General features: G+C 37.3%; 52 protein-coding genes and 2 pseudogenes (1 of these 54 running past the window's edge). 33 read left to right on the forward strand and 21 right to left on the reverse strand.

Going from position 1 to position 57,671, the window contains the following annotated elements:
- Positions 1–299, reverse strand: a 299-nt coding sequence (locus CWR48_RS05150; RefSeq protein ID WP_147294871.1) for an aldo/keto reductase, incomplete at its 3' end; no start/stop codon positions are given.
- Positions 300–800: 501 nt separating this feature from the next.
- On the opposite strand from CWR48_RS05150, the gene CWR48_RS05155 reads away from it, so the two are divergent.
- The 4 genes from CWR48_RS05155 to CWR48_RS05170 all read left to right on the forward strand — a co-directional run bounded on the left by CWR48_RS05155 (position 801) and on the right by CWR48_RS05170 (position 4,297).
- Positions 801–2,147, forward strand: coding sequence for a purine/pyrimidine permease (locus CWR48_RS05155; RefSeq protein WP_115772021.1), 1,347 nt, complete (start codon positions 801–803; stop codon positions 2,145–2,147).
- 85 nt (positions 2,148–2,232) lie between these two features.
- Positions 2,233–2,832 carry a TetR/AcrR family transcriptional regulator gene (locus CWR48_RS05160; RefSeq protein ID WP_115772022.1) on the forward strand — a complete coding sequence of 200 codons (600 nt, stop codon included), beginning with the start codon at positions 2,233–2,235 and terminating at the stop codon, positions 2,830–2,832.
- A gap of 565 nt (positions 2,833–3,397) precedes the next feature.
- Positions 3,398–3,553 carry a Mor transcription activator family protein gene (locus CWR48_RS21075; RefSeq protein WP_342772435.1) on the forward strand — a complete coding sequence of 52 codons (156 nt, stop codon included), beginning with the start codon at positions 3,398–3,400 and terminating at the stop codon, positions 3,551–3,553.
- 537 nt (positions 3,554–4,090) lie between these two features.
- Positions 4,091–4,297, forward strand: a complete 207-nt coding sequence (locus CWR48_RS05170) for a hypothetical protein (protein WP_147294866.1) — start codon at positions 4,091–4,093, stop codon at positions 4,295–4,297.
- Between the two features lie 114 nt (positions 4,298–4,411).
- Here the strand turns inward: CWR48_RS05170 and CWR48_RS05175 are convergent, their stop codons facing one another.
- The 4 genes from CWR48_RS05175 to CWR48_RS21165 form a co-directional block, all read right to left on the reverse strand.
- Positions 4,412–5,044, reverse strand: coding sequence for an IclR family transcriptional regulator (locus CWR48_RS05175; RefSeq protein ID WP_245976728.1), 633 nt, complete (start codon positions 5,042–5,044; stop codon positions 4,412–4,414).
- Between the two features lie 30 nt (positions 5,045–5,074).
- Positions 5,075–5,245 carry a helix-turn-helix domain-containing protein gene (locus tag CWR48_RS20735; protein ID WP_245976729.1) on the reverse strand — a complete coding sequence of 57 codons (171 nt, stop codon included), beginning with the start codon at positions 5,243–5,245 and terminating at the stop codon, positions 5,075–5,077.
- A gap of 300 nt (positions 5,246–5,545) precedes the next feature.
- The gene (locus CWR48_RS05180; RefSeq protein ID WP_115772026.1) at positions 5,546–6,532 is read right to left on the reverse strand and encodes an acrylyl-CoA reductase family protein; all 987 of its coding nucleotides are present in this window, start codon (positions 6,530–6,532) and stop codon (positions 5,546–5,548) included.
- 610 nt (positions 6,533–7,142) lie between these two features.
- Positions 7,143–7,463 (reverse strand): IS200/IS605 family accessory protein TnpB-related protein, encoded by a 321-nt coding sequence (locus tag CWR48_RS21165; protein WP_425453876.1) that lies wholly within the window; start codon positions 7,461–7,463, stop codon positions 7,143–7,145.
- 589 nt (positions 7,464–8,052) lie between these two features.
- On the opposite strand from CWR48_RS21165, the gene CWR48_RS05190 reads away from it, so the two are divergent.
- The 3 genes from CWR48_RS05190 (at position 8,053) to CWR48_RS05200 (ending at position 10,685) form a co-directional block, all read left to right on the forward strand.
- A complete protein-coding gene (locus CWR48_RS05190) occupies positions 8,053–8,661 on the forward strand; it encodes a YjbE family putative metal transport protein (RefSeq protein ID WP_245976730.1) in 609 nt (202 codons plus the stop codon).
- Positions 8,662–9,165: 504 nt separating this feature from the next.
- Positions 9,166–10,116 carry a TRM11 family SAM-dependent methyltransferase gene (locus tag CWR48_RS05195; protein ID WP_115772450.1) on the forward strand — a complete coding sequence of 317 codons (951 nt, stop codon included), beginning with the start codon at positions 9,166–9,168 and terminating at the stop codon, positions 10,114–10,116.
- Between the two features lie 95 nt (positions 10,117–10,211).
- Positions 10,212–10,685, forward strand: coding sequence for a hypothetical protein (locus CWR48_RS05200; RefSeq protein WP_115772028.1), 474 nt, complete (start codon positions 10,212–10,214; stop codon positions 10,683–10,685).
- Positions 10,686–10,760: 75 nt separating this feature from the next.
- Here the strand turns inward: CWR48_RS05200 and CWR48_RS05205 are convergent, their stop codons facing one another.
- Positions 10,761–12,209: a PQQ-dependent sugar dehydrogenase gene (locus CWR48_RS05205; protein WP_115772030.1), complete on the reverse strand. Its 1,449-nt coding sequence runs from the start codon at positions 12,207–12,209 to the stop codon at positions 10,761–10,763.
- A 140-nt stretch (positions 12,210–12,349) separates the two neighbouring features.
- Here CWR48_RS05205 and CWR48_RS05210 point away from each other — a divergent pair, with 140 nt between their 5' ends.
- Positions 12,350–12,916 (forward strand): hypothetical protein, encoded by a 567-nt coding sequence (locus CWR48_RS05210; protein ID WP_115772032.1) that lies wholly within the window; start codon positions 12,350–12,352, stop codon positions 12,914–12,916.
- 221 nt (positions 12,917–13,137) lie between these two features.
- Here CWR48_RS05210 and CWR48_RS20740 read toward each other — a convergent pair whose 3' ends face one another.
- Both CWR48_RS20740 and CWR48_RS20745 read right to left on the reverse strand, forming a co-directional pair.
- Positions 13,138–13,701 (reverse strand): MFS transporter, encoded by a 564-nt coding sequence (locus CWR48_RS20740; RefSeq protein ID WP_425453878.1) that lies wholly within the window; start codon positions 13,699–13,701, stop codon positions 13,138–13,140.
- A pseudogene (locus CWR48_RS20745) lies at positions 13,598–14,236 on the reverse strand (MFS transporter). Before CWR48_RS20745 ends, CWR48_RS20740 begins: the two are co-directional and overlap by 104 nt.
- Before the next feature lie 1,093 nt (positions 14,237–15,329).
- Between CWR48_RS20745 and glpX the strand changes: the two are divergent.
- The 7 genes from glpX to CWR48_RS05250 all read left to right on the forward strand — a co-directional run bounded on the left by glpX (position 15,330) and on the right by CWR48_RS05250 (position 23,823).
- Entirely contained in the window at positions 15,330–16,277 is a 948-nt protein-coding gene (gene glpX / locus CWR48_RS05220) for a class II fructose-bisphosphatase (protein ID WP_115772034.1), read from the forward strand.
- Between the two features lie 329 nt (positions 16,278–16,606).
- Entirely contained in the window at positions 16,607–17,035 is a 429-nt protein-coding gene (locus CWR48_RS05225) for an acyl-CoA thioesterase (protein WP_115772036.1), read from the forward strand.
- A gap of 14 nt (positions 17,036–17,049) precedes the next feature.
- A complete protein-coding gene (gene fabF, locus CWR48_RS05230) occupies positions 17,050–18,288 on the forward strand; it encodes a beta-ketoacyl-ACP synthase II (RefSeq protein WP_115772038.1) in 1,239 nt (412 codons plus the stop codon).
- A gap of 44 nt (positions 18,289–18,332) precedes the next feature.
- A complete protein-coding gene (locus CWR48_RS05235) occupies positions 18,333–20,006 on the forward strand; it encodes a class I adenylate-forming enzyme family protein (RefSeq protein ID WP_245976745.1) in 1,674 nt (557 codons plus the stop codon).
- 113 nt (positions 20,007–20,119) lie between these two features.
- Positions 20,120–21,352, forward strand: a complete 1,233-nt coding sequence (gene fabF, locus CWR48_RS05240; protein WP_115772041.1) for a beta-ketoacyl-ACP synthase II — start codon at positions 20,120–20,122, stop codon at positions 21,350–21,352.
- A gap of 437 nt (positions 21,353–21,789) precedes the next feature.
- Positions 21,790–22,587, forward strand: a complete 798-nt coding sequence (locus tag CWR48_RS05245) for an HpcH/HpaI aldolase family protein (protein WP_211316716.1) — start codon at positions 21,790–21,792, stop codon at positions 22,585–22,587.
- A 249-nt stretch (positions 22,588–22,836) separates the two neighbouring features.
- On the forward strand, positions 22,837–23,823 hold the full coding sequence (locus tag CWR48_RS05250) for a catechol 2,3-dioxygenase (RefSeq protein ID WP_115772045.1): 987 nt from the start codon (positions 22,837–22,839) through the stop codon (positions 23,821–23,823).
- 67 nt (positions 23,824–23,890) lie between these two features.
- Here the strand turns inward: CWR48_RS05250 and CWR48_RS05255 are convergent, their stop codons facing one another.
- Entirely contained in the window at positions 23,891–24,658 is a 768-nt protein-coding gene (locus CWR48_RS05255; protein ID WP_170140708.1) for an IclR family transcriptional regulator, read from the reverse strand.
- A gap of 263 nt (positions 24,659–24,921) precedes the next feature.
- Here CWR48_RS05255 and CWR48_RS05260 point away from each other — a divergent pair, with 263 nt between their 5' ends.
- The 6 genes and pseudogenes from CWR48_RS05260 to CWR48_RS05285 all read left to right on the forward strand — a co-directional run.
- Positions 24,922–25,698 carry a 2-keto-4-pentenoate hydratase gene (locus tag CWR48_RS05260; RefSeq protein WP_115772049.1) on the forward strand — a complete coding sequence of 259 codons (777 nt, stop codon included), beginning with the start codon at positions 24,922–24,924 and terminating at the stop codon, positions 25,696–25,698.
- Positions 25,699–25,712: 14 nt separating this feature from the next.
- Complete coding sequence (locus CWR48_RS05265; RefSeq protein ID WP_115772051.1) at positions 25,713–26,504, forward strand: 2-keto-4-pentenoate hydratase; 792 nt, start codon at positions 25,713–25,715, stop codon at positions 26,502–26,504.
- Between the two features lie 24 nt (positions 26,505–26,528).
- Positions 26,529–26,729 (forward strand): 2-hydroxymuconate tautomerase, encoded by a 201-nt coding sequence (locus CWR48_RS05270; protein ID WP_115772053.1) that lies wholly within the window; start codon positions 26,529–26,531, stop codon positions 26,727–26,729.
- Positions 26,726–28,201, forward strand: coding sequence for an aldehyde dehydrogenase (locus CWR48_RS05275; protein ID WP_115772055.1), 1,476 nt, complete (start codon positions 26,726–26,728; stop codon positions 28,199–28,201). Before CWR48_RS05270 ends, CWR48_RS05275 begins: the two co-directional genes overlap by 4 nt.
- 218 nt (positions 28,202–28,419) lie before the next feature.
- Positions 28,420–28,920 carry a GDSL-type esterase/lipase family protein gene (locus CWR48_RS05280; RefSeq protein ID WP_115772057.1) on the forward strand — a complete coding sequence of 167 codons (501 nt, stop codon included), beginning with the start codon at positions 28,420–28,422 and terminating at the stop codon, positions 28,918–28,920.
- 29 nt (positions 28,921–28,949) lie between these two features.
- Positions 28,950–29,338, forward strand: a pseudogene (locus tag CWR48_RS05285) (phosphohydrolase); the annotation flags it as partial.
- A gap of 677 nt (positions 29,339–30,015) precedes the next feature.
- Here CWR48_RS05285 and uvsE (CWR48_RS05290) read toward each other — a convergent pair.
- Together uvsE (CWR48_RS05290) and uvsE (CWR48_RS05295) are read right to left on the reverse strand one after the other, a co-directional pair.
- Complete coding sequence (gene uvsE / locus CWR48_RS05290) at positions 30,016–30,981, reverse strand: UV DNA damage repair endonuclease UvsE (protein WP_115772059.1); 966 nt, start codon at positions 30,979–30,981, stop codon at positions 30,016–30,018.
- 41 nt (positions 30,982–31,022) lie between these two features.
- A complete protein-coding gene (gene uvsE / locus CWR48_RS05295; protein WP_115772061.1) occupies positions 31,023–31,976 on the reverse strand; it encodes a UV DNA damage repair endonuclease UvsE in 954 nt (317 codons plus the stop codon).
- 534 nt (positions 31,977–32,510) lie between these two features.
- On the opposite strand from uvsE (CWR48_RS05295), the gene CWR48_RS05300 reads away from it, so the two are divergent.
- On the forward strand, positions 32,511–33,089 hold the full coding sequence (locus CWR48_RS05300) for a TetR/AcrR family transcriptional regulator (protein WP_115772063.1): 579 nt from the start codon (positions 32,511–32,513) through the stop codon (positions 33,087–33,089).
- A gap of 22 nt (positions 33,090–33,111) precedes the next feature.
- Entirely contained in the window at positions 33,112–34,482 is a 1,371-nt protein-coding gene (locus CWR48_RS05305) for an MDR family MFS transporter (RefSeq protein WP_115772452.1), read from the forward strand.
- Between the two features lie 743 nt (positions 34,483–35,225).
- Here CWR48_RS05305 and CWR48_RS05320 read toward each other — a convergent pair.
- Complete coding sequence (locus CWR48_RS05320) at positions 35,226–35,978, reverse strand: ribonuclease activity regulator RraA (RefSeq protein WP_115772067.1); 753 nt, start codon at positions 35,976–35,978, stop codon at positions 35,226–35,228.
- Between the two features lie 133 nt (positions 35,979–36,111).
- Between CWR48_RS05320 and CWR48_RS05325 the strand changes: the two genes are divergently transcribed.
- The 3 genes from CWR48_RS05325 (at position 36,112) to CWR48_RS05335 (ending at position 39,349) form a co-directional block, all read left to right on the forward strand.
- Positions 36,112–37,293 (forward strand): pyridoxal phosphate-dependent aminotransferase, encoded by a 1,182-nt coding sequence (locus CWR48_RS05325; protein ID WP_115772069.1) that lies wholly within the window; start codon positions 36,112–36,114, stop codon positions 37,291–37,293.
- Between the two features lie 309 nt (positions 37,294–37,602).
- Positions 37,603–37,920: a hypothetical protein gene (locus tag CWR48_RS05330; protein ID WP_115772071.1), complete on the forward strand. Its 318-nt coding sequence runs from the start codon at positions 37,603–37,605 to the stop codon at positions 37,918–37,920.
- Between the two features lie 181 nt (positions 37,921–38,101).
- The gene (locus tag CWR48_RS05335) at positions 38,102–39,349 is read left to right on the forward strand and encodes a dicarboxylate/amino acid:cation symporter (protein ID WP_211316717.1); all 1,248 of its coding nucleotides are present in this window, start codon (positions 38,102–38,104) and stop codon (positions 39,347–39,349) included.
- 706 nt (positions 39,350–40,055) lie between these two features.
- On the opposite strand, the gene CWR48_RS05340 is transcribed toward CWR48_RS05335, so the two are convergent.
- On the reverse strand, positions 40,056–40,562 hold the full coding sequence (locus CWR48_RS05340) for a DUF3231 family protein (protein ID WP_115772074.1): 507 nt from the start codon (positions 40,560–40,562) through the stop codon (positions 40,056–40,058).
- A 347-nt stretch (positions 40,563–40,909) separates the two neighbouring features.
- On the opposite strand from CWR48_RS05340, the gene norA reads away from it, so the two are divergent.
- On the forward strand, positions 40,910–42,097 hold the full coding sequence (norA, locus tag CWR48_RS05345) for a multidrug efflux MFS transporter NorA (RefSeq protein WP_115772454.1): 1,188 nt from the start codon (positions 40,910–40,912) through the stop codon (positions 42,095–42,097).
- A gap of 321 nt (positions 42,098–42,418) precedes the next feature.
- Positions 42,419–43,195 (forward strand): class I SAM-dependent methyltransferase, encoded by a 777-nt coding sequence (locus CWR48_RS05350; protein WP_115772076.1) that lies wholly within the window; start codon positions 42,419–42,421, stop codon positions 43,193–43,195.
- 36 nt (positions 43,196–43,231) lie between these two features.
- Here the strand turns inward: CWR48_RS05350 and CWR48_RS05355 are convergent, their stop codons facing one another.
- The 6 genes from CWR48_RS05355 to CWR48_RS05380 form a co-directional block, all read right to left on the reverse strand.
- Positions 43,232–44,434, reverse strand: a complete 1,203-nt coding sequence (locus CWR48_RS05355) for an MFS transporter (RefSeq protein ID WP_115772455.1) — start codon at positions 44,432–44,434, stop codon at positions 43,232–43,234.
- A gap of 26 nt (positions 44,435–44,460) precedes the next feature.
- A complete protein-coding gene (locus tag CWR48_RS05360; protein WP_115772078.1) occupies positions 44,461–45,042 on the reverse strand; it encodes a TetR/AcrR family transcriptional regulator in 582 nt (193 codons plus the stop codon).
- 216 nt (positions 45,043–45,258) lie between these two features.
- Positions 45,259–45,948 carry an ABC transporter ATP-binding protein gene (locus CWR48_RS05365; RefSeq protein ID WP_115772081.1) on the reverse strand — a complete coding sequence of 230 codons (690 nt, stop codon included), beginning with the start codon at positions 45,946–45,948 and terminating at the stop codon, positions 45,259–45,261.
- The gene (locus CWR48_RS05370; RefSeq protein ID WP_115772083.1) at positions 45,945–46,325 is read right to left on the reverse strand and encodes a GntR family transcriptional regulator; all 381 of its coding nucleotides are present in this window, start codon (positions 46,323–46,325) and stop codon (positions 45,945–45,947) included. The genes CWR48_RS05365 and CWR48_RS05370 overlap by 4 nt, the downstream gene beginning before the upstream one ends.
- A gap of 3 nt (positions 46,326–46,328) precedes the next feature.
- Positions 46,329–47,114, reverse strand: coding sequence for a hypothetical protein (locus CWR48_RS05375; protein ID WP_115772085.1), 786 nt, complete (start codon positions 47,112–47,114; stop codon positions 46,329–46,331).
- A 140-nt stretch (positions 47,115–47,254) separates the two neighbouring features.
- A complete protein-coding gene (locus CWR48_RS05380) occupies positions 47,255–48,169 on the reverse strand; it encodes an AraC family transcriptional regulator (RefSeq protein WP_115772087.1) in 915 nt (304 codons plus the stop codon).
- A gap of 540 nt (positions 48,170–48,709) precedes the next feature.
- Between CWR48_RS05380 and CWR48_RS05385 the strand changes: the two genes are divergently transcribed.
- Positions 48,710–50,833: a glycoside hydrolase family 3 protein gene (locus CWR48_RS05385; RefSeq protein WP_115772089.1), complete on the forward strand. Its 2,124-nt coding sequence runs from the start codon at positions 48,710–48,712 to the stop codon at positions 50,831–50,833.
- A gap of 136 nt (positions 50,834–50,969) precedes the next feature.
- On the opposite strand, the gene CWR48_RS05390 is transcribed toward CWR48_RS05385, so the two are convergent.
- Positions 50,970–51,254 carry a hypothetical protein gene (locus CWR48_RS05390; RefSeq protein WP_115772091.1) on the reverse strand — a complete coding sequence of 95 codons (285 nt, stop codon included), beginning with the start codon at positions 51,252–51,254 and terminating at the stop codon, positions 50,970–50,972.
- 397 nt (positions 51,255–51,651) lie between these two features.
- Between CWR48_RS05390 and CWR48_RS05395 the strand changes: the two genes are divergently transcribed.
- The 3 genes from CWR48_RS05395 to CWR48_RS05405 all read left to right on the forward strand — a co-directional run bounded on the left by CWR48_RS05395 (position 51,652) and on the right by CWR48_RS05405 (position 55,551).
- Positions 51,652–52,755 (forward strand): sugar ABC transporter substrate-binding protein, encoded by a 1,104-nt coding sequence (locus CWR48_RS05395; RefSeq protein ID WP_115772093.1) that lies wholly within the window; start codon positions 51,652–51,654, stop codon positions 52,753–52,755.
- An 87-nt stretch (positions 52,756–52,842) separates the two neighbouring features.
- Positions 52,843–54,363: a sugar ABC transporter ATP-binding protein gene (locus tag CWR48_RS05400; RefSeq protein ID WP_115772095.1), complete on the forward strand. Its 1,521-nt coding sequence runs from the start codon at positions 52,843–52,845 to the stop codon at positions 54,361–54,363.
- A gap of 12 nt (positions 54,364–54,375) precedes the next feature.
- Positions 54,376–55,551: a sugar ABC transporter permease gene (locus CWR48_RS05405; RefSeq protein WP_115772097.1), complete on the forward strand. Its 1,176-nt coding sequence runs from the start codon at positions 54,376–54,378 to the stop codon at positions 55,549–55,551.
- Positions 55,552–55,884: 333 nt separating this feature from the next.
- Here the strand turns inward: CWR48_RS05405 and CWR48_RS05410 are convergent, their stop codons facing one another.
- A complete protein-coding gene (locus CWR48_RS05410; protein ID WP_115772099.1) occupies positions 55,885–56,685 on the reverse strand; it encodes an IclR family transcriptional regulator in 801 nt (266 codons plus the stop codon).
- 320 nt (positions 56,686–57,005) lie between these two features.
- Here CWR48_RS05410 and CWR48_RS05415 point away from each other — a divergent pair, with 320 nt between their 5' ends.
- Positions 57,006–57,671, forward strand: the 5' end (the start) of a protein-coding gene (locus CWR48_RS05415) for an aldehyde dehydrogenase (protein WP_115772101.1). The gene runs 801 nt beyond the window's last position; 666 of the gene's 1,467 nt are visible here — the first part of the coding sequence; its start codon is at positions 57,006–57,008; its stop codon lies off the right edge, out of view.

The following is a 57,671-nucleotide window of genomic DNA, read 5'->3' on the forward strand; positions in this document are numbered from 1 at the left end:
TTATCGTTCACCATTTCGTTACCGATAAACTTCGGAGAAACTTTTGTTGCGATAACAAGGTCTGATCGTTTACCACTTTCTTTCACTACTTCTCCAACGAGTTCTTCTGAGCGTCCTGGTCCATACAAGAAAGCTGTATCGATTAGGTTAATACCATTATTAATCGCAGTATGGACAAGCTGCTTACCAGCTTCTTCATCTAAATTTGGATACAAATTATGGCCACCAACTGCATTGGTTCCTAGTCCTATTGGATTAACATATAAATCTGATTTACCAAGTTTTACGCTTTTTGCCATCGTAAAAAACCTCTTTCTTTTAGTAGTTGAGGCTTAAATTAAATTCAAATTAAATGCTGCTCGTCATAGCCTCACTTATAGTGTAGAACAATTAAAACTGTATATCAAAATTTGTTTATTTAGTTTCACTATGTGGAACTAATGATCCAACCTTCTTATTTATGTCCAGATTAATTTGTCTTAATCTATCATGGATTTTTAACTACCTATCTCATGAATAGATGTAAAGGAGGAAAAACAAATGAGCAAAGAAATTAATAAATTACCAAATGATTGTCTAAATAAAGGCAGAGAGGAATAGTACAGGAAGTATAGAAAATCGTTCAAAAAATGGTTATAAGAGGACTTACGGTAGCGTTCATTGTTTGAATAGGGAGATGGAAACCCCTTCTTATCATAAAAGGGTTGAAAAAGGCTATTATTTATATATAATAAAACAGAACGTTTCGTTTTGTTATTAAACATACTTCAAAATTACAGAGTGAAAGAAAGGGATGGATTATGAGAAATTCAAAATTAGATACAGGGATCGGTTCTATACAATGGTTTATCTTTTTACTTGCTAATTCACTAACGATTCCAATTATCGTTGGTCAGGTCTTTCAATTTTCTCCAGTGGAGATCACTGAATTGATGCAAAGAACCTTTTTTATTGTGGGGATAACTTCTTTATTAACTGGGTGGTTGGGACATCGTTTGCCAATTCCAGATGGTCCAGCTGGAATATGGCTAGGGGTATTTACGTTAATGGGACAAATGGCTGTTGCACAAGGAGTAGGTAAAGTTGGTGGTTCTTTACAATTATTGGAAGGCGCTATGCTTTTAACAGGAGCTTTTCTAATTATTATTGGTTTAGCAGGATGGATGACGAAATTGCTGAAGTTGTTTACACCTTTAGTAAATGGTGTTTACTTGACAATTCTTGGTTTTCAATTAAGTGGAATGTTCCTTAAAGGAATGATTGGGGTCAACGATGCATCAACTAAGATTCAGCCAGGAATTGTTATTCTTTCGTTCGCTATTTTTATTCTAGTACTTGTTCTTTCTGTGTGGGGAAGAGGCTGGTTAAAAAGCTATGCTGTCTTAATTGGTATGGTTGTAGGTTCGATTGCCTTCATTATATTGTTTGGTTCACAGCCTATGCCGAAAACATCATCCATTATTTCATTACCTGACGTTCTCGCTTGGGGAACACCAACGCTTGATGCGGGTATGATTGTTTCTTCAATCATGGTTGCGTTTGTTCTCATTTCAAGTATTATTGCCAGCGTAGCAGCTATGAAACAAGTGTTTGGCGAGAAAGATGACGAACATGCAAAAACGAAAGAAGACCGGAAACATGGCTCACTTAAAAGTGCCGGCATTATTAGCGGAATCAATACGATGTTGTCAGGTATATTTTCGACAGTTGGAGTTGTACCGTTTTCAGTCGCTGCAGGGTTTGTTCGGATGACAGGTCAAAGCCGTATGCTTCCATTTTTCATCGGCAGTATCGTTTTAGCGGTTATCTCCTTTTTTCCAACAGTGTATACACTGTTTGCTATACTTCCAAGCCCAGTTGCTTATGCAGCTATGCTTGCATCTTTTACGTCAATGGCAGGAATCGGAATCAGTTCTGTATTGAAGGAGCCTCTTGATCAAAGACGATTAACCATTTTAAGTACAGCACTTTCTCTTGGAACAGGGGTTATGTTCTTACCTTCAGTGATCTTTTCGGCTTTACCAGCCGTTTTGCAATATGTATTCAGTAATGGTGTAATGGTAGGAATGTTGGTTGCTCTTATATTTGAACAAGTTTGGCGTCCAAAACAAGTCCAATCAAGCATTAGAACTCCAATCGCTAAATAACATGGAATTAGATGGTTAAATTGTTTACAATCATAGTATGTGGAACATTCCCATTACACTACAACCATTTAAGTGAGGAAAGAAAATGTCAGAAAACAAACAATCGAAACAGCACTCAGTAGGACGGCCGCGAAGTGAAGCATCCAAGATGGCTATTCTTAATGCTACTATTGATTTACTAGAGAAAACTGGATATTCTGCTTTAACTATAGAAGCTATTGCTTCACATGCAGGTGTTGGAAAGGCAACGATTTATCGTTGGTGGTCTAACAAGGCGTTTCTTGTTCTTGATGCTTTTTTTATGACAACTGAACCACATTTGTATTTTCTTGAAAAAAAATCGATTCATGAAAACTTTCGGCACCAGCTTTATGATCTGGCAAGGATTCTGAACGGTACTCTTGGACGAACGATAGTCGCCCTTGTTGCGGAGAGTGGGGGAAATTCAGAAATGGCGCAAGCTTATTACACAAACTTTCTGGTTCCACGTCGTAAGGATGCCAAATTAATCCTTGAACGTGCCATTGCTCAAGGTGAAGTCCACGATACAATTAACTTAGATGTAGTATTGGATATGTTATATGGTCCTGTGTACTTTCGAATTCTTATATATAAGAAAGAAGTAGATGCAGGTTTTATTGACACCTTATTAGACCAGGTTATGATTAGTATCGGTGCTCTTTGACTAGACTGTGATGTGGCTTTATAAAAGAGTTTAGAAATCAAGCACTAATGAGTAGTCGGGAAGTATAGCGAGTATACAAAGGATAAAACAATTATAATTATTCTCTCCCTTGAGAATGGAATGGAAAGTATGCGTTAATTAAGGTGTCGGACCGATAGACTTTTTGAAAGGAGGCTGATTATATTGATCACAAATCCTGAGGTGATTTCCGCATAGCGGGGATCACTAATTGGGACCGTATCGTATTACGGTCCCAATTTATTTATGAAAATTATTCTAAAAATTCGAATTCTTCCATAAAGGGAAGAATTGCTTATCATCTGCAATATGTAGGACTGTTATTTTAAAAGAATTAAGGAGAGGAGTTCTTACTTTATGAATGTTATACAAGTTAATTTCGACATTGCTGAACATGTATATGTTATAAAGGAGGACGTAAATCGTGCAATACAAAAATGCAAAAGAGGTCCTACCCCCTAGTTTGCTAAAAGAGATGCAGAAATATATTTAAGGTGATTTGATTTATATTACAAAAGCAAAAAATAGAGCGGCAGGATGGGAAGAAGTGAGCGGAACGAGAGCGTTAATCGCTGAACGGAATGAGGAGATTTTCCAGTTATACAATAATGGAAAATCATTTGAAGAATTAGAGCGTAAATTTCATTTATCGATTGACAGCATACGAAAAGTTATTAATAAAATGCGAAGTAATCAATCATAAGTTTTTCATCTAACTTACTAGAAGCGTGAAGCGGCAGGATTAAGCTTGACGCCTTTTTGCGCTTGAATAGGAAAATATAAAATCTGGATGTTATGGATAACTTAATTGCCGAGAATAACCACGTCCAGCTCCGGCGCTAAAGCTGTAGCGAGACTTCCCTCACCTCAGTACGTCCCTAAACGGGCGCTTGCGCTTTTGTTCATGAAAAAACGTAAAAAAGTTGTATCCTCACCTGGATGGTACAAAACGATTATAGTTATTCTTTCGCTAGTTTTTACAACCCTTTCCATGCATTAATAAGTATGTAGCCGTTGATTTTCGAGAAAGGAGGTAACAGGAATGTTTACTAAAATTATTGAGGTGGCTCTCGTATAATCGAGTTCCAAACACACGATTTGATTTTTTAAATAATGAATTCAGACTTAAGATGCAGAAGTTCTGAATCTTAGGTGGGAAACAATTGTTACCGAATTTCAGGCCCTGAGCCGACGACCAGATGTCTTCCCGAATGTATTCTTAATGATAAGGGAGGAATTAATGATGCATATGGATATTGCTGTTTATAAAATTATTGCGAATGAACGAATGAAAAAAATAAAAGCTGAAACCTACGGAAAACAAACATGGATCAATGAACTAGAAAATGAGTATGCTTTTGAACACACTTGCACGAAGCGGGAAGTCTGGTTTAAAAGTAAAGAGGACGGAAATTTCGTTAATAGTAGAGAATTGAATAACAGATGAGAAACGCCACAGTGTGTCTCATGCACGCTGTGGCATTTCTCCCAAATTAATTGGCTGAACGGACATTCATGTCCCTTTTTTCTCCTGACAACGAAATAAACTCCCTATAATTTGTTAATCGGCAGGCGTGGTAATATACATACGATAGATTTCTTTACTCGTGTACTTTTTTAATGCTTCGACATTTAGGCCTAAAGCCTCTGAAATGTGTAAGGCACATTTCCGTACATTGTCATTGTCGATCATCATAGGTAATTTTTCATCCGTTATTCGCATTTTAGGTGCAGAACAACTAATCCCCGCGATGACTTCACCTTTATGATTGAAAATAGGTGCAGCAATACATTTAAGATCTAATTCAATTTCTTCATTATCCATACAATAAAGTTGTTTACGAATCTGTTTTAACTCCTGCTTGATTTCTTCTTTATCAACTAATGTATTTTCGGTGAACTTTTTGAATTCATTTTTGGTTAAAATTAATTCAATTTTTTCATCATCCAAGTATGCCAAAATAGATTTCCCAACACCCGTGCAATACATCGGTGCTAGCTTTCCTACCTGTGAAGAGATTTGGATAGTATGTGGCACTTCTATTTTTTCTACATATATCGCCTTACCATGATCATAAATTGCTAGATGGACGGTCCTGTTTAGTTTATTGACTAATTTTTGAATGTGTCGATGAGCAATTTCGCGTATATCCAATTGCTTACTTAGAACACTACCAAGTTCAAATAGTTTCATACCTAAAGCATATTTTGAGTTTTCTGGGTTTTACTTTAAATAATTTCGAATTTCCAATGTTTTAATAATCCCGTGGACAGTACTTTTTGAAAGCTTTAAACTGTCACTAATTTCTTTGACACTTAATTCACTTTCGGAGTTCAAAAATAACTCTAAAACATTTGCTGCTCTTTCGATGGATTGAATTGTGTTTTCTGCCATATTGTCCTTCTCCTTATCTCAATTGTAAATTCTCATGATTATAATCCTTTCTATCTTATTTCACCATAAACTTGAAATGCATTCGTTATTATCGTATATGTTGAAAGAGGGGGACAACCAAGAACGTATAATAACGAGATTGTTCTGTAGTAAAAATAGGAAAGTTTAAAACGAATTAAATAAAAAAATCTAACTAACAAAATCACTGTTAATTAGACTTATTATCATTTTGATTTATATGTCGGCAATCAAATGTGTTAAACTAGAATATTTTCTGTTTCTATTATTTCAAATTCAAAATCACAGTTTAACGATAGTCCTCCCCCGAACTTTTCCTTCTAAAATATCACGAAGCACTTTTGGAAGTTCTGCTAATGTAACTTCAATTACCATCTCATCATTTAATGCGCTTGGTTTTAGATCACCACCAAGACGGTTCCAAGCTTTTAACCGTTTATCCATCGGGTACATTACCGAATCAATTCCAAGCCAGTTGATACTTCTGGAGATAAACGGAATCACAGTTGTTGCTACTTCTACTCCGCCAGCTAATCCACATGTTGCTACAGAACCGCCATATTTTAATGTGGTAAGGATATATTGTAGTGTTTTCCCACCTACAGGGTCGATAGCTGCAGCCCATTTTTTCTCGCGTGCCAGTTGCGGCTCTGTCTCTACTATTTCGTTGCGATGGATAATTTCTTTCGCTCCTAATTGTTTTAAATAAGCTTCCTGATTTGCTTTACCTGTACTTGCTACAACTTCATAGCCTCTATCCGCTAAAATATTGACTGCAATACTGCCTACTCCGCCCGTAGCACCTGCTACTAAAATAGGTCCATCCTCTGGTTTTAATCCGGCATTCTCCAGCTTATCGACAGATAGTGCTGCAGTTAATCCTGCCGTTCCAAGGACCATTGCTTCTTTTAAGGATAATCCTTCAGGGAGAGGGACAACCCACGCAGCAGGTACACGTGCAACTTCACTAAATCCACCGGAATGTCCTGTGCCCAGCTTATAACTGGTGACAATCACTTCATCACCCTCTTGATAACGTTCATCCGTAGATTCCATGATTGTTCCAGATAAGTCAATTCCAGGTATTAAAGGATAGGATTTTACCATTTGATTCTTGATGCCTACCAAGCCATCCTTATAATTTACACTCGAATAAGCAACTTTAATGGTTACTTCACCTTCTGGCAGTTCATCTAACGTTAATTGTTTCACATCCAAATTCGTTTGATCATCAATTTTATTCAGTACTAGCGCTTGAAAAGTTCCCATATTTATCCCGTCTCCTCTACGTATGATTAAGCATATCTTAACATATTCACCTTGAAAGATAATAAAGGATTGATTGAGTATGCTTTTGAACACACTTGCAAGAAGCGGGAAGTCTGGTTTAACAGTAAAGAGGACGGAAATTTCGTTAATAGTAGAGAATTTAATAGCAGATGATAAACGCTGTGGTGTTTTTTAAATTTGGGGCAGAACTGAACCAATCCCAATCACGTAGTATTGGCATTGCAGTCAGTGCTGCAATAAACTACAATATGAATACTCCGACCACTTAATTTCTTACTAAATTTGAAGTGGGGGTTTCTGAGGTATCGACTTAGAAACTTGACGATTAACCACCAGGGGAGTTGACACATTGGTGTGCTGAAAACACCCAATCCCGCTATCCCATTGGTCCATACCTGGGATTACTTTTATGTTAATACGACTGATGTTGGTACCAGTAATGTCCTTATATTGGAAAAGGGGTCTTGGAACGCATTTCCGACTACCTTTTTCATGATATTTGCAGCTCCATCTACATCGGCGTTCACGATTGTTCCGTTCTTTGTTCGGTAAAGTCCACGCTTTATACGTTTACCAGAAAATGACTTCTTTACATCCTTTTCTCCGTAAATCGGGATTGGATCGTCACGAAAAAGCTTGCTTGTGAACTATAGGATTCCTCCGTTACCACCACACGGATACCATGCCTTTCTGCTTTGTATGTTATCATCTGAATCAAGAGGGCATAGGGGATCATGGTAAATGATTGATTATTCCTTTTTCCAATATTAGAATGTTGTTTCCAACCTTTATTTTGGCCGATAATAATCTTATCAATATCCTCTTCTAAGGCAATTCTTTCAATTTGGTAACTTGCTTTATGGAATAAATCTTTGACTTGATTAAAGCGCTTGTTGTTTATTCTTTCCAAACGTTTGGAAGTAAACGGTCCTTCCTTTGTGTTTTTCCCCTGCCGAAGAATACCATTGGCTACTTGAACGATGCTATCGCCGTACAGATTGTTGCAGACCGGCTTTCAAAACTAGAACTTGATCATCAGGAAAAGGACTATTGAATGCCATGTTTAGGGTTATTTTACTTTGATGACTTACAAGATGTAGATTATATTATCAAAGCCAAGATATCAGATGAAGAAAATTTTATAGAAAAATATTCACTTTGGAATGAAAGAGACAGAATCTCTTAATGATTTGGTCTTAATATTTTTAAAACAGATATGTTGACGTTCTATCAACATATCTTGATTAATTAACCGTTGAAATAACAAAATCTACAACAATAATAGTATTATAGCTTGTCAACAGAGCGTAAGAATATACTGTTACATGTTTAGTTGATGAACGGCACAGGGAGAAGTGGGGAACCGTGCTGCTTGTGTGGAATGAAATAGAAAATGCAATATACTCCAAAATAAGGACAAGCAGAGGTGGAGGTATTTGGAACTTTTCTCGGTTGAATTTTTTTCAGCTTTGATATCCATTGTCATCATTGATTAAGTAATGGCTGGTGATAACGCCATTGTAATTGGTCTAATAGCAAGGACATTGCCAAAAAAACAACAGAAAAAAGCCATTCTTTGGGGGACTGTTGGGGCCGTGTTCATTCGTACTTTTGCAACATTAATAGTGGTGTGGCTACTAGAAATTCCTGGTCTTTTGCTGGTTGGAGGTTTATTACTAATTTGGATTGCTTATAAACTATTAACGTTAGCAGATGATCAAGAAGAAAATGTTATTGGAGTGAATACTTTAGGCGTAGCAATAAGGTCCATTATCATGGCGGATATGGCTTTAAGTATAGATAATGTACTAGCTGTAGCAGGGGCCTCACATGGAAGTTTTTTAATGGTGTGTTTAGGACTAATGATTAGTATTCCTATTGTGATTTGGAGAAGTAGACTGTTTATAGCATTTGTTGATCGTATCGCTATTTTTATCTACATAGGAGGCGGCGTAATCGCCTGGACTGCAGTAAAGATGATCATTAAGGAACCCTTTTTACAAGAATACCTTCTCAATCGTTTTCTTTATTGGGGACTTGTAATTTTGATTGTGGGAGGTGTGTTATTAGCAGGGAGACTAACAAATCAAAACAGTAACAGGACGTAAATTGAAAAAAGTAAAACTCTTGATAATTTAATAAGACTGTTTAATTAAACTTTGTTGCTATTAGGCAAGCATCCGCTTGCCTAACTGCCCAAAAGCAAAGAGCACCAATATTGAGAACTGAGGCTTTAATAAAAAAGATAATATCGTCTAAAAAATAAGAAAAACAACGAGCAAACATTTGATTCACTAGTTGTTTTTAAATTTTTATTATTGCAGCCTTGAACAATATAATATAACACCCCATAGAAAACTTACTTAACTAAAATTTTCATTAGTACATCTAAGTCATCAATCCAATAGTTTTCAACTGTGGGACAGGCACCTTAGGCCAATATATAGTGATTAGAGTAGATCACATCAACCCCGTCCTATTAATTATTAAGATGGGATAAAGCATACTCCAATGTTCCTAACAATGATATAATAATCAAGCTATCAAATATAGATATTATCACGTAAAGTAAAGCTGAAATGGATAAATTAAAGGATGAAAACTATTTGGATATGAATAACGAGAACGTATCAAACTATGTATATACATACTCCTATCCTGAGGAGGAGAGCTCTTTATGTGCTTTGGAAATGCGCTCTTTTTTCGAGAAGGAGTCGAAATCTAAGATTTTAGAAAGCTTTGTAGAAGTTGATCCCACACGAAGTCCGTTTATGAAAGAAAGAATTCGTGTAATTTATGAAGGGGAGACCCTTCAGGATATTGTAAGCCAATTGGAAACCTTGCAACTAGACGGGGCAACGTTTAAAGTTATCTATGTAAAAAATGGTGGCCTTACAAAGGCTAAAAAGGAAGGTTTCGAGAAGCGACGTACCGTTGAACGTACGATTGGATTACATGTGAATGGTGAAGCAGATCTTTATCATCCCGATCGATTGTTTGGCATCATGAATGTAAACGAACGGTGGGTATTTGGCGACTATGTAAAAGGGGAGTCCGTTTGGTTTCAGCATCAAAAGAAGCCTCATGGTTATTCTACTGCGCTTAGCACGCGTGTTGCAAGGGCGGTTGCAAATATCGCTATTCCGAATCCAAGTGGAATAAGCGCAATTGACCCATGCTGTGGAATTGGAACAGTACTAGTCGAGGCTCAATCAATGGGAATTGATATCGTCGGTAGCGATCGGAATCATCTTATCCTCAATGGGGTAAACGAAAACATCGCTTATTTTGGTCTTACTTGCGAAGTAAAGTTAGCAGATATCCGCGATATCACGAAGCATTATGATGTAGCAATTATCGATTTGCCATACAATTTATGTTCTGTCATAACTCCAGAAGATCAGCTAGAAATGCTTCAAAGTGCACGTGCTTTTGCTGATAGGGTGGTCGTGGTAACAGTTGAACCGATTGATGGGATCCTAATAAATGCGGGATTTACGATTAGTGATCGGGCTGTCGCTAAAAAAGGATTATTTACTCGCGAAGTGATTGTATGTAATTGATTGCACTTCATTTATCCTGTTTCAACAAGCTTTAAGAATATTTCGATCAAATAAATTGAATACTAATCGTAAACTCACATTTTCAGGAGGATAATATGAAAAGAATATTAGCACTGATATTCATCTGCATTACTTATTGTATCGTAACCGGGTTCGATAATGCCGACCAACTAAAACTATCAGATGTTGAAATTACAATTATCAAGTCAGATGGTGTATTACGATATGATTTTAAAATCAAAAATACAGGTGAAACCCCGATTAAAAGCGAGTTTGACTATCCTGGTCGTCACCCACTTGGGATTGAATTAGTCGTTAGACCGAATGAGAAGTTAGCAACCCAAATGGAAATGGAAGAAAATACAAAGTACCGTAAAATGAGGCCAAGGGGAGCCGGTAGCTCTAGTTATTTCCAACCAGGGGTTGAAACACACTTCTACGTTGAATATCAAGTTAAAAAAGGTGCTGATTATGATAAAGTTAGGAAATATGCACTTGATTCAACTTTACTTATTCTAGATGGCATGGATGTTTCTGCTGAATTCCCTTTAAATGTGATGAAGAACTAACAGTGTATTTCGTTTCTATTATTGTGAAGAGACGAAGGGACAGTCCCTTTGTACGTCTGGTTAAATGAAATACTATTAATTACCTATCCCTTCGTCAGGAACAATTTCAAAAATAGTTCCTTGGTTTAAATCAGTTACTTTCATCGAGCCATAAACGCCTAAATATAGTCTTGTTTGATCCAGATTGGTTCCCAGACTAACATAATAAGCGGATTTCGACCCGAAATTATAATCGGTTTCAATGACACTAAAATCATTTAATTTACAATCTGCACTTATCCTGGTATAAGCTAAAGCCCCTCTAACCGGTGGCTGAGATTCTTCATGCTTGGCAAGATCGGTAAACACAACACTTTCCGTTAAATCTGGCATTCCATTTCCCATATAGGCTTGCACTCCTGTAAGTGAAGTTCCTTCAAATTTATCGGGCCTTAGATCTTTATGAAAATAACTAATTAAAGGTTCAATACGCTTCAAGGAGGAATCTATTGCTTCATAATAATAAGCAATTGTTTTCTTATCCAAAGTTGGATTTGTGGAGCAGTCCCTTATAAACGAAGTAGGAAAAGCACCTTCCCAGCCTCTCCAGCCAAAGTTAATCAATCCTTCAAGGTCAGGTTTAGATTTCATTAAAGAAGCTTGAACAAGCTGAGTAACCGGTATTGGTTTATAATGAACGAATGAAAAAATCGACTCTACCAAATCCTGTCCGACGTTTCCCGCATATTTGATATACTGATTATCAATCCTCTGAAACGAAATACCTGGTATATTACGAACCCCTTTGGCAATTACCTTGAGCGTTTCCTGAATAGGTGTGGGAAGCTCATCAAAACGTGTAACTACGGGTGGATTATTGCAAAATGTATGCTTAGCTACATCAATTTCAATTATTTTACCGGCCATTTCCAAATCGCCCTGACTTAAATTAAATGGATCATAGCCTGATCCGCCATCTCCAGTTGTTAACACAAGGTTTCCTGTTTCAGGTGAAAAGTTTAAGCTATTGACGCCATTATGATTAAAAAATGGTCTTCTAATGTTAAGTAATGTTCGTCGTTTTTGAGGCCTGCCATTCGCTTGTAACATCCATTCTTCAACTGTATCAATATGATCATATTGAGTTTCTCTATTTTTCCATCTTAAGTTTAAAGTATTGGGATTACACGGGTTAGGCGTAAAAGGTTCAGAAAGGACACCTGGGCCTTGTGTACCAGCTACTGAATAATGAAGATAAAACAGACTGTTGTAATAAAATTCTGGATGAAACGCTAGCCCTAGCAATCCCCGTTCATCATACCCACCACGAGAAACACCTAGTTCGGAATCACCAAGTTTTATGATTTGCGGGCGAATATCTAAAAAAGTCCTTATTTCCCCGTTCCCTATGTAAAAGATCTCTCCTACCTGCGTTGCAATAAATAATCTTTCCATTGAGTCACCAGGAAGTATTGCTGTTTTCAAGACAGTGGGCAAATTTATTTTACTTACAATGGGCCGTAAACGAACCTTAACTTTTCTCAACTAACTTTCCCCTCCTTCTCATCATTTTCTTTTATAAGAATATGATGAGAGTTGTTCTATTAGTATTGAATTAGAAATAACATCTAGGGAAAAGGATGGAGTCATAATGCTTAGGTGCTGTAAAAGAGAAGGAGGAACTCATGAATTTGTTTAGCATTTTATCACTTGAATCATACAAGCTACACGATTATTTTAAAACGTATTCTCATTCTAAAAAGCTCGTATTAGCCGCCCTTTTTTCTGCACTTGCAGCTATCCTGCAGTCAACCGGAAACTTTCTTCCAGGAATAGGTTATTTAATCAGTCCTTTTGCCAGTCTCCCTATCTTGATTTGTACCATTATATCTATTCCCTTTGGACTTCAAAGTTACGTTCTAACGTTTCTTTTACTGATTCTGATCCAACCTGGCGAATCCTTTATTTTCCCGTTTACAACAGGGATAGTAGGTTTAGGAATTGGATTAGCTCTTCTTATATTAAAAAGACGAATTGGTATCATCGCTTTTACATCTATATTATTAACGGGTGGAATTTGTTTTCTTCTATACATAGTCGATTTCCCTGTTTTAGGACCAATCGCCACATCATTTTCATTAAGGGTTATAGGATTTATTTACATTTTTTCTTTTCTATATAGTTGGGTATGGGCTGAACTAAGCAGATTTATCTTTATGAAATGGTATAAATTGGTGGAAAAGAATAGGTAAGTAAGTTTAAGGAGCGTTGCGAGGAATAAGAAATGCGCTCTTTGTGCAACTAAAAGGAAAGAAGTATTTAAAGGATTTCATCAATATATAGGAATTTAAATTATTGAAACAGTGAATAATGAAATAGTATCCTAGTAATAGATGGAAAATTAGCTATATTAAGGGCTGCTGATGAGCTAATTGGACGTGGTTAAATGCCCCCCAAAAGGTTAGAGTCAAAACTAACTTTTTGGGGTCACAACATTTTTACCGTGAGCTATATAATAAATACAAATATAGACAAAAATCCAGATTGCCACATTTAGATATAAATGCCGAAAACTCATAAATCCAATTAAGATTCCCATTAAATAAGGCCCAACACCATTAGCTAAATCGAGCAGTATAAAAAAGGTAGAGGTCGCTAGCGCCTTACGGTTAGGTGGGGATTGCTGTATGGAAATTGCTTGGAAATTTGATAGTAATGTGCCATAGCCAATCCCAATTGATGCACCAGACACAAGAAAGAGTATTCCGTTATGTGTTTGGCTTAAAAATAAAAATCCAATAGCTGTACAAATGATTAGCGGATAGTTCACACGATTTGCTCCAAATTGGTCAAACCACTTTCCAGTAAATGGTCGTGATGCTAATAATGCGACGGCATAAACGATGAAGAAAAAGCTGGATAAGTTCACTAAATTAATCTCTTTTGCATAAAGGGACAAATAGGTTAACAAACTTGTATAAGCAAGAGTAATCGCGAAAACGGCAACAGAAATAGGAAGTAGTTTTAGGTTCCACAAAATCTCTCCAGTTAAATCCAGCTGAATTTCTCTGCCCTTCCTCGGCAAGTTCAACCTCTGGCACTTTTAAAAATAAGGTCGCAATTAAATCAATCAAAGCGATAATACTTCCAATAAGAAAAATCATTTGAAAGCTTCCGTGTCCGCTAACGAAAATTCCAATAAATGGACCAATGGCCATTGCTATATTCATACTTGTTGCATAATAGCCTGTCCCTTCTCCGCGACGTTCATCGGGAATAAAATCAGCTGCAACTGCAACTGCCGCTGTTGTAATTAGTCCATGTGCGGCACCATGAATAATACGAATAATTATAAGGAACAATAAGCTGTTAACTCATAAGTAGAGAAACATAGCTATCACAAATATTATCGTTGCGCCAATTAATAATGGTTGACGTCCGATACAATCCATATATTTACCAGCAAAAATTTGGGCCACTAAAGATGCAAGAGCGAAGATTCCAGTAACTAATCCAGCTACACTTTGACTCACATGACATTGCATTGACACATACATGGCTATCGATACCATTAAAATGTAGAAAATGACATGGGCCAAAAAATTGATTTAAGAGATAATGATAAAGTCTTTTGTCAAAAGTTTCGATGGATTCATTTTGCTTCTCACTACTTTCAAATAGAATACTTATATTGTAAACCCTCTTAGTATAAAACATATACAACTCTGCTGCAGATACCTTCAAAACCTTGCAATATCCACTGCTATTAATCTTTAAATTAACTGTGTAGTCAAGGGTTTTAAGGGAATTTGAATTTCTTTTATCCATTCTTCTTTATTATTTGACAAAATGGCGTTCACGATATTTCGAATGTAAAAGGGACCATTCGATTCGCGTCCAATACTTTCTAAACAGGATAATATATCTCTGCAGTAGGAGTGAATATGATCATAATCAGTATTCACATAAAAAAATGCATACTCTCCAGCAGGTAATGTGTACAATAATTCAACTGGCGGATCTTGTTCATTCTTAATTACAACAAATAAACTCTCTTAAAATTCGTAACTCTCTTTATTCGAAATAATATATCCAACGTTACCGATGACAATTGGTAGCGTAGACTCAGTTGCATGTTTGATTTTTCGGAGCAAAGGCTCAATATCTTGAATGCTCTGAAGTGGGGTATTGATTTGAATCACTTTCCTAGCAGACATTTTTTTAATCATAGGTTGATTGTATTGACTATCAATGCTTGCAGATGTTCTTTTGGAAGAAAATAAAGCATTATAAGCTTTTGTGTGTTGAACCAGTCTTTTGACAAGATAGAAATAAAAGGAATATAATTATTTCACATTAAGACTATTTGAAGTTGAGGTAATTTAATTCAGTATATTTTAAGGCGGAAAATTGACTTGGAGGTGAGTGAAAGAGGAACTAAATTGTATATTCTTGAAAAGGAAAATTTATTAAAGTATAAAGTTTACGAAAAAGGTCTTTCAAAACTAGTATGAAAACAAAAAAATTTTAAGAATAAATATGTTCGCTTTTTTTTAACTATATATCTTTAATTCAATATTGTTTAATTGAAGATGATGAAATTAAAAATACTAATGGGCCAATAAAATAAGTAAATTTTATATAAGAAAAAGGGGAGAGATTAAAATGGATAGAAATTTATCGATGGAACTTGTTAGGGTGACTGAAGCTGCAGCATTAGCTGCTGGCAGATGGATGGGAAGAGGTAAGAAAGAAGAAGCAGATGAAGCAGCAACACAAGCGATGAGAAGAATGTTTAATTCGATACAAATGCGTGGAACTGTTGTAATTGGTGAGGGAGAAATGGACGAGGCACCAATGTTATATATTGACGAACAATTAGGAACAGGGAATGGGCCTGAAGTAGATATTGCTGTAGATCCAATTGACGGAACAAATATTGTTGCTGCAGGGACTTGGAATGCGCTAGCTATTATTGCAGTAGCAGAGAAAGGTAATCTGTTACATGCTCCTGATATGTACATGGAAAAAATAGCCGCTGGTCCAGAATCGGTTGGGAAAATTGATATTAACGCACCTGTTATTGATAATCTTAAAGCTGTCGCAATAGCAAAGAATAAAAACATTAACGATCTAGTTGTAGCCATATTAGATCGAGAAAGACATGAAAATATGATTCAAGAGATTCGTGATGCTGGAGCAAGAATAAAACTAATGCAAGAAGGAGATGTTGCAGCTGCCGTAAATACAGCATTTGATAATACTGGTGTTGATCTTATGATTGGTTCCGGCGGAGCTCCTGAAGGTGTAATAGCTGCAACTGCACTGAAGTGCTTGGGAGGAGAGTTTCAAGGAAAACTGCTTCCACAAACTGAGGAAGAAAAAACTCGCTTAAATAAAATGGGTATTACTGATTTCAATAAAGTTTTATTTATGGATGATATCGTAAAGGGTGATGATGCATATTTTGTTGCTACAGGTGTGACGAATGGTGAGTTGCTAAAAGGTGTGCATTATAAAGGAAATGCCGGCACAACAAATTCAGTTGTCATGCGAGCAAAAACAGGCACGATTCGTTTTGTCGATGGAAAACATAGTTTGGAGGATAATTAAGACTAAAAGTATCATTCCAAGCCGATTTTTACCAAAAGTGCTATGCTTAGTTGCACTTATTCGTTAAGAAAGTCGTTATACTTACCTATTAAAAAAATATGCGATTGTGATTTATCTATTATTCAATTAATTTATTATTATCATTTTAGGTGATTTTGATTTAAGGTAAATAATAGAGCATTTTGAACTATAATGGAGTATTCTGGCCCAATGAACGCTTACATGGCGGCTTTCATTGGGAATTTTTTGTGCTAGAATATTATATTGTGTGCAAGAATGGGGAAAACTAGAGGGAATTGCGAGTGGTATTACTGGAAAGGAGTAGTAGAATGACGGAATCGCTTATGGATTATGATATGAATATGACTGTAACTTGGGGAGATTGCGATGCAGCTGGAATCTCTTATTATGCTAAAAACTTTGAGTGGTTTACAAATGGATATATGGAACTCCTTGCTCACTATGGATTTCCTTATATGGGAACATTTCATCATCAAGGGATCAGTCTTGTATGTTTGAAGGCGGATAGTACATATAAAAAAATGTTGTACCCATTAGAAAAAGTTATTGTTCGAACATCCCTTACATTATTGACACGTACGAGGATGGGATTTACCTACCAAATTATAAAAGAGGATGGGCAAATCGCAGCTGAAGGGTATACATCCCATGCCTTTGTAAACATTAAAGGAATTCCAATGAATCTAAAAAAACGTTTCCCGACACTATGGGAAAAACTGAGTAATATAGGCAAATAGAGGTGATAGTAAGAATGTCTAAAGATCGTATTGTTGTTACAGGAATGGGAGCTATTACTCCTATTGGAATAGGTATATCTTCCTATTGGAGTAATTTACTTCTTGGTAAAAGCGGGACAGACTATATTCATCGTTTTGATCCAAGTCAATTACCAGTGAAAATCGCAGCTGAAGTGAAAGATTTTTCTCCTTATGACTTTTTACCTAAAAAGCTGGTAAGGAAAACCGACATTTTCATGCAGTTTGCTTTAATCGCTGCCAAAGAAGCATTAACCGATAGTAATATTCATGTAGATTCGGATCGAATCGGTATTGTACTTGGAACAGCTCTTGGTGGGATTTCCACCATGGCAAGCAGCCAAGAGCAAATTACGATGCAAGGTAGTTACAGGTTAAGCCCACATACTGTCCCAAAAATGTTAGGGAATATTGCAGCAGCTCAAATTGCAATCGCCCATGATATACAAGGTCCAAGTTTGACGGTTAACACAGCATGCTCATCCGGAGCAGATGCGATAGGGATGGCCTCCATGCTGCTAAAATCTGGGCAAGCAGATGCTGTCGTAGCAGTTGGTGCAGAATCGATTCTTACTGGATTGATGGCTGCAGGGTTATCTTCAGCACATGCACTTTCAACACAAAATGAAAATCCAGAAAGAGCTAGCCGTCCATTTGATTTCCACCGTGATGGATTTGTTATGGGAGAAGGAGGAGGAGCAGTAGTTTTGGAAACTTTAGATTTTGCTAGAAAGCGTGAAGCAGAAATTAAAGCAGAATTACTAGGCTATGCAAACAATACGGATGCCTATCATGTTACATCTCCTGAACCTACTGGTCGTGGTGAAATAAGTTGTATGCAAAGAGCTTTAAAACAGGCAGAATTAAAGCCTTCACAAATTGATTATGTAAACGCACATGGTACAGCAACAAAGCTTGGTGATCAAGTGGAGACGAAATCCTTAAAAGCGGTCTTCGGAGAATCATTGGTGAAAGAGATTCCTGTCAGCTCGACGAAAGGTGCTACCGGCCATATGATGGGAGCAGGTGGAGTGACAGAAATTATTGCATGTATTAAGTCAATAAGGGAAGGTATCGTACCTCCAACTATAAATTATGAACATCCAGATCCGGAATGTGACCTTGACTTCGTACCAAACCACTCTAGAAAAGTTGATGTGAAGGTTGCTATGTCAAACGCTTTCGGATTTGGCGGTCAGAACACATCCTTAATTGTTGGGAAATACAAACAGTAAGGATAGAATTACATTAATTATTGTGCAATAGGAGGAAATATTTGGTGGAACCTGAAATGGAAAAATATACGTATGACACAAAGATGTTTAAAGAAACATTCGAACAAGAATTTACTTATATCAATGGATTTTTACGAAATGTACATCGATATGCTAATAACCCGGCACTGACATGTCCAACTCGTGAACAGACCTGGACATATGCCGGGTTAAATAAGGAAGTCAATAAATTATCACATGCCCTATTAGAGGATCAGGTTGGCAAGAATGATGTAGTAATGCATCAGCTGCTTAATTCAGCAGAATTTGTTTTTTGTTACTTGGCACCACAAAAAATCGGTGCCGTTAACTGTATGATTAATTTCCGCCTCTCCCAGGGAGAAACGGCTTCGGTCATAGATGATAGTAAACCGAGTGTTTTTGTTTATGATGCAGAAATAAAAGATATGGTACTAGAAGCTTTGGCTCTTGCTAATCATAAACCACGTCGAATAGTAATGGCAGATATAACAGGTGAGGTCAGTGCTCCTGAAGGGCATGTCACATACAGCCAATATGTCCAAGATAAATCCGAAGATAATCCCGAAGTGGATTTTCCTCGCCATATTTATGATGAAACAACAAGGCTTTATACATCTGGAACGACAGGGAAACCAAAGGGAGTTCCATTAAATAATATTAATGAGATCCTTTCCGCTCATGATGTTGCCATGCATTTTCCACTTAGTCCTGTTGATAAAACGATGAATATGAGTCCATGGTTTCACCGAGGAGGGATCCATTCGGGTGGTCCATGTCCGACCCTTTATGTTGGTGGAGAAATCATCATCATGAGGAACTTTCATCCAAAAACTTGCCTGGAGTATGTTGAAAAGTATGGCATCACCTTTTTAATTGGGGTACCGTCTATTTTAAAAATGCTAGACAGGACCCAAAGGAGAAAAGCCGTTGATTTGTCTAATTTAAAAGGGATTGTCACCATGGGGGCTCCTCTGGAAAAAGAGGATTGCATCGCCTACCAAAAAACATTGACACCAAATATTTTAAATGGCTATGGCACTTCTGAAGCCTTTTGGAACACTTTCCTTCGCCCCTATGATTTGCCAGCAATGGCTGGTTCAGCAGGAAGATCCTGTACAGATGACAATGTAGCTGTTGTGAAAGTATTCCCCGATCGTAGAGCAGAACCATATGAATTGGCCGATAAGGATGGAACAGAAGTCGGTGAAGTGATTGTATGGGCTCCAGCGAAAACTACCTATACCTATGTGAATAATGAAGAGGAAAGCAAGAAAAGGTTTTACAAAGGTTGGATCTATATTGGAGACATGGCTACTTGGGATGAAAACGAGTTTGTCACAATTGTGGGTCGTAAAGACGATATGATTGTTTCATCTGGTGAAAACATTCATCCCATCCAGGTGGAAGAGGTCCTAAATCAGCATCTAAAAGTAGAAGAGGCCGTCGTTGTAGGAGTTCCTGATAAAGTAAGAGGAGAGGCCGTTGTTGCCTATGTGGTTAAAAATGATCCTTCCCTTACCAGTCAGGACCTGCATGCGTATTGTACCGACCATCCAATGTTAGCAGATTATAAAAAGCCCCGCTTTTATAGATTTATAGAAGAAATGCCATATACGGCAACAGGGAAGAAGAAGCATTTTATCTTGCAAGAACAAGCGATAGAGGATAAAGAGCTCGGATTACTTGAAAGAGGGTAATTTAGTTTTTCTTCCTATTATCCCGCATATAACGGGGAGTATTATCTCCACTGATTGAAGTTTCACGTAATAAATGATTTGATTAATTTACTAAAATGAAGGGAGAAACCATCATGAAACGCAGGGTAGTCTTAACTGGAAGTGGCGTTGTTTCACCATTAGGCAATGATGTTGAAACACTTTGGACAAATATAAAAAATGGAAAGTCAGGCATCAAACGGTTAGTTTCAGAGGAATACAAAGATATTAGCACGAAAATTGCTGGTTATATTGATGACTTTGATGCAGAAAAATATCTTAGTAAGAAAGAAATAAACAAGTATGATCGATTTACGCAATTTGCATATGCAGCTGCTATGCAAGCCTTAGAGCAAGCAAATCTTGATTTAGATAATGTAAATAAAGATAGAATCGGGATATACATTGGGTCTGGCATCGGCGGACTGCAGACACTGCTAAATAATCATAAAACACTGCTTGAAAAGGGGCCAAAACGTGTGTCTCCATTTCTGATTCCGATGATGATCAGTAATATGGCTCCAGGTTTTATCGCAATCAAGACAGGATTCCGTGGTCCAAGTTACTCACCTGTTTCAGCTTGTGCTACTGGAAATCAAGCAATTGGGGAAGCGTATTTAAATATTGCCCATGGATATACGGATGCTATTTTAGCGGGAGGATCAGAGGCTGTCATTACACCAATTGCACTTGCTGGCTTTTCACGCATGAGGGCAATGTCAACACAAAATGATTCTCCTGAAAAGGCGAGTAAACCATTCGATGCGAATCGAGATGGATTTGTGATGTCGGAGGGCGCCGGAGTTGTATTTTTAGAAGAATATGAACATGCCAAAAAACGTGGTGCCAAAATATTAGGCGAAATTATCGGCTATGGTGCGACAACAGACGCGTATCATATAACCTCTCCAGACTTCCATGGAGCTCGAAATGCTATGGAACTAGCAATAAATATGGCTAACATTGAGCCAAAAGATGTTGACTATATTAATGCACATGGAACAAGTACTCCAGAGGGAGATAAATCTGAGACAAAAGCAATAAAAGAATTGTTCGGAACACATGCATATGATTTAAAAGTAAGTTCTACCAAATCTATGACAGGTCATTTATTTGGTGCTGCAGGAGCAGTCGAAGCCGTCATTACACTAAAAAGTATGGAAGAAAATATCGCCCCTCCTACGATAAACTATGAAAATCCAGATCCCGAATGTGACCTCGATTATGTTCCAAATCAACCGGTTGAGACAAAAATTGATATAGCATTATCAAATGGGTTTGGTTTTGGCGGACATAATGCGGTTTTAGCATTTAAAAAGCACGACTAGTATCTAGTATTAGGGGTTGACCGTTTTTTGGAGAATAGGAAAGTATAACGACTTTTTCACTACATAAGTGGAACCAACAGAAAGTTTTCTAATGCCAGTCCCCACTGCTAAGAAAATAAGCATAATGAAAGACCTTTTCCTACGAATGGGAAAAGGTCTTTTTGTGATAAAATTATCATTCTTGTTTACATCAAAAGTCGGACCAACATAGATAGTTTAGCGGAGTTTATCTTCTCAACTGAGAAAACTCCCACCTCAACGAAGTAGGATGGAGATGAATTCTTCTAACTAGTCCATTATAAAGGGACAAGTTGTTGTTTATAAAAATCATTTGTTCTAAAATGAAAGTATGAATGATTAAAGTTTTAGGTGATTCAGTAACGCTTACTAAATAGAAGGATATTCATGTAACGTGAAAAAATTTTAAGGAGTGTTGAATGATGAAGAACAAAATTAAAGAAAAAATGTTAAAGGGCGAGAAGACACTTGGAAGTTTTCATGTGCTTGGCAATGCATCGGTGGTAGAGAATATGGCCTATGGAGGGCTTGATTATGTGATACTGGATACTGAGCATGGACCATTTGATGTTGAAGATGCACAATCTTATATTCGAGCAGCAGAATTAGCTGGAATTACCCCACTGGTCCGAGTTAAAGATGGTCAACGGAATTCGATCCTAAAAATGTTGGATGTAGGTGCAATGGGAATCATTATACCGAATGTTCATTCTGTAGAGGAAGTTCAAAATATTGTCAAATACGGTAAGTATAATCCCTTAGGAGAACGAGGATTTGGTGCAACGAATGGTAACCGCTTTCTCTATGCAGACTATGCTACACAAGGCTTAGATCATTATTTTGAAGTAAGTAATCAAGAAACACTCATTATTCCTCAATGTGAAACAAGGGGATGTTTGGAGAATATTGAGCAAATCGTGGACATAGACGGAGTGGACGGTATCTTTGTTGGTCCTTATGATTTATCAGTTGCCTTAGGCAAACCAGGACAGATGAAAGACCCTGTTGTCCAAGATGCAATTAAAAGGGTCATTATTGCATGCCAATCTGCTGGAAAATTTGCATTTATTTATTCAAGTTCAATCCAAGATATAAAAGACAAGTACAATATGGGGTTTGATTCTGTCACATATAGCATGGATGCAATCATACTAACGGAAGCATATAAAAGTATAGTTACAGAAGTAAAAGAAAAATCGGAAATTCCGATAGTTTAGAAGCTTGGCATTTTTTAATAAATATTTTCTTTTGTCCAATATAGTGGGACAAAGCTATGTTAATATTTTCCTAGTTCAGTTAATATAAGGATATGAAATATACAACACAAATTTTTGTATAATGAATAGTAAGCGATTTCAATTAAAAGGCATTTATAGGTAAAATTTGTGTTGTGCAGTATTTTTACGATTTTACTGTAAGCGTTATCATTTAAAAATAATTAACCAATTTGAGAGGGGAAATAACGAATGACAAACTTTAAAGAACCTACTTTTGATGTAGCGCAGCTAGCACATGTTGAACTTTTTAGCCCAAAGCCAGAAGAAACGATTGATTTCTTTGAAAGATTGCTAGGAATGCAAGTAACTGCTCGTGCTGGTCAATCTGTATATTTACGAGCTTATGAAGATTCCTATGTAAACACATTGAAAATCACTGAAGCTAAAGAAGCAGGTTTGGGACATGCTGCATGGCGTACTCATTCTCCACAGGCTTTGGAACGTCGAGTGAAAGCTGTCGAAGCAACAGGTCTTGGAAAAGGGTGGATTGATGGAGACATTGGTCATGGTGCAGCATATCAATTTACAACACCTGATGGCCATCCAATGGAGCTATTATTTGATGTCGAGTATTATCAACCGACAGATAAGGACAGAACTAAGTTATTAAATCGTGCATCAAAACGCCCAGATCGCGGTGTTCCGGTAAGACGATTAGATCATATTAACTGTATGTCTCCAAATCCTGGAAAAAACGAACAATTCATGGTGGATGCACTTGGATTCCGTGTGCGAGAGCAAATCAAGGATAACGGGAATACAATTGGTAGCTGGGTTAGTGTTTCAAATCTAGTGCATGAAGTCGCATTCGTTCAACAACCACAAATTAACGAACCTGGTAAATTGCATCACTTATGCTATTGGTATGGTATTCCTCAACAATTGTATGAGGTATCTGACTTACTGAAAGAAAATAATATCCATATTGAAGTGCCACCGAATAAACACGGAATTTCTCAAGCATTCTGTATGTATGTTTATGAACCAGGTGGTAACCGGATTGAACTATTTGGTGATGCTGGTTATCTCATTACTGACCCAACTTTTAAAACTGTTGTTTGGGATATGAAGGATGTACCTGGTAATGGGGACACTTGGATTGGTTCAGCTTTCCCTGACTCTTGGTGGAACCGCGGTACACCTGTTTCAACACAGGAATTAGTAACAAGTAAATAATATTGGCACACTGAAAAAAAGAAGTGAAGCTTATGATAAAGCTTCACTTCTTTTTAAAATTTGATTATCAGCGTTCGTAATAACCTAAACGTTCAGAAATCATATTTCCAGCATGGGTGAGGGCCTTGATATATTGTTCAACCTTTGAGCGGTTAAAACGCTTTGTTGGAATAACCAGATTGATTGCAGCAATCACATGCCCATTATAGTTTCGTACTGGTGCAGAAATTGAGGATGAATTGGAACGATACTCTCCATGGGAGATCGAATATCCTTGATGATAAATGGTATTCAATTCTTCCCTAAACTCATCCGGGTCAGTAAAGGTCGTATCCGTAAACCTTTCAAGACCATTCTTAATGACTTCCTCTGCTAAGTGACGAGGGCTACTGGCTAATAGCAGTTTTCCAGAGCTTGTACAATGGATGAAGTTGTGAAGTCCAGTATAGGACGGGGTAAATTCAGAGTTTTTACCTTCAACCTTGCAGACATATACAAGATCCAAATGATCTAGTACAGCTAGGTGAGATGTTTCTCTATAAGTTTCTGCCAATTTTTCTACGATTGGGAGTGCTTCCGTATGAAGGTCAAGATTAGTAAGAAAAATTGTGTTTAGTTCAAGGATAGAAAGTCCCAGTTCATATTTATTCGTTTCATGATCTTTTCGAACATAACCATAATGTGAAAGCGTATGCAAAATACGGTGTACGGTACTCTTTGGAATCTCAAGCTCCTGGGCAATCTCCCGAACTCCCTTTTGAGGATCGTCTATTTTAAAAGCTTCTAAGATGCGTAGAGCATTGCTAAGTGAAGAAAGTAACTCAGTTTCAGCCATTGGTTCCACCTCCTTATTAATATAATAATAAACTAGTCTGACAATGTCCATTATAAAGGGACATAAAATATTTTTTGACTATTGTCCACTATAAGGGGACGGTGATATTGTCCGGCTTTTGTTTCTCACCTATAATGAAGTTATCTTAGAAAATGGTTACATCCTATTGTAACCGTTACCATTGAATTGGTCGTATTAACATATTGCAATATAAAGACGATCAGCTTAATACCTGAAATTTTAAAATTTAAGGAGGGATTCGTATGATTGCAAAGGAAGCAGCTGCTAGATTATTAGAAGCAGAAAGAAAGAAGCTTGAAATAGAACCGCTTATCAAGACATATCTGGGATTCACCGCAGAAGACGCCTATCAAACTCAACTGGAAGTCATTCGCATGAAAGTCGATGAAGGGGCAGTTGTAGTTGGAAAGAAGATTGGTTTAACAAGTAAAGCCATGCAAAATATGGCTGGTGTAGACGAGCCGGATTATGGTCATCTTTTGGACAATATGATGTTTCTCGACGGGGATACCATTTCACTTGAATCTTATATTCAACCAAAAGTAGAGTGTGAGATTGCATTTGTTTTAAAGAAGGATCTAAAAGGACCAGATGTCACGGTATTAGATGTGTTAGAAGCGACGGATTATGTCGTTCCATCGATTGAAGTTATCGACAGCCGGATCGAAAATTGGAAAATCAAGTTTGAAGATACAGTGGCAGATAATGGCTCATCTGCAAGTGCGGTCCTAGGTTCAAAAGCAACGAAATTGGAAGGGCTGGATTTAGCTAATATTGGCATGGTTTCTTACCGAAATGGTGAAATGCTGGATACAGCTGCTGGTGCTGCAGTTCTAGGAAACCCATTACGAGCAGTTGCTTGGTTAGCAAACTCAGTTGGTAAGTACGGCGTCAGTCTTAGAGCTGGCGAGGTTATTTTGTCTGGAGCACTTACCGCAGCGATACCGATTGAAGCTGGCGATACCTTTACAGTGGAATTTGATCACTTAGGTTCCGTAACTGTAACATTTAAAAGATAAAGGAGGACGTAATAATGTTAAAAACAGATTCAATTTATACACTTGCAACACATTTGTTTGAAGCTGAAAAACAAGGTTATTCTGTAGCACAACTTTCTGAAAAATATCCTGAGATGGATGAAGTCACTGCTTACAAAATCCAAGACCGTTTGATTGAAAAGAAGATTGAAGAAGAAATAACGAAAATTAGCGGGTATAAGCTAGGTTTAACAAGTAAAGCAAAACAAATTATGATCGGTGTTGACGAACCTACTTATGGTGTCCTTTTAGAAAATATGGAATTAGAGCAAGATAAACCAATCTCTATCACACCATTAATCCATGCTAAAGTGGAACCAGAAATCGCTTTTGTATTTAAGAAAGAAGTGAAAGGACCACATGTTACCGTTGCGCAAATTCTTGATGCAACAAAATATGTCGTCCCATCATTAGAAATTATCGATAGCCGTTATAATGGCTTTAAAATGACGCATTCTGATGGAATCGCTGATAACTCATCATCTTCACGGTATATTGTTGGTGATCGTTTCTATGATCCAGCTAAATTTGATTTACGCCTAACCGGTATGGTATTTAAGAAAAATGGTGAAGTTGCTGCGACTGCTGCTGGCGCTGCAGTTATGGGACATCCTGCAAGAGCAGTGGCATGGCTTGCAAATAAATTATATAGAGTCGATAAATCAATCAAACCAGGCGAAATCGTGCTAAGTGGTTCGCTAACGACATCGATCACTATTGAGCCCGGTGATCATTTCTCAGCAAGTTTTGATGGAATGGGTACAGTAGAAGCAGCATTTGTAGAATAATAGAAACTTTAGGAGGAAATTAGCATGCCATTTATTCAAGTAAATATTATAGAGGGAAGATCTCCTGAGAAAAAAGAAAGACTGATCCGTGAACTAACAGATCTAACATCAGAGGTTTTAGAAGCACCAGTAGAAAATGTCCGTGTCATGATAAATGAGCTTAAACCAGAGCACTGGGGAATTGCTGGCGAATCTGTGAAAAAGAGAAGGGAGAATGCGAAATGACAACATCAACTCAAACTGAAGTAAAACATGTTGGCTTGTATATTAATGGGGAGTATGTTCCTGCAAGTAATAATGAAACGTTTAATGTAACTAATCCAGCTACACAAGAAGTAATTGCTCATGTCAGTGAAGCAACGGATGAAGATGTCGATAATGCTATTCGTGCAGCAAGAGAAGCTTTCAATAATGGACCATGGAGTAAGATGACTGTGGAAGAGCGCAGTGCCAAACTTCGTCGTATGGCCGAAATTATTGTTGAAAGAGGCGAAGAGATTGCTCGCTTAGACGCAACTGATGTAGGTAAACCATATGCTTCTGCATTAAAAGGCGAAGTACCTCGTGCAGCAAATAATATCCGTTTCTTTGCCGATTTTATGGAGCAAAAAGGCGGGGAAACGTATCCAATGGGAGAAAGCTATGTGAACTATACCCGTTATGAGCCTGTTGGTGTAGCGACATTAATTACACCTTGGAACGTGCCATTTATGTTAACCACTTGGAAATTAGGTCCATGTCTTGCAGCAGGAAACACAGCAGTCATTAAACCAGCTGAAAACACACCCTTATCTGTATCACTTTTAGGTGAAATTGCGAAAGAAGCAGGGATTCCAGATGGCGTTGTTAACGTGGTTCATGGTAAGGGAAGTACAGTAGGTACTGCATTGACGAAACATCCTGAGGTTGATTTAGTTTCCTTCACAGGTTCCACAAGGACTGGTTCTTCGATTATGAAGAGTGCAGCGGATACCTTGAAGAATGTTTCGTTTGAATTAGGTGGTAAAGCAGCGAATATTATTTTTGAAGACGCTGATTTAGAGAAAGCCATCCCAGGATCCATTCGTGCAGCTTTCTTTAATTCCGGTCAAGTCTGTTTAGCAGGCTCAAGAATCTTAGTTCAACGTAGTATCCTTGATGATTTTATGAATAAATTTACCGAAGCAGCTAAGAACTTAAAAGTTGGCGATCCAAATGTTGAAGGAACAGATATGGGACCATTAGTTAGTGAAGCGCACTATAATAAAGTTGTCAGCTATTTTGATGTCGCTAAAGAAGAAGGCGCAAAATTGGTTTATGGAGGTAAACGTCCCGATAACCTACCAGAACATTTGAAGAATGGTTTTTATTTAGAACCAACGATCTATATTGCGGAAGATCCAAATTCACGGATGAACCAAGAGGAAATTTTTGGACCAGTTGTTACGATCATCCCATTTGATACAGAAGAAGAAGCGATTGAGATTGCTAATGCTACGAATTTTGGCTTAGATGGTGTCTTATGGACAGAAAACCTTCGCCGTGCACATCGTGTGTCACATGCATTCCAAGCGGGAACCGTTTGGGTCAACTGCTGGTTCGTTCGTGACCTTCGCGCCCCGTTCGGTGGATACAAACAAAGTGGTGTTGGAAGAGAAGGCGGTCACCACAGTCTCGAATTCTTTACCGAAGCGAAAAACATTTGTATAGCTTTATAAAAATTTAAGGAGGACCATGGGGACAGGCACCTTGGACCAATGTATAGTGATTAGAGTTGGTCACTTCAACCCTGTCGCTGTGGATCTTTCGTCTAGAGAATCGTCCCAATTTATCGCAAGTTACGAGCTGAGCGGACGAAGGGACAGTTCTCCGTCCGTTTATATACAGACTCTTTGTGGACAAGGTTACTGCAAGAAAAGAAGGTTTGAGAAAACCGATGTTAACTGCAAAACTAGCTAATCAATTAAACGGTTTCAAAATAATAAATGCAGGTGTTTCAGGTAATAACACGTGTGATGCGATAACTAGAATTGAAAAAGATGTAAATAAACATAACACCGATTTAGTAACAGTGTTATTTGGTGCTAATGATGCGGCAATTCATAAAATGATTGATCTGGAAACCTATAAAGAAAACCTATATAATATCACACATTTGATTAAACTTGAAAAAACCATTTTTATCTCTCCTGCTCCAGTGGATGAGAGGGTTCAATGTGCAAGAACTAATGAAGTGTTATTTAAGTATGCTGTTGTAAAACAAGTAGCAGATGATACAGGCAGTTACTTTATTGATTTCTTTTCAAAGATGATTTCTTTAGAAGATTATCCAAAAGAGCTTATAGGAATTAAAAATGATGGACTTCATTTTGGTGAAGATGGTGATGATCTTCTTGTAGGTTTAATAACAAAGAAGGTTAAGGGAATTAGTTATTGAAGTAAATAGTGCAAGAGTGAAACAAGGCGATCGATGGTGCAAATCCAGCAAAAAGTTTCCTTCAGCAGTATCAAATTCCCGATGAGTCAATTCGACTGGGATGCCATTGCATTGCATACGACACCAGGTGTTGCAGAGCATAAAGAGTCTGAAGTAGCGTTACTATTTTCAGGCGTTGGACTAGATTTCATGGGTGATGGCTTTGATCAATTCCCAGAAGACTTACGGGAAGAAATTATTAAAGCTTTCCCTCGTAATAATTTCAAAAGGAAATTACTCCAGCGTTTTATGAGGGCTTTAAGCATAAGAAAGAAACTACTTTTGGCAATATGAAAGAAGATGTTGTCCAACATTTCAGACCGGAATATAAAATAAGAATTTCTGTCATTGCATATTACATTCACCATGGTCAGAATAAGAAATAGAAAATCGCCATTTTAGAAAAAGGCAGCATTTCTATTTGAATGCTGCCTAATCTCTTGCTTAACTTACTTTTGAATTCTGATTCACTTTTCAATAGAGGACATTGCTATGGATAGCAATGTTAAACTAATGACAAACCCAAGATTTAAATAGGTAAACCCAGTTCCCTATATTCCAGCAGTTAATCTCTGTATATGTTAACCCCGACAACTTCGAATAGCCCTGCAAGAATGAGGTTAATCTAACTCATGATTTGCCGACCTCTATCTGTTTGACCTGTTACGGACTTTAACCCTTCTTCAAAGAAAATTTAACCCTACGCAAATTTGAGGACTCGAATGAGTTTACTAAAGGGATTAGTAAAAAGAAAAATATTGATGAGGCATAAAAAGTTAATAATGAAATTAGGAAAGATAAGATTAATCAAATTGTTGTTCTTTATAGGGAAACAACCAAGAAGAAAAGCACGGCTGAAAAGACATATCAATTATTTTCAGCCGATTACAAACAGGTATTTGATTTTACCTTGAAGGAAAATTACTGACTGATAAATGCAGATTTTCGAGGGTGGTTGGTGAGCCACCTCAAGAACTTACTTTAGGAAATTGAGGATATATCAACTAGTCTGTCTTCATGGAAATCAATGTTTTCCAATTTGCTTCTTCTTTTCGTTTACTTTAAGAAGAAAGAAGAGCTATCAATAATTTCAACGTCTTTCCTTGTATTTACTTCATCCATTAATTTAAAAAGCGCCTCATCTTTCCTTTTAGCCTCAATCATACAGTCAATTTGTGGGATACTACCCCTGATTACTTTAAGGAATCTAAAAAACATATCGATGTCTACATAGTCTGAATGATGGCGAAATGCTTTATCACTCTTTGGACTTGATATATGCATTTTTATTGGAAGCGGAGAATGCTTCCATGTCTGCACAACTCTATTCCAGTTGGTTTCCCAATTTGCAACTTGGTGATAGGCAAGATGATGATGATAATCGAAAACGAGAGGTATATTTAATTTTTCACATAAGTAAAGTGTATCTTCTAAAGTAAAAGAAGTATCATCATTTTCAAGCATGATCATATTTTGAATCACTTTTGGGACGTCCATCCAGTTATCAACAAAACGTTCAAGTGACATTTCGGTTTCTTTATAATTACCGCCAACATGCATGACACAGCGATGAGTTGGGGCAATCCCCATCGCCTTTAATAATAAGTAATGTAGCTTTAAGGTTCTGATTGAGTTCTTCAAAATATGCTTCTCTTTAGAATTAATTAGAACAAAGTGATCCGGATGGAAATCAACTCTTATCTTATGTTTATTTGCAAAATCTCCAATCTCACGAAGCGGTTCTTTTAATGGCTTTATATAATTCCAATCAAGAAGTTCTTCGTGGTTTGCTAAAGGAATAAGGCGAGAGGTTAGTCGATAAAAATGAATATCAGACGCTGCATTATGTTTCAACAATCTTAGTGTATTGTGCAAATTAGAAAGTGCAATACGTTCTAATTTACGGATGGCAGCATCCCGATCATTAATTTTTTCGAATTGGGAAAAAGTCATTGTTTGTGAGGGGGATGAATTTTTAAGCTCCATACTCATTGCGACATAGCCAAGACGTACAATCGTCATCTATTCCACCTCATCCGTTTTATTTATGCTGTTCTCCATGGTTACCATTCGACAGATGAACTCGAAATACGTTTGACTCCACGAATTGCAGCTATTTCATCTACAAGTCTCTGCATTGCAAGGTTCTTTTGTTTTGCTTCTATCATAATGTCAAAGTCCTGATTAAGCTCCTTTGCCATCTTTAAGAAGGGTAGGACAAAATCTAAAGAAACAAAATCAGCATGGGCACGATAGGCTTGTTCAGATTTAGGTGAAGAAATGTGGACTTTCGGTACGATATTAAAGTTATTCCAAGTGTTAAATATACGGTGTAAGTAAAGGTGGAGGTCATTCTCCACGTTATTCGCCATATAGTGATGATAATCGAGGACCATTGGAATGTTTTCCTTTTCACAAGCAAGGAGTGTTTCCTGGACGTCATACGTTTTATCATCATTTTCTAATGTCATTTGCTTCTTAATTTCCTTTGGTAATTTTTTCAGATTTTGATGGAAGCGGATTAATGACTTATGTTTATCCCCATAGGCTCCGCCAATATGAATATTAATTAATGCCGTATCGAGAGCATTCATTGCCTTTAGCATCTTAAAATGATAGTCCATACTTTTTACTGCATTTATTGTTACTTCTTCTCTTTGGCTTGTGAAAAGTGTAAATTGATTTGGGTGAAAGCTTACTCGAAGCTTAAAATGTTTGACTATATTTCCGATTTCTTCCCATTCGTTTTTGAATGGAGTTAAGAAATCCCACATCACTTCCGGATGGGTTGCTAAAGGGACTAGTGTGCTTGAAAACCGGTAGATTTCTATTTCATGTGCGATATTATAATACAAAATTCGTTTTGTGTGATGTAAATTTTGTGCTGTTATAGATTTTAACTTTTCCATTCTTTCGTCTTTAGGAAGCGTTGAATACCGTGTAAAGGTTAACGTTTTTGATGGACTTGCATCCCATAAGCCTAATGCATTTGCTACATAGCCGAAACGAATCTTCATCTACTTTCCCCTTTATTTAATACTTTGAAATTGAAATCTATTCTAAAAGATTATTTTTAGTGCGTTTTAAACATTTTATCTTCTGCCAAAATCCATTTATCTATACACAAAGTGAGAATATATAAAATCATGAATTCTGCATTTCATTTAAATAATAAAGACATTAAGCACGCATGCTCGACTTTACAGCTCCTCACTTACCCCCCATCTCAAGAATTCGAGAAAAATCAAGAATTGTAAGTGGGGGATCAATAGAAAGTCAAAATCCCGATTCTATTCAACTAGCATTCAGTGGGGGATGATATGATCTCCACTGAATGAAGTTTCACTTTATTGGAGTAGAAATAAGTAGAAGGCAAGAGTATGAGTGTGAAGGGGGAGTCAAAATTTAAAAATATTAGTTCTCTACTAATAATTGCATCTCAATTATGAATGTTGATGCTATTAATGAGCTAAATAAAGTCTTGAATTATAGGCATTTTTTTGTTATTGTTAAGAACAGACCGGTTGGTATAGTGGAGGTGTGCTACGGAAATGGATACAAAATCGCTGATAATCGACATCGCGACGAAGCTTTTTCAACAAAAAGGATATAAAGGTGTAGGACTAACTGAAATAATAAAAGCATGTGATATTTCAAAAGGTTCGCTTTATCATCACTTTCCAAATGGAAAAGAAGAATTACTGATTGCTTGTCTTCAATATTTAAATGAAGAAATTACAAACGATATCGTGGACATTTTCAATCGATATCCGACAACGCAAGAAGCAACAAACGCAATGATCTCAAAATTAATCGATAACTTTGAGATGGAGGGTACCCTTATTGGGTATACATTTAGCAGTATGGTTAGTGAAATGGCTTCGTTAAGTGATCCAGTTAGAAATGCATGTGCAAAATTATATACAGAAATGCAGACTATTTATTATCATAAATTAGTAGCAGATGGTTTTTCTAATGATGAAGCTTCGTCTACTGCTTTAATGGTTACTGCCTCTATTGAAGGCGGAATGCTACTTTGCTTAACGCAAAAGAGAGCGGAACCGCTCCAAGTTATTTCCCAAGTATTACCCAAAATTTTAGAAACAAGGAGATTCAAAACAAGTGAATAAAAGTTATAAGACAGGCCCTATAATGATGGCTCTATTAGTAGCAGGATTTGTAGGACTTTTTAGTGAAACGGCATTAAATATTGCCTTAGCAGATTTAAGTAAAATTTTCGAAGTTGATGCGACAACCATTCAATGGTTGGCAACGGGTTATTTCCTAACTCTAGGTATTTTAATTCCAGTAACAGGTATTCTAATGCAAAAATTTACAACAAGACAAATGTTTTTAACTTCTATCATCCTAACCCTCATCGGTACGGTTTTAGCAGCATTATCACCTTCATTTGGCTTCCTTTTAGCAGGGCGTATTATCCAAGCGGCAGGATTAGCGATAAACTTGCCTTTAACGCAAAATGTTATTTTCACAATCTACCCTCCAAACAAACGTGGAGCTGCAATGGGAATTATGGGATTAGTAATGTTAGCTGGCCCAGCTTTAGGTCCAACAATTGCAGGACTAATTTTAGATACATTATCATGGGATTGGATATTCTGGGCTCAAGTACCATTCCTATTATTTTCACTTATTATCGGAATCCTATATGTACCAAATGTTAATGAAGTACGTAAAATAGCAATTGATATATTATCCGTTGTTCTTTCTACAATCGGATTTGGTGGGATCGTCTACGGATTCAGTGTATCTGGTGGAAATGGATGGACAAGTCCAATTGTTATCGGGTCGATTATCATCGGTTTAATTGGAGTAATTCTCTTCTCAATGCGTCAAATGAAAATGGAGAAGCCAATGATGAATTTAAGGGCATTTAAGTATCCACTTTTCGTTATTGGTGTATTTATGAGTTTTATAACATTTTTCAACATGCTTTCTATGCTAGTTATTTTACCTATGTTTATGCAAATGGCCTTATTAATTGCAGCATTTGCGACAGGTCTAGTACTTCTGCCTGGTAGCTTACTTAACTGTATTTTGGCGCCAATAATAGGTAGATTATTTGACAAATATGGTCCAAGGGCGATTATCACTCCTGGTACAGTACTAGTAGTTATTGCATATGCACTTTATGCACAAATAGGTACAGATACGGCTTTATGGGTTGTTGTAGTAATCCATATTATTATGATGTTAGGTATCGGTGCAGTACTTGCTTCAACTCAAACAAACACACTAAATTCTTTACCTAGAGAATATTATCCAGATGGTATCGCAATCACTCAAACAATCCAACAAGTCGCAGGTGCAGTTGGTATTGCGGTTATGGTTTCTCTATTATCGGTAAAACAAAACAGTTACTTAACAACAGTTAGCGACAATTTACCAGAGGCTGTGGCATCAGGTTCTTCATTTGTATTTACAATAGGTTTAGTATTTGCAGTGATTAACTTTGTACTGTCATTCTTCATGAAAAAACCAACAGACGTAAAGCTGAAATAGCCTTAAGTAATTAGAACTGAATTTAAAGGGAAATTATTAAGAAATGAAAATTATTAATAAAAGAGCTATAAACTTATTTGAAGTCGATTTAATTATCTATGGTGTAACTGGACTAAATGTAGTTAATTGGTTCTGTCTCTGAATCAATCGTACGCACAGCTCCATGTGATATTCTAGTTATTCGTTCAACTGAGTGATTAAATTCCTAATAGAAAAATTAGTTTAGAAAAATTTTTGAAGTAGCTTTTATAAGTTGCCTTCGTACAGATTTGTAATCTTGGCGGAGGCATCTTTTTCATTGCTTAGGAAACTATAAAATTTGGACGTTGTGGATAACTTAATTACCGAGAACAGCCACGTCCAGCGTAAGCGCCCCGTGCTCCTAGCGAGACTTCCCTCACCTCCGTAATCTAAGTCAACCGCTTACGCCCCCAAACAGTTTCCTTTATCTCCTTCGGTTCAGTCCAGTCCGTACACAGCTCAAACCGGCGCTTGCGCTTATGTTCTGTTTTTAGATATATGAGTGGCTGCTGCCAAATTTAATAGAAGAAAGGGAAATGCTATCACGAAGAAATAGAAGAAGTAACATTTCATTTTTAAGCAATATAATATGGAAAAAAGAGAGAACATGGTCATAGTAAAACCATGCTCCCGTTTATTAATTTTCAGGATGAAGTAAATTGGAAAAAATTTAACTTTTTCAGGTTGTGGCACCAGTGATGCGGAGCCATAAGTCAGACACCTCAAATATCATGCCTCCCCAGAGGATGATCATGATATTTCCTATATTTTTTATAATCCTCCAAGGTCTCTGCACTTGCTGGATATACACTTTTAATACTTGCGCCTTCTTCTACTTTCTTTAGAATGAATTCCTCCAATAAATCCTGCTCATAAGCATCGTGCGCGACTACATTCGCAATATCCTTTGGAATGACAACAACTCCTTCGGCATCGCCAACAATGATATCCCCCGGCATAACTAGAACACCATTACACCCAATCGGAGTATTTATATCGGCTGGATGATGTTTAATAGAAGAGGTCGTAGCATGTACACCTTGATAATAGGTGGGTAAATCTAAGTTTTTAAATCGCGGCGAATCACGCAATGCACCATCTGTTACCAATCCGGCGATATGCCTTTGCATAAGACGTGTGCCCAAAATATGACCAAAGGAAGCAGCCCCAAGCTCACCGCGAGCATCAATGACTAACACATGTTCATCTTCAATAGATTCAACTGCAATTCTTTGAAGATTTGTGTCGTTATCGTAATCCACCTCCATACCAATGTCCTCTCTTGCTGGTACATAACGCAGTGTATACGCATAGCCAACCATTCTTAGATCTGGTCGAGTCGGGGTTAGGTTCGGGATAAAAGTATTCCTAAAACCGCGTTTTAACAACTGGGAAGTTAAAGATGCCGTAGATACTTCCTGCAGTTTCTTTTTAGATTCAGTTGTAATTGGTAGTAATGTTGTCTTATTGCTCATTAATTACAAACCCCCTATTAATTTACTGTCTATTTCGTATTATTTATATTATCAGAAAATACATTGACAATCAAGTATTATTGTCTTACAATAATACTTGTGAATATTGGAGGACAAGAGAGGAGAGTTATTCATGGATATAGGTGCTTCTCGGCTGGCGAATGTAGAACTAGGGCAAATACGCGCTGTAGCAGAAAAAGCAAGAAATCTTGAGAAACAAGGAAAGAGTGTAATTCATTTAGAAATGGGTGAACCTGACTTTTCCACACCAAAGCATATTGTTCAGGCAACCCAACAGGCGTTAGAACGAGGAGAAGTGCACTATGCACCCACCCGTGGATTGCTTCAACTAAGAGAAGATATATCCCGCAAACTAAAGGATGATAACAACATAAATTCTGATCCTGAGACTGATATTATTGTTACAGCAGGGGCTTCGCAAGCACTGCTACTTGCTTTTTTAGGTCATTGTAATCCAGGGGATGAAGTACTAATCATTGAGCCGGCGTATATATTTTATAGGCAATTGGCTCGTATGACTGGCGCAGTTCCAATAACAATCCCTACTTCTCAGGAGAACAATTGGGTTGTAGATCCTAATGAGATAGAAAAGGCACTGACACCGCATACAAAAATGATATTAATTAATTCTCCCAATAACCCGACGGGGGCTGTTTATCCAAAGGAAGTGCAGGAAAGAATCGCAGAAATAGCAATTCAACATGATCTATTGGTCGTATCAGACGAAATATACGAAAAAATTATTTATCAAGAGAAGGGTCATTTTTCAATAGCATCTATACCAGGCATGGAAAAACGGACTATAACCATTAATGGGTATTCAAAAGCTTATGCTATGACTGGATGGAGATTAGGTTATATTGTATCAAGCAATGATTTAATGATTCCTATGTTAAAGGTACAACAATATTCTGTAACCTGCATACCAACTTTTACACAATTCGGAGCATCAGAAGCTATTAATGGTGATCAGCAATGTATAAATGATATGGTCGATGCTTATAGGAGACGCCGAGATATTGTTCATAAAGGATTATTAAGTATAGATGAAATCACTTGTGCATTGCCAGAAGGCGCCTTTTATGCATTTCCAAATATAACCAAATTTGGATTAACCTCAAAAGAGTTTGCTGAAAAAGTATTGAATGAAGCAGGAGTAGCACTGGTCCCAGGCTCTGTTTTTTCGGATGTTGGAGAAGGGTTTGTGCGATTATCATTTGCGGCATCTGAAAAGGCATTGATGGAGGCTATAGAACGTATGAAAATATGCCTAGAAAACCTTGTAAGAAAATAATGGATTCCCGCTGGTGAGAAAGGTGGATATATCAAGGAAAATATTGTTTTATAGAATGAGCAGAGCTCGAAGAAGTACAATCTTATCTTATAAAGAAATTATACGAAGAATAAGGCATGAAAGTGACCTTGGATTGTAATGTGCAAAGATTAAGCATTTTTGGGCGCAATAAATGAAAGGGTTTTCATCTCTATTTTTGGGAATACGCTGAAATTACAGTTGATTGTTTGAATAAAGATGTTGAAATAATAACCTAATAAATTAGAGATAAGACGAAGGTATTACTGTAAAGAAAAGGGAGATTGGACATTGGGAAGTACTGTTCCGGCCCATTTTGCAGGGTTTACAAAAATCACGGATTACATCTGTAAGATAGAATCCATTTATACAAATAGTATGGACAGACGACGTTTAATAGAAGAGGGAATGCGTCGGATTCGAATAAAAGAGCAAGCCCTCCTACAAAGAATAATATCAGGATTACAGGAGATAGAAGGAGCCAAAGCACATTTCAATGAACAGCCGATTAAACAAAAAGATCCCATCCTAGCCATAATATTTGGAAATGTTGATTGTCAAAGGGCCGTAAGTGAGTATGGAAAACGCGCGCGGCATATTAGTATATGAAAGAGTGGAGAGCAGTTTGTACTCAAGACGAATATTAAATGCTGTTGGCTTAAGGGAGATCGTTCGAATTTCTCCATTACACTGCCATTCCTTTGAGGAAGTTGATGACTTTTTAATGTATCACTAAAAATAGCAGATTTGTAGTTTTTTAAGAATCTATTTTTGAAAGGACGGAGAGTAAATGAGAAGAATTTTTAACCTATCTTTGGGAACTAAAGTGTTAATCGGTTTTGCCGCGGGGATTCTAATTGCTCTTATCTTTAAGGAAAAGGCGGTAGTTATAAAACCACTTGGCGATCTATTCTTGAACCTTATCTTAATGATTGTGGTCCCGTTAGTATTTTTCTCTATTATTAGCGGAATTACAAGTATGGATAATTTTTCTAGGCTCAAAAGTATAGGAGGCAAAGTGATATTATTTTATATTACAACAACAGTAATAGCCGGTACAATAGGTCTATTTGTAGCGAATATCATTAGACCTGGCAATGGTGTAACTCTGAGTCAATTAAATATGACAGAAGAAGTGGTAAAACCGGAGCAACAATCGATAGTAGATACTATTTTATCCATGTTTCCACGCAACATATTTCAAGCCTTTGTAGAAGGCAACTTAATGCAAATTATTGTATTTTCCATATTTATGGGAATCGCTATTGTTCTACTGGGTGAAAAAGCCAATACATTAAAGCAAGTCATTAATAATGGAGCAGAAGTGATGTCTAAGGTTACAGAAATCGTTATGAAGTTTTCGCCAATTGGTGTTGCAGCGTTGATTGCAACTACGTTTGCACAATATGGGTCAATGATTCTGGGATCCATTACAACATTAATTATTGCGGATTACGTTGGCTTAGTAATCATCTGTTTCGGAGTATATGCATTCATGATTAAGTTTATTGCAAAGACTAGCATCAAAGATTTCTATAAAGCTGCTTTAAAGATTTGGCCTTTAACGCTGAGTACAACTAGTAGTTCAGGGACTTTGCCATATACAATGAGCGTTGTTGAAAAAGATCTAGGTGTACCCAACAGCATTGCGAAATTTTCATTGCCAATTGGAGCGACCATTAATATGGATGGTGCAGCAAACTTTTATCCTATGGCCGTCTTATTTGTTTCGCAGCTTTATGGCTTCAACTTAACACTTTCTGAGCAGATTACAGTTGTTTTATTGGCAACCCTCTTATCAATCGGATCTCCAGGCATTCCCGGCGGCGGTATTGTGATGGTTACTATTTTGCTGACTACAATGGGTCTACCAATTGAAATTATGGGTATCATTGCCGGTATTTATAGAATTATAGATATGGGTCATACCACCCTCAATGTAACCGGAGATATGGTTTGTACTCTTGCAGTTTCAAAAATAGAGGAAAGAAAGGCACTTAAGTCTAATATTCCAAACAATCAAACCAGTGCGGGATAAACGAAAAAATCGAAGGCCTCAGTCTTATATGTGGAGGCAATGAAGTTGGAAATGCCACACCTGATATAAATACAGTTTCAGGCTTCGGACACTTAGATTATTTTGTAGGAAAATAGTTTAGGATAAAAATCAGAAAATCACTTGTTTTAAAAGCTTTAGTAATGAATGAACGCTATCATTAGTTAATGGATAATGGCAGGGATTTAAATCAAGTTTCCCTATTAAATATAATAACTACAAGAATTATTTATGAAGTTATTGACTGCTGAAAGAATACTAACCGCAAGACTAAGTGTCACAGTTGGTACGGTAACGGATGGGAAAATAAAAATTATATAGCAAATCAATTCAATGACAGCAAGGAAGAAATATCCAGCATCAAGGAGAGCGTTTAGTCAATATTTGAGTATGCTTACTACGTATTTCAAGCCTGTAGAACGAACTTTAATTGACGACATGGTTAAATCCACCAGAATATACAGATTGTAGTTAAATCTAAAGGCAGGAAGATGTAGTGAATAGCATATAAAAAATATCTAAGAGAGACAAGTCTATAATGCCGCCCAAAAAAAGTTAGATCTTTACTCTAACTTTTTTGGGTGCACTACAGGATAGAGTCCCTTTAGATGAATGAGTTATTTTTTGCAATCATGAAAAGTTTCTCCGTTTTCAGCATGTATTTTGCTACTGACGACGATTGTTTTGCCTATTTTGAATTATCCACTTGAAGTGGAGGTGGAATTATCCAGCCTTTTTCTTTATTTAGCCTAAGTAACTTAGCCCCGAATAAAGCTCTTTCCGCGTGATACTTACCGAACATCATTGCAATATCCTCTCGTAGGCATTGTCCCATTACCGCACTACAGGAAACGAGTCCTTGCCCAACGTTTGCGGAAATAATCGCACTAATTTCCGGATCCATGAACCTTGCACCGGCAGGAATATCCTCTGCATTTGCTTGTGGTCGTCCAGGTAAGGAGGGTGGAGGAACTACTCCATTGTCTTTCAATACCTTTTCGATTTCCTTGTTTTCAGATTCCATCATATGGATTGCTTCTTCAAGCAGTTTTATGAGATCTTGATCTCCTGCGTGATTGACAAATGCTCCATACGTGCTAATCAATCCATTATTAGCTCCAATATATGCCCATGAACCAATTACTTCGCCATAATGCATCGGTTCATCTTTTGGATTACCATCCATAATTCCCAATAAAAGCACTCCTTTGTATATGTTCTTTTCATAACTAGTATGTCAAGCAAGGAAATATTTATGCAAAATAACGAAGGCTGAATTGTTTTAAGAAGAATATGATAAGTAAGAAGTGAGCTATTATTATAGTTGAAAACTAAGCCACATCAGAAAATCCGGAGTGTTCAAAATGAAAACGAAGAAGATAATCATACAGATGTATTTGAGGGTCTGGGAAAGGGACAAGGGTGACATCAACCTCGTCCTATTAATTATTAGGATGCTAATAATTGCATGTATTAGGGAAACAAAGTAAAATTCTAATATTAACTATAAGAAAAGAGTATAGCATCTTAGGAGATAAGCAAATGAAGAAGAAAAAAGATTTGACATTGGCAATACTACTTTTGAACATATTTTTTGTATTTTTAGGTATCGGCTTAGTTATACCCGTTTTGCCATCAATTATGAATGAGTTACAAATAAGTGGGACAGTTGTCGGTTATTTAACAGCTGCTTTTGCATTAACGCAATTAATTTTCTCTCCATTTGCTGGAAAAGCTGTTGATAAATATGGACGAAAAATTATGATCGTGATCGGCTTATTTGTTTTTAGTTTCTCTGAATTTTTATTCGGATTTGGAAAAACCGTTGAAGTGTTATTTATATCACGGATTTTTGGTGGTATTAGTGGTGCTTTTATAATGCCTGCTGTAACAGCATTTATTGCAGATATTACGACAATGAAGACGCGTCCAAAAGCTTTAGGCTATATGTCAGCAACCATTAGCACAGGCTTTATTGTTGGACCCGGAATCGGTGGCTTCTTAGCAGAAATCGGTACACGTGTCCCATTCTTTTCAGCAGCTGCATGTGGGTTGATTGTTGCTTTCCTATCAATGATTACATTGCATGAGCCGAAAGTTAAACTGGAAGAAACATCCGATCCTTCAGAAACAGTTGGCAAGAGCGGCTTAAAGAAAGTATTTATGCCGATGTTCTTTATTGCTTTTGTAGTAATATTCATTTCTACATTTGGATTAGCCGCATTTGATTCGTTCTTCAGCTTATATACCGACCATAAATTTGGATTTACTCCATCAGATATTGCGATTGCAATCACAGGTGGCGCGGTTATTGGCGCGATATTCCAGGTCGTTCTATTTGAACCTTTAACAAGGTTAATGGGAGAAATTAATATCATTCGCTGGTCACTACTATTTTCAACGATTTTAGTATTTGCAATGACAGCTGCGAACTCATACTGGACAGTACTGGCAGTAACATTTACCGTATTTATCGGCTTTGACCTTATTCGTCCAGCTGTAACTACCTATTTATCACGAATTGCGGGTAATGAGCAAGGATTTGTTGGTGGAATGAACTCATTCTTCACCTCGCTTGCCAATGTATTCGGACCAATCTTAGGTGGTATCCTATTTGATATTAACATTGATTATCCTTTTTATATTAGTGTTATTGTGCTTATTATCTGCCTCATCCTAACGATGTTTTGGAAACGCCCAAAATTAGAATCGAATGAAACTGTTTTATGAGAAGAACAAAAGCGCAAGCGCCCGTTTGAGCTGTGTACGGACTGCACGTCACAGACGTGAGGTGGTTCGACGTTGCCAAAGGACGTGGCTGTTTCGGTAATTTAGTTATCCACAGCGCCCAATTTTATAGTTTCCTAAGCTATGAAAAAACCAGTGGGGATACTAATTTCCACTGGTTTTTGGTATCGTACGGTAGAATTTTTTGTTTAATATGATTGAAAGCCCAAGTTACTGACAGTATATTCCGTTATAATCAAAATAATAGGATTTTAAATGATATTCAATTTTTACAGATAATAAATGAAAAGGGAGAGAGGACAAATGGACACGGGCCAACATACGAAGGATTATTGGAACGCAAATTTATATGATAATAATCATTCATTCGTTTCAGAGTATGGAAATAATATGATTGAATTATTAGCACCAAAACAAGGCGAGAAAATTCTTGATCTTGGTTGTGGAACAGGAGATTTGGCAAAGAAATTATTTGATGTTGGTGTGAATATTGTAGGGGTGGATAATTCTAAAAATATGGTTACAGAAGCGATGAACAAGTATCCTCAGATTAATTTTACGGTTCGAGATGCAACCAATCTAGGATATCATGCTGAATTTGATGCAGTGTTTTCTAATGCCACCCTTCACTGGGTAAAGCAGCCAAGTCAGGCGTTGGGTAGCATTTCCCAAAGTTTAAAACCAGGTGCCAGATTTGTCGCTGAATTTGGCGGGAAAGGAAACGTTCAAACAATAACAAATGAAATCATTCGTCAATTAAAAGAAGTGGGAACCGAGTATAAAATGGAGCAGTTCCCTTGGTATTATCCTAGTGTCGGTGAATACACGTCTTTGATGGAGGAAGTAGGTTTTAGAGTCATCTTTGCTCAGTACTTTGATAGACCCACCCCGTTAAACGGTGCAAATGGATTAAAGAATTGGATTGAGATGTTCGCAGGTCAAATGTTTGAAAGTATTGATGTAGACAAAAAAGACTACATCATAACAAAGGCTGAGAATAATTTACAAGCAACGTTATGGCAAGATGGTAAATGGATTGCCGATTATAAAAGGATTCGTGTAATCGGGATAAAAGAATAAAAGGGAAGGGACATTGTAGTCCCTTCCTGTATCTAATTAATTAGCTAAGCTCTCTTTCAATTGCTTTTCTTTCCATATAACTGTAATACCAACACCTAAAACCATAACAATAGCAGAGAAAAAATACGGATAATGGATGTTTACGTCAAATAACACTCCAGCCATCATCGGACCAAAGATGGTACCTAGACTTGTATATGTTGAGTTCATTCCAGCAACAAATCCTTGTTCTTTTCCAGCGGTTTTCGATAAAAATGTCGTCAATGCCGGACGAAGCAGGTCAAATGCAAGGAAAATGAAGCAAGTGACTAGAAGGACTGTCAAGTAGCTGGTGATTACAGCCGACGCTACCGCTAGAACAGCTCCGACAATTAAACATAATTGAATCAGTTTCTTTTCACCGAGCACTTCAACCATTTTTCCAAATATAAATACTTGAACAACTACGCCAACAATTGAGCTTACTGTAATAATGGTTGCAATATCTTTCGGTGTAAAGCCAAATTTATGATCTGCAAAAAGGCTAAAAATAGTTTCATATGCCGACAAACCAAAAGCAAGTACAAGCACGATGATAAAGGCAATAAAGTAATTTGGATGAAGTGACCTTTTTAGATCACCGACAAAGTTTGTTTGCCCTGATTCGGCATAAATAGCTGCAAGTTCTTCTTTTGTTAACGGCTCTTTTAAAATAAATATCGATGAAATACATGCTAAGAAACCAAGACCTGCCGCGAAGAAGAAGGGCATGCGGATACCATATTCTGCTATAAAGCCACCAATGCCAGGTCCAATGATAAAGCCTGTGCTAATTGCTGCTGAAATATAGCCCATCGCTTTTGCTCTTTCTTTCTCAAAAGTAATATCTGCTACATAGGCAGTAACAGCTGGCATAATGAACGCGGCACTCATTCCTCCAAGAACCCTTGCAAGGTAAAGCACGAATACATTTGTTCCAGCACCAAAAATAAGTTCTGAAAGTCCGAAAATAAATAAACCAATTATTATCATTTTCTTTCTGCCATATCGGTCAACCCACCGACCAGCGAATGGTGATGTGATTAGCTGTGCTACTGCAAATACGGCAACAAGATAACCCATCGTACTTCCGGTTAAATGCATGATATTCATAAAAGACGGCATTACGGGGATAATGAGTCCGATTCCTAGAAATGCAAGGAATAAATTACTTAGTAGAATAATGAATACCGTCTTCTGTTCTTTAATAGGTTTCTTCATATTAGTAGCACCTCTTTCTGTATGAATCATTGATATGAAATACCTCGCCAAAATACTTCCCAAGAGGCTGCTAATTTAGCATTCAGCTGTTTCTCATCATTACCGTAGACAAGCTCCAACAAAATGGAATCGACTACACCTAAGTATGCATAGGTTGGTGTTAGTGCTTTATCGCCAATAATTAATTTAGTATTGATCCAATCCTGAAATTTCTCTTCCAGAATGGTCCTTTCCTTTTCCTCAATATCGATGACTTCTTGTTCAATTCCCTTTTCCAGATGGGCTGGAGGGAAAAAGGACATACGTAGCCAAAATTTTAACTGCTCATCTTTTTGGAATAGATCGATGATCAATTGTAAATATCCGTATAATGCTTTTTCTGGATTTTTTGAATCGATGTTACTGAAATACTGTAGTGTTGCGGATAGATCCATCTCCTTTGCATCCCGTAAAACTTGAAGAAAAAGATCATCCTTTCCTTTAAAATGGGCGTAAATAGATTGCTTCTTCAAGCCTACTTCTTCTGCTATTTGTGAAAGCGATGCACCTTCATACCCATGGATTGTGAAATATTTTAGAGCTGCATCTTTTATTTCAATACTTTTCAATTATATCGTCCCTCCATTTAACGAACGTTCGTAAGTTATTTTAGCAGATGGAGTATATGTAATCAATAGATTTTTAATGAACGCAACTAATAATCTCTACTCGTTAGTTGGAATCAGATTTTAGATATTAATGGTGCCTTTCCCCGAGCGTTTAATAACATTGACTCAGTAGGGAATAGAATAAAAGCAACCACCCAATGGCGATTGCTTTTATAGTTATTCATATATATCTGTCATCCAGTCAACAATACTCGTATGCTTTTCCTCTCGTAGCTGCTCTACATTATGGTGACCAATAATAGAGCCATCTTTAATTGCAATTACTTCATCTAGAATATTTTCAACTTCCCGGATTTCATGTGTTGTAATCAGCACAAGCTGCTTTTCTAGGTCAATAAAGGAAATGAGTCCTTTGACAATGGAATTACGGACCATTGGATCAAGACCAGAAAATGGTTCATCCATCAAGATGACTGGCACATTTCTCGACAAGGAGAGAACGATTTTTAACCGACCACGATTTCCTTTTGATAGATGTTTTAGTTTGTCATTTGGGTTGAGCTTCATAAATTTCAAAATTTCATAGGCTTTTTCCTGATCAAAATCTTTAAATTGACTTGCATAAAATGCGATGGACTGTCTTACATTAAAAAACCTGTAATATTCATCAAGCTCTGACAAATAAGAAACGGACTGTGCAATTCTTCGGTCTACTTTATTCCCACTTACCTTAATTTCACCATTTGTAGGGTGGTTAAGCCCTGCAATAAGCTTAAGGGTTGTTGATTTTCCGCTGCCGTTTTCCCCAACAAGACCAATTAATTTTCCAGATGTTAATTCCAAATTCACCTGATCTAATGCTCTTTTACTTCCATATCTCTTTGTTACATCCTTTAGCGAAATCATATATTTTCCTCTCCCTTCTCTTTTAAATAATTCGTTAAACCGCTCTGTATCTCCTCGTCTGAATAACCCATCTCCTGCATTCCGCGAACGAAGTCTGTAATCACTTTTGCTTTCATCTCTTCACGTATAGAATCAAGGATTAATTCATCCTCTGTTACAAAAGTTCCTTGCCCACGTCTAGTTTCAACAATTTGCATGCTTTCCAATTCACGATATGTCCGCTGTACTGTGTTTGGATTCACACTTACATCAATCCCAGTTTCCCGAACAGATGGAAGCTTATCACCTGGAGATAGTTCTCCACGTATGATTTGTCTTTTCAGCCGTTCAGCCAGTTGTTGATAAATTGGCTGGGAGGATTGGAAAATATCTGCCATCAATTACACCTCAACTTTGCGTTCGATGATCCAGCAAGCAGCAATAAACATGATTACTGCAAAAAATATATCTCTTACAAAATGGCCAATATAGAAGACCGTTGCTTCCTCCATCGTCTGGATATCAAATGAATCCTCAATATAACTCATTTCAAACCCGATAAAAATATCTCCTGCATGGATGGCCCCCCAGTTCGTCAGTGCTTGTAAAAAGGGGATATCCAGGAGGCCTGCATAGGCCCAGACACTCACAAAAATTAGAACAACAGTCAGCAAAAAGCTAATAAAATCATTCCATTTTTGACTGAAGGTAAGGTAAACGGACCAAAACAATAAGAATACCGATCCCATAAACAATGCTGCAATTAATACTATGACTGAAGTGCTTCCTATACTATTAAAGAGACTTTCTTGATGAACAAAGCTAAATGTATTCTTAAAGCTTTGTATAGCTAGGATAATTGAAATGATAAAGGTTGAAAGCATATACACGACACCTGTAAAAAGTTTAGAAGCCAGTAATCCTGCGATGGACATTGGTGTATGAAGCCACAGATGCAATCGCCTTCTTTCTGCATTCAAACTGTAATACAAATAAACAACCAGAAATAAAGTGTGCAGACCTAAAACAATCGCAAGTGCAATTGACATAAACTCATCTTCAAATCCAAATTGATTACCAGCAAAAACCCCACCAGCAATAATTCCTGAAAAGAAAATTAACACCATGAGAAAAGAAGGTAAGCCGAGCCGAAATTCCTTTTTCGTTAAAAACAACCAAGCATTCATTGATCATCCTCCTAAAAATGTATTAGTGTACTATTTGAATAGTACACTAATACATAATAAATTGTCAATACTATTCAGAAAACATTAAATGAATAAAAAGGTGTGGCAGAACCAATTTTCTAATCAAGTAAAGATACATCTCAATCCAGAGCCTTATATTCTTTCTGAAATTTCTTCGGTGAAAGATTGTATTCCTTTTTAAATAGTCGATAAAAACTCGAGTAATCTGGAAATCCGCATTCAAGCGCAATCTTCTCCATTGATACCTGATTTTGTTTAATCATCAATACAGCGTAAGATAGACGTTTTAGCGAAACGTAACGGTAAAAGGGGAAATTCATATTTTTTTTGAAATAGTGGGAAAAATAATATTTATTTAAATGGAAATGATTCGAAACTGTATCTAAACTTAAATTTGGCTCGGTTAAATGCGATTCAATATATTCTAATACCGATGCAAATCTGTTATCTATCTCGTCCTTTTTACTAAGGTTTGGCTTATTAATCTCAGGATTATAAATGACTTGGAGCATTTTAAATAGTTGATAGTGCAGTGCAAAGGAATATGCTTTTTGACCATTGTTCATTCTTTTTATTATTTCATCAACTAATGAGATTGCGTCTTGGAAGTTTTGCGAATGCAGATGTAATACATAGGAACTTTGTGTCTTATGTAAAATGATATTCTCTTGGATTGCCGGTGAGATGGATACAAAGTCTTCCAATAAATCCTCACTTATGCTAACAATAATCCGCTCGTAACTTTCAATGTCCTTAACGATTGCACGGTGTACAGCGTAAGGAGGGATTACGACGACATCGCCTCGCTTTAAATGATACGTTTTCCCTTCACAAAAGAACTCACACTCTCCCTCTAAAAATACCAGAATCTCCAGCACATCGTGCATATGTAGTTGAAACAATGACTCTAGTTGGGAAAACATTTCCGTTGAGTCGTTAAATTTATTATGCCATTCATTGAATTGATTATCGGGACTAAGATAATTAATTTCAAAACCTTGGTTCACCACAGGGATAAGAATAGGTTGCTTCATCGGTTGATTTCCTCCTTTCGGATGTCCAGCTTCAGCGCCCAGCGACTAGCGAGACTTCCTTCACCTCCGTATGATAAGTCAACATCGATTCGCTAAGGCTCATCGTGTTTCCTTTATCTCCTGCGGTTCAGTCCAGTCCGTACGTCGCTAAACGGGCGCTTACGCTTTTAATATAGCAATATTTACAATAATTTTAGCAATAAATGTTATCTATTTTTAGTTTTTTGCTGTTATACTATTACTGTAACAGAAAGCGATAACAAATTCATTATCAATTGCATAAGGTATACGGTTTTTTAAAATAGGAAAGCTTAGGGATTTTCTCTACGGCATTAATGTAATCACATTTTGGTAGGTAAGAAAGTATAGAGACTTTCTTACTACATAAGTGCAACCAAGTTTTCAAATAAACGGTAGACATTTCTACTGATTGGTGTATATCAATTAATATCGGCAAAATCTGACTTCCCTATCATAACTGTGATTAAAGCGGTAACACTATGAATTAATAGGGCAAGAACAAGTATTGGAGGAATTAAAGTGGCAGAGAACCAAAAACAACCTGAATTAGAAGTTAGGGTTAAAGATATTATCGAAGTTGATGGATTGAAATTTAAAGATTTAAATAACGACGGGAAATTAGATCCATATGAGGATTGGCGCCTTAGTCCAAAAGAACGTGCAGAGAACCTTGTTTCCTTGATGAATATCGATGAAAAGGTCGGCATGATGCTGATTAATTCCCGCAAAATGGGACTTTCCCAAGAAGATAAGGAAAAGACAAGTCATGATGGTATTTTAGATGAAGCGATTGTGGAAAAAGGTGAAAGCATTTTCGCCACTTCTAAAGTATACGGAACAACACACACTATTAAGAATAGGCATTTACGCCACTTCATTTTAAGAGATAACTTTAGTCCATCAGAAACAGCAGAATGGATTAATACAATGAATGAGGTCGCTGAAGGAACACGTTTAGGTATTCCTACTTTGATCGCATCAAATTCACGAAATGAAAATGCAGAACCTATTTTTGGTATGAATGATGCTGGTGGGGTTTTCTCTACATGGCCTGGAACGTTAGGGCTTTCAGCGGCAGCACAGGGAGAAATTAAAAACGATGGTGATGCATCTCTTATAAGCGAATTCGCGAAAATTGCTCGTGAAGAGTGGGATGCTACTGGTATTAGAAAAGGTTATATGTATATGGCGGATACCGTTACAGATCCAAGATGGCAACGGACGTATGGTACATTTGGAGAAAATCCAGAATTTATCTCTGATGCTATCGGTCGCCTTATCGACGGATTCCAAGGTAAAGAGCTAGGAAAAGATAGTATTGCAATGACAACGAAGCATTTTCCAGGTGGCGGACCAAGGGAAAATGGATTTGATCCACATTATGAAGAAGGAAAGTGGAATCTTTACCCAACTCCAGGGAGCTTAGAGAAATATCACTTACCACCATTTAGAGCAGCGGTAGAACACGGAACATCGTCTATCATGCCGTACTATTCCATTCCAAGTATTAAGAAGAGTGTGGTACAAGAGTTCGAGGGAGAAGACATTCCATTCGAAGAGGTAGGTTTCACATTTAATCATTATTTCATCAATCATATCCTTAGAGAAAAACTTGGATTCAAAGGCTACATCAATAGTGACAGCGGTATTGTCAATAATATGAGCTGGGGTGTTGAATCTTTAAGTGAGGCTGAGCGTTTTGCTAAAGCAGTCAACGCTGGTACAGATATCGTTGCAGATACAAATGACATCGAAAATCTTAAATTAGCAATCAGCAAAGGATGGATCAGTGAAAAGCGTATTAATGAAGCAAATGTAAGATTACTTACAGAAATGTTTACATTAGGTCTTTTTGATGATCGCACATATAATTCACCGGAACTTGCTACATCTGTAGTTAGTAACCAAGCGAATTGGGATGCTGCTTATGAAGCACATAAGAAATCTGTAACAATTCTTAAAAACCAAAACGAAACATTACCATTAACAGCAGAGAAGCTTAATAATAAAAAGGTTTATGTGGAAGTTCTCCATAAGGAAACTGAACGTGCGACAGCTTACACAGATAAAGCAAGAAAAGAATGCCTTGAGCTTGGTCTATTTACGTTGACTGATAACTACGAAGAAGCTGATGTTGCAATTATGTTCTTGCATCCGAAATCAGGCGCATACTTTAATGCAACACCAGGACTGTTAGAACTTGATATTTGTGAAGATAAAGTAGTTTCAGCATTAGATGGATCGTTGTATCAAGAAACAACGTTAGCTAATATGGATCATTTAAAAGCAGTAGCAGACAATGTCCACAGTCGTGATGGAAAAGTTGTCATCAGTGTTAATGTGACATTGCCATGGATCCTTGGAAATGTTGAACCATTAGCTGATGCATTGGTTGCTGGATACGATACCTTCCATAAAGCACAGTTCGAAGTATTGGCTGGAAATAGCAAACCAACTGGTGTTCTTCCATTAACATTACCAGCAAGCGAGGAAGTAATCGCGGTTTATCAAAACGGTGACTGTGTATCTAGAAATGACGTACCAGGCTATGACAAGGACAAGTATATGCCTGAAGGACTAAGCTATGCATATAAAGATAGTGATGGAAATGTGTATAAACTTGGGCATGGTTTGAGTTATTAAGGAGTGCCTGTCACTCCTCGAGTTTTGACGGAATATGTCGAAAAGACGAAACAAGTGGAAGCCACTGCAATGAACGAAAATTGTTCATTGCAGTGGCTTTTCCTATTTTAGACCAACTTAAAACACGCACTTTTCGTTAATACGGAGTAGGCAATGGAGTGCCTTGGGGTCTCCACCAGGATTCAACCATACGCCAAGCAGTCTGATAATTGTAACCTCTTCCCATCAAATATCCAATGGCAACCGCTTCTGTTAATGCATGTTGAAAACCGAGATGTTGAGCTTCTCGTAATCCATGCTGAACAGCTGGATTTATTGCAGCAAGCGTATGTTGCTGAAGAGTAGTATGTGTTTGTGGATAGGAAGGTTGCTGATGATATCTATAATCCCCATTATCGTTAGAATAGTGTTGATTGTTCATATTAATATTTCTCTCCTTTGAAAAAGTAGTAAGGACCTTTGATTCATTTCAATATATGCGGATATGGGGGTTAGCGGAATAGGCGATAACCCTAAATTAGGTGCCTGTCACTCCCCGAGTTTTGGCGTATTATGTCGAATTAACGAACTAGGTGTTGATGATGATACATATGTGACTTTATGATAATGAAGCATTACGTGAAATTTATAATAAAACAGGAGCACGCGACACGAATAAGAAAGTGATAATCCTGTTCCATATTGATCCGTTCTATACATTAACCACTCAGCAATTATCAGTAGAGATAAATAGAATAATATTGTCCAAGCATACATATAAATAGTACGAATATTACACTAGATAAGAATCATGTGTATGCAAAGGGAGATGGAGCAAAATGTTAAAGAAGGTCAAGTGGTTGACATATTTTGCAATATTGGTAGGGGCCATATTAGCGTTGGCTGGATGTGGTAATAGCGGAGGAACAATTGATGTAGGAATTGTGTTACCAACAAAGGATGAGCCACGCTGGGTCCAGGATGAGCAGCGGTTTAAGGATGCGCTGGCAGATTCCGATTATTCAACAGAAATACTATTTAGTCAGGGATCTTCGGCTAAAGAGAAGGAAAATGTCGAGTCGTTATTAAACAAAGGCATCAAGGTATTGATTATCACTCCCCATGATGGAGCGGCTGCTGCATCCGCTGTGGAAGCTGCGAAAAAAGAAGGGGTGACAGTTATTGCCTATGACCGTTTAATTACCGATACAGATGCAGTAGATTATTATGTAACCTTTGATAGTATGGCGGTAGGTGCTGCACAGGCACAGTATTTATTGGACAATACGAATGGTTCCGATGTTCCACTATACCTATATGCTGGAGCATCATCTGATAATAATGCTTTCCTATTCTTCGAGGGAGCCTGGAAAGTGCTTCAACCAAAGATAGCAGATGGAACGTTTAAAATCGCAAATTCTAGTGAAGCAGAAGCCTTACAAGATTCTGATCAATTAACACGTGATCAAATAGGGAAAATTATTGGGCAAGTTACAACAAATTGGGATGCAAACGAGGCAAAAAATAAAGCACAGACACATCTAACTGCTAGCGGAGATGATTTAAAAGGCGATGTTGCCATTCTTGCCCCAAATGATGGAACATCTCGAGCAATAGCCGACGTATTTTCCTCTGACGATGCAATTTCAAATTATTTTGTGACTGGTCAAGATGCAGAGAAAGCATCAATTCAGTATATTATTGATGGGAAACAATCAATGACAGTGTTTAAAGATGTCCGTACGTTAGTAAAAGATGCGATGGGGATGGCAGTTGATATTCTAGATGGCAAGACACCTGAAACAACAGGAGAATATGATAATGGATCCATTGAAGTTAAAGCAAGACAAACCGACATAATTGTAGTAGATAAAGATAATGTAAAAGCGGAGTTAATAGATTCTGAATACTATGATGCAAGTGAATTCACAGGCTTAGAGTAAAGTATTCAATAAGAAAGGGAGAATAGTGATAATTACACTTATCTCTATTTCCCTCTTTCTATTTTGGCCCACCTTGGAGGTGATTGGATGGACGAATATATCTTGGAGATAAATGACATTTCTAAGGAATTTTTGGGAGTAAAGGCACTATCTAACGTGAATTTCAAAGTGAAAAAAGGCGAGATTCATTGTTTGGTGGGTGAGAATGGTGCAGGGAAATCGACGCTGATGAAGGTGCTGAGTGGCGTTTATCCATATGGAACCTATGATGGGGAGATTTTACTGGAAGAAATGGTTCAACAGTATCGTGAGATAAATGATAGTGTAAATGCTGGTATTGGCATTATATACCAGGAGTTGTCTCTATTTCCCGATTTGACTGTTTATGAAAATATATTTGTCGGAAATGAATTAAAAAAGAGGGGTATTGTTGATTGGAATCAAACAATTGATCAGGCCACTGAAATACTCAATAAAGTAAAGTTGAAAGTGATACCAGAAACATTAGTAAAAGAACTAGGTGTTGGAAAACAACAGCTCGTAGAAATTGCAAAGGCGCTAAGTAAAGATGTCAATCTACTCATATTAGATGAACCGACCGCAGCGTTAAATGATAATGATAGTGAAAACTTATTAGAACTTTTAAAGGAATTGAAGGACCAAGGGATTAGCTGTATTTTGATTTCGCATAAACTGAAGGAGATTATTTCGATAGCAGATACGGTCACTGTTTTACGGGACGGAAAGACGATTTGTACACTAGACGCGAGCAGTGGAGAAGTATCGGAAGCAGTGATAATCAAAAATATGGTTGGACGGGACATTAAAGAAATTTATCCAAAGCGGTTGGATAAAAAAGTTGACGAAAATGTTCTTGAATTGAAGGGATGGTCAGCATATGATCCCGAATTAGGAAGAAGGGTAGTCGAAAACGTCAATTTAAAGGTGAGAAAAGGGGAAATAATTGGTATTGCAGGGCTGCTGGGGGCAGGTCGTACGGAGCTTGCACTTAGCATTTTCGGGAATCCAAGAAACTATAAGCTACAAGGGGAGATGGAATTTCAAGGGGAAGTAACAGTGCTAAATCACACGAGTAAAGCAATTACATCTGGTATTGCGTACGTTACGGAGGATAGGAAAAACGATGGGTTATTTTTATTACAAGATATTAAAAATAATATCTCTATTGCACGTCTAAAAGAACTTTCAAAGAATGGCGTTCTCAATGTGAACGAAGAAGTAAAGACTGGAGAAATATATAGAACTTCATTAAATATCAAAGCAAGCTCATTAGAACAAATCGTTGGCAAACTCAGTGGGGGGAATCAACAGAAGGTATCAATAGGAAAATGGTTGAATACAATGCCCAAAGTCTTAATCTTAGATGAACCAACTCGAGGAATTGATGTTGGTGCTAAATTCGAAATTTACTCGATTATGAATGAACTAATAAAAGAAGGAATGAGTATCATCATGATTTCTTCTGAGCTTGGCGAAATACTAGGGATGAGTGATCGGATTTATGTTATGGCAAAAGGCACAATTAAGGGAGAATTGAATGCAAAGGAAGCGACAGAGGAAGCAGTTATGGAGCTTGCAACGCAATAAAGGGGTGAAATGATGAACTTTTTTAAAGAAGCAAAAGCGCTCGTCAAAACCAACATTCGTGATTACGGAATGTATATAGCATTATTTGTTATTTTGTTAACGTTTACATCATTAACGAATGGCCTGTTTATGTCTTCGAGAAATATAAGTAATTTACTTGATTCCGCAGGTTACATTGCAGTATTAGCGGTTGGTATGACGCTTGTCATTGTTATTCGTCATATTGACCTATCCGTCGGCTTTTTGGCAGGATTTCTTGGTGCTATTTCAGCAATTTTCTTAACGCAATTAGGCTTGTCGGTGTGGATTACTATTCCAGTCATTTTACTATTCGGCATTGTAATAGGGATAGTAAATGGGGTCCTTGTTGCAAGGGTTGGGATTCCAGCTTTTGTTGTAACGTTGGCAGGGATGCTGATCTTCCGTGGTGCATTGCTGCAAGTTACTGAAAAATCAGGGACGATTATTATTAAGAACGAACAATTTAATGCAATTGGGAATGGGTTTATTCCATCGATTCTGCAAATCAATGGTCTCCATCTGCTAACGTTATTAGTGGGAATTGCCGGAATCCTATTATATATCTATAGTGAAATTTCGCAGCGTCGTAATAAATTGTCCTATGGCTTTGAGGTGCCATCGATAGGAATTTTTAGTATAAAACTTGTTGTTATATCAGCAATTATTGGATATATTACATGGATTTTAGCTGGATATAATGGCTTATCATGGACAGTTGTTATTATGATTGTAATTGTCATTATTTATCATTTTTTTACGACTAAAACAATTATTGGCCGTCATATCTATGCTGTTGGAAGTAACCCAGAGGCGGCGCATTTAAGTGGAATCAACGTACAGAGGATTACATACATTGTCTTCGGATCAATGGGGATGCTCGCTGCATTATCCGGAATTCTATTTACTTCTCGCCTTCAATCGGCAACGACCACTGCTGGAACATTGTTTGAACTTGATGCAATTGCAGCAGCATATGTTGGTGGCGTTTCCTCAGCGGGTGGTGTTGGGAAAGTAACGGGTGCGATTATCGGTGCGGTCGTGATGGCCTCATTGTCTAATGGGATGAACCTACTTGGTATTGGTATATCTTATCAATACATGATTCGTGGTGGAGTTTTAGCTGTAGCTGTAATATTCGATGTGTTAACAAGAAAACAGCGAGCATAAATAGGAGAATGATTAGGAAGGACTATTTCCAAGAGAAGAGATAGTCCTTTTTATTAGCTTAGGAAACTATAAAATTGGACGCTGTGGATAACTTAGTTACCGAGAACAGCCACGTTCGGCTCCAGCGACTGGCGAGACTTCCCTCACCTCCGTACGATAAAGAAGACTTGCCGATTGGTGAAACCAGAGGCTTAGTCGCACTTATACCCTTGTGGTGAAAGTCAGCATCGATTTTAAGAGGAAGTTCAGTTAAAGACGCGACGTTCTGTGGGGGGCACAGTCCGTACACAGCTCAAATGGGCGCTTGCGCTTTTGTTCGATGCAATCTGTTAACTAACTCCGCAACCGCTTAAAATACCGTTCATCATATCCAAGTCGTTCTGATGCCTCATTTCCCGCTTCCATGACCTTTTTAGCGATTCGATCAATTTTGTGATTTGTCATTCGCTGGATAGGTCCGACGACAGTAATTGCACTTACAACATGCCCTGTATAGTCGCGAATTGGTGCAGCAACAGATCTTGTACCTTCTGTTAGCTCCTCAGTACTAACTGCGTATCCCTGCTTTTGAATTGTTTCAAGCTCGTGTTGTAATACCTCTGGATCGGTAATGGTATTATGCATATGCCTAACTAAGCCTCCATCAACTACCATATCAACAATTTTTGGTTCACTAAAAGCTAATAAGACTTTACCGGAACTTGTACAATAGGACGGATTTCTTCTGCCAAGATGGGTTAGAATGCGTACGGGATGATTGCATTCTTCTTTATGAATATAAATCGTATCAAGTCCATCCAATATGGCTAAATGTGCCGTTTCTCCAGTATCATTCACGAGTTTGTATAATACAGGTGCTGCCTCCTTATGAATCTCTAAATCATTTGTAATAATGCCACCTAAGGTAAGGACTGATAATCCTAATCGGTATGCATTGGTTTTCTCATCCTTTATAACAAACCCTTCACTTGCTAATGTTGAAAGCAGTCTGCTTACAGTACTTTTTGCCAAACCTAAGGATTCTGCTAACTCTCCAACCCTTTTTGTCGGTTCAAAGGTTGAAAAACTTTTGAGTATACGTAGAGCATTTCGAACGGAAGAAAGAATTTGTGGACCACCCTTTACAATAGACATTGTTTCTTTTCACCCTCCGATATATTCTTTGTTCTATATAAAAGAACTAATTTGTTTATTATCATATCAGCAAAAAACCTTTATGTACAAGTAAATGATAGCGCTACCTAAAGTTTGGACCTTTTATATAATTAAATATATATCATTTGTTCCGTATAGGGGAATTGTACCCTTTTTACATTTTAGCATCAACACTATACTAAGTTTAAGCAGATGAATAGGTTCTTCGTTTTTTGGTAGTTAAGAAAGTATCTATATATCTAAGGGATAATATTAAGGAATAATGTATACGTTTCCATAAAATGGAGGAGGAATTTTTCATGCAAACAACAGAAACAATGATAAAAGTAAGTCCAATCGATTGCTCCCACTATATTAATGGGGAATACGTAAAATCAGAAAATGGAAAAACATTTGAAAATGTTAACCCAGCAACAGAGAAGGTATTAGGAACTGTCGCAGAAGGTGGAAAAGAAGAAGTAGATCGTGCAGTCGGTGTAGCGAGAAAGGCACTTAAGGGTGAATGGGGAAACATGCCGATTAGACAACGCTCTGCAATCGTTCGTAAAATAGGGGATTTGATATTAGAAAGAAAAGAGGAATTAGCAATACTCGAATCTCTAGATACAGGTAAACCATTATGGCTTTCGAAAAAGGTTGATATTGATCGTGCAGCATACAACTTCCATTTCTTTGCTGACTATATGACAACAGTAGGAACAGAAGCATATCAGCAAGATGATCTAGCTTTGCACTATGCGATTCGCAGACCGGTTGGTGTTGTTGGATTAATTAATCCATGGAATCTTCCGTTGCTGCTTATGACGTGGAAGCTTGCTCCAGCTCTTGCGGCAGGGAATACAGTCGTTATGAAGCCATCTGAAGTTACGCCAATGACAGCAACGGTGTTGGCGCAAATTTGTACGGATGCAGGCGTACCAGCCGGCGTAGTAAATATGGTGCATGGTAAAGGTGAAACAGGGGCA

This window comes from Oceanobacillus arenosus, from assembly GCF_003369575.1.
GTDB classification, from domain to species: Bacteria; Bacillota; Bacilli; order Bacillales; family Amphibacillaceae; genus Oceanobacillus; species Oceanobacillus arenosus.

What these genes read in the sequence shown, in the direction of transcription:
- CWR48_RS05155 (WP_115772021.1), top strand. Translation starts at nt 801, where the DNA reads ATGAGAAATTCAAAATTAGATACAGGGATCGGTTCTATACAATGGTTT.
- CWR48_RS05160 (WP_115772022.1), top strand. Translation starts at nt 2,233, where the DNA reads ATGTCAGAAAACAAACAATCGAAACAGCACTCAGTAGGACGGCCGCGA.
- CWR48_RS05170 (WP_147294866.1), top strand. Translation starts at nt 4,091, where the DNA reads ATGATGCATATGGATATTGCTGTTTATAAAATTATTGCGAATGAACGA.
- CWR48_RS05175 (WP_245976728.1), bottom strand. Translation starts at nt 5,044, where the DNA reads ATGAAACTATTTGAACTTGGTAGTGTTCTAAGTAAGCAATTGGATATA.
- CWR48_RS20735 (WP_245976729.1), bottom strand. Translation starts at nt 5,245, where the DNA reads ATGGCAGAAAACACAATTCAATCCATCGAAAGAGCAGCAAATGTTTTA.
- CWR48_RS05180 (WP_115772026.1), bottom strand. Translation starts at nt 6,532, where the DNA reads ATGGGAACTTTTCAAGCGCTAGTACTGAATAAAATTGATGATCAAACG.
- CWR48_RS05190 (WP_245976730.1), top strand. Translation starts at nt 8,053, where the DNA reads ATGGCTGGTGATAACGCCATTGTAATTGGTCTAATAGCAAGGACATTG.
- CWR48_RS05195 (WP_115772450.1), top strand. Translation starts at nt 9,166, where the DNA reads ATGAATAACGAGAACGTATCAAACTATGTATATACATACTCCTATCCT.
- CWR48_RS05200 (WP_115772028.1), top strand. Translation starts at nt 10,212, where the DNA reads ATGAAAAGAATATTAGCACTGATATTCATCTGCATTACTTATTGTATC.
- CWR48_RS05210 (WP_115772032.1), top strand. Translation starts at nt 12,350, where the DNA reads ATGAATTTGTTTAGCATTTTATCACTTGAATCATACAAGCTACACGAT.
- glpX (WP_115772034.1), top strand. Translation starts at nt 15,330, where the DNA reads ATGGATAGAAATTTATCGATGGAACTTGTTAGGGTGACTGAAGCTGCA.
- CWR48_RS05225 (WP_115772036.1), top strand. Translation starts at nt 16,607, where the DNA reads ATGACGGAATCGCTTATGGATTATGATATGAATATGACTGTAACTTGG.
- fabF (WP_115772038.1), top strand. Translation starts at nt 17,050, where the DNA reads ATGTCTAAAGATCGTATTGTTGTTACAGGAATGGGAGCTATTACTCCT.
- fabF (WP_115772041.1), top strand. Translation starts at nt 20,120, where the DNA reads ATGAAACGCAGGGTAGTCTTAACTGGAAGTGGCGTTGTTTCACCATTA.
- CWR48_RS05245 (WP_211316716.1), top strand. Translation starts at nt 21,790, where the DNA reads ATGATGAAGAACAAAATTAAAGAAAAAATGTTAAAGGGCGAGAAGACA.
- CWR48_RS05250 (WP_115772045.1), top strand. Translation starts at nt 22,837, where the DNA reads ATGACAAACTTTAAAGAACCTACTTTTGATGTAGCGCAGCTAGCACAT.
- CWR48_RS05255 (WP_170140708.1), bottom strand. Translation starts at nt 24,658, where the DNA reads ATGGCTGAAACTGAGTTACTTTCTTCACTTAGCAATGCTCTACGCATC.
- CWR48_RS05260 (WP_115772049.1), top strand. Translation starts at nt 24,922, where the DNA reads ATGATTGCAAAGGAAGCAGCTGCTAGATTATTAGAAGCAGAAAGAAAG.
- CWR48_RS05265 (WP_115772051.1), top strand. Translation starts at nt 25,713, where the DNA reads ATGTTAAAAACAGATTCAATTTATACACTTGCAACACATTTGTTTGAA.
- CWR48_RS05270 (WP_115772053.1), top strand. Translation starts at nt 26,529, where the DNA reads ATGCCATTTATTCAAGTAAATATTATAGAGGGAAGATCTCCTGAGAAA.
- CWR48_RS05275 (WP_115772055.1), top strand. Translation starts at nt 26,726, where the DNA reads ATGACAACATCAACTCAAACTGAAGTAAAACATGTTGGCTTGTATATT.
- CWR48_RS05280 (WP_115772057.1), top strand. Translation starts at nt 28,420, where the DNA reads ATGTTAACTGCAAAACTAGCTAATCAATTAAACGGTTTCAAAATAATA.
- uvsE (WP_115772059.1), bottom strand. Translation starts at nt 30,981, where the DNA reads ATGACGATTGTACGTCTTGGCTATGTCGCAATGAGTATGGAGCTTAAA.
- uvsE (WP_115772061.1), bottom strand. Translation starts at nt 31,976, where the DNA reads ATGAAGATTCGTTTCGGCTATGTAGCAAATGCATTAGGCTTATGGGAT.
- CWR48_RS05300 (WP_115772063.1), top strand. Translation starts at nt 32,511, where the DNA reads ATGGATACAAAATCGCTGATAATCGACATCGCGACGAAGCTTTTTCAA.
- CWR48_RS05305 (WP_115772452.1), top strand. Translation starts at nt 33,112, where the DNA reads ATGATGGCTCTATTAGTAGCAGGATTTGTAGGACTTTTTAGTGAAACG.
- CWR48_RS05320 (WP_115772067.1), bottom strand. Translation starts at nt 35,978, where the DNA reads ATGAGCAATAAGACAACATTACTACCAATTACAACTGAATCTAAAAAG.
- CWR48_RS05325 (WP_115772069.1), top strand. Translation starts at nt 36,112, where the DNA reads ATGGATATAGGTGCTTCTCGGCTGGCGAATGTAGAACTAGGGCAAATA.
- CWR48_RS05335 (WP_211316717.1), top strand. Translation starts at nt 38,102, where the DNA reads ATGAGAAGAATTTTTAACCTATCTTTGGGAACTAAAGTGTTAATCGGT.
- norA (WP_115772454.1), top strand. Translation starts at nt 40,910, where the DNA reads ATGAAGAAGAAAAAAGATTTGACATTGGCAATACTACTTTTGAACATA.
- CWR48_RS05350 (WP_115772076.1), top strand. Translation starts at nt 42,419, where the DNA reads ATGGACACGGGCCAACATACGAAGGATTATTGGAACGCAAATTTATAT.
- CWR48_RS05355 (WP_115772455.1), bottom strand. Translation starts at nt 44,434, where the DNA reads ATGAAGAAACCTATTAAAGAACAGAAGACGGTATTCATTATTCTACTA.
- CWR48_RS05365 (WP_115772081.1), bottom strand. Translation starts at nt 45,948, where the DNA reads ATGATTTCGCTAAAGGATGTAACAAAGAGATATGGAAGTAAAAGAGCA.
- CWR48_RS05370 (WP_115772083.1), bottom strand. Translation starts at nt 46,325, where the DNA reads ATGGCAGATATTTTCCAATCCTCCCAGCCAATTTATCAACAACTGGCT.
- CWR48_RS05375 (WP_115772085.1), bottom strand. Translation starts at nt 47,114, where the DNA reads ATGAATGCTTGGTTGTTTTTAACGAAAAAGGAATTTCGGCTCGGCTTA.
- CWR48_RS05380 (WP_115772087.1), bottom strand. Translation starts at nt 48,169, where the DNA reads ATGAAGCAACCTATTCTTATCCCTGTGGTGAACCAAGGTTTTGAAATT.
- CWR48_RS05390 (WP_115772091.1), bottom strand. Translation starts at nt 51,254, where the DNA reads ATGAACAATCAACACTATTCTAACGATAATGGGGATTATAGATATCAT.
- CWR48_RS05395 (WP_115772093.1), top strand. Translation starts at nt 51,652, where the DNA reads ATGTTAAAGAAGGTCAAGTGGTTGACATATTTTGCAATATTGGTAGGG.
- CWR48_RS05400 (WP_115772095.1), top strand. Translation starts at nt 52,843, where the DNA reads ATGGACGAATATATCTTGGAGATAAATGACATTTCTAAGGAATTTTTG.
- CWR48_RS05405 (WP_115772097.1), top strand. Translation starts at nt 54,376, where the DNA reads ATGAACTTTTTTAAAGAAGCAAAAGCGCTCGTCAAAACCAACATTCGT.
- CWR48_RS05410 (WP_115772099.1), bottom strand. Translation starts at nt 56,685, where the DNA reads ATGTCTATTGTAAAGGGTGGTCCACAAATTCTTTCTTCCGTTCGAAAT.